Origin of the sequence: Pseudomonas gingeri, from assembly GCF_013386165.1 — a bacterium.
In the GTDB taxonomy this organism is placed as follows: Bacteria; Pseudomonadota; Gammaproteobacteria; order Pseudomonadales; family Pseudomonadaceae; genus Aquipseudomonas; species Aquipseudomonas gingeri_C.
On the sequence record NZ_JACAOS010000016.1, the window covers coordinates 691,981 to 747,382 of the forward strand.

The 55,402-nt window shown below is 62.7% G+C and carries 54 protein-coding genes (2 of these 54 running past the window's edge); 22 read left to right on the forward strand and 32 right to left on the reverse strand.

The annotated features are described in order from the left end of the window. A protein-coding gene (gene metG, locus HX866_RS19475) for a methionine--tRNA ligase (RefSeq protein WP_177140258.1) crosses the window boundary here: on the reverse strand, positions 1–1,083 show its 5' portion. It extends 969 nt beyond the left edge of the window; only the first 1,083 of its 2,052 coding nucleotides appear in the window; its start codon is at positions 1,081–1,083; its stop codon lies off the left edge, out of view. A 174-nt stretch (positions 1,084–1,257) separates the two neighbouring features. Between metG and apbC the strand changes: the two genes are divergently transcribed. Then, positions 1,258–2,352: an iron-sulfur cluster carrier protein ApbC gene (gene apbC / locus HX866_RS19480; RefSeq protein WP_177096643.1), complete on the forward strand. Its 1,095-nt coding sequence runs from the start codon at positions 1,258–1,260 to the stop codon at positions 2,350–2,352. A gap of 144 nt (positions 2,353–2,496) precedes the next feature. Here apbC and HX866_RS19485 read toward each other — a convergent pair whose 3' ends face one another. Next, positions 2,497–2,706: a cold-shock protein gene (locus HX866_RS19485; RefSeq protein WP_002554837.1), complete on the reverse strand. Its 210-nt coding sequence runs from the start codon at positions 2,704–2,706 to the stop codon at positions 2,497–2,499. Between the two features lie 374 nt (positions 2,707–3,080). Here HX866_RS19485 and dcd point away from each other — a divergent pair, with 374 nt between their 5' ends. The 3 genes from dcd to HX866_RS19500 all read left to right on the forward strand — a co-directional run bounded on the left by dcd (position 3,081) and on the right by HX866_RS19500 (position 4,998). Next, positions 3,081–3,647, forward strand: coding sequence for a dCTP deaminase (dcd, locus tag HX866_RS19490; protein WP_177096645.1), 567 nt, complete (start codon positions 3,081–3,083; stop codon positions 3,645–3,647). Positions 3,648–3,755: 108 nt separating this feature from the next. Further along, positions 3,756–3,980 carry a hypothetical protein gene (locus tag HX866_RS19495; RefSeq protein ID WP_177096647.1) on the forward strand — a complete coding sequence of 75 codons (225 nt, stop codon included), beginning with the start codon at positions 3,756–3,758 and terminating at the stop codon, positions 3,978–3,980. A gap of 241 nt (positions 3,981–4,221) precedes the next feature. Further along, the gene (locus tag HX866_RS19500; RefSeq protein ID WP_256344958.1) at positions 4,222–4,998 is read left to right on the forward strand and encodes a transporter substrate-binding domain-containing protein; all 777 of its coding nucleotides are present in this window, start codon (positions 4,222–4,224) and stop codon (positions 4,996–4,998) included. Positions 4,999–5,323: 325 nt separating this feature from the next. On the opposite strand, the gene HX866_RS19505 is transcribed toward HX866_RS19500, so the two are convergent. The 6 genes from HX866_RS19505 to HX866_RS19530 all read right to left on the reverse strand — a co-directional run bounded on the left by HX866_RS19505 (position 5,324) and on the right by HX866_RS19530 (position 12,401). Next, positions 5,324–6,088 carry an ABC transporter ATP-binding protein gene (locus HX866_RS19505; RefSeq protein WP_177096651.1) on the reverse strand — a complete coding sequence of 255 codons (765 nt, stop codon included), beginning with the start codon at positions 6,086–6,088 and terminating at the stop codon, positions 5,324–5,326. Positions 6,089–6,095: 7 nt separating this feature from the next. Further along, complete coding sequence (locus HX866_RS19510) at positions 6,096–7,214, reverse strand: succinylglutamate desuccinylase/aspartoacylase family protein (protein ID WP_177140259.1); 1,119 nt, start codon at positions 7,212–7,214, stop codon at positions 6,096–6,098. An 11-nt stretch (positions 7,215–7,225) separates the two neighbouring features. Then, positions 7,226–7,936: an ABC transporter permease gene (locus tag HX866_RS19515; protein ID WP_177096655.1), complete on the reverse strand. Its 711-nt coding sequence runs from the start codon at positions 7,934–7,936 to the stop codon at positions 7,226–7,228. Next, entirely contained in the window at positions 7,933–8,661 is a 729-nt protein-coding gene (locus HX866_RS19520) for an ABC transporter permease (RefSeq protein ID WP_177096657.1), read from the reverse strand. The genes HX866_RS19515 and HX866_RS19520 overlap by 4 nt, the downstream gene beginning before the upstream one ends. Before the next feature lie 58 nt (positions 8,662–8,719). Next, positions 8,720–9,499 (reverse strand): transporter substrate-binding domain-containing protein, encoded by a 780-nt coding sequence (locus HX866_RS19525; RefSeq protein ID WP_177096659.1) that lies wholly within the window; start codon positions 9,497–9,499, stop codon positions 8,720–8,722. 448 nt (positions 9,500–9,947) lie between these two features. After that, positions 9,948–12,401 (reverse strand): penicillin acylase family protein, encoded by a 2,454-nt coding sequence (locus HX866_RS19530; protein ID WP_177096661.1) that lies wholly within the window; start codon positions 12,399–12,401, stop codon positions 9,948–9,950. Between the two features lie 127 nt (positions 12,402–12,528). Here HX866_RS19530 and HX866_RS19535 point away from each other — a divergent pair, with 127 nt between their 5' ends. Continuing rightward, positions 12,529–13,083, forward strand: coding sequence for a cysteine hydrolase family protein (locus HX866_RS19535; protein WP_177096663.1), 555 nt, complete (start codon positions 12,529–12,531; stop codon positions 13,081–13,083). Here HX866_RS19535 and HX866_RS19540 read toward each other — a convergent pair. Genes HX866_RS19540 through HX866_RS19560 form a run of 5 tightly spaced genes read right to left on the reverse strand, consistent with a single transcriptional unit; the run spans position 13,078 to position 19,161 of the window. Then, complete coding sequence (locus HX866_RS19540; RefSeq protein ID WP_177096664.1) at positions 13,078–13,857, reverse strand: ABC transporter ATP-binding protein; 780 nt, start codon at positions 13,855–13,857, stop codon at positions 13,078–13,080. The genes HX866_RS19535 and HX866_RS19540 overlap by 6 nt on opposite strands. Continuing rightward, positions 13,854–14,927: a FecCD family ABC transporter permease gene (locus HX866_RS19545; protein ID WP_177103773.1), complete on the reverse strand. Its 1,074-nt coding sequence runs from the start codon at positions 14,925–14,927 to the stop codon at positions 13,854–13,856. The genes HX866_RS19540 and HX866_RS19545 overlap by 4 nt, the downstream gene beginning before the upstream one ends. Beyond that, positions 14,927–16,039, reverse strand: a complete 1,113-nt coding sequence (locus HX866_RS19550) for an ABC transporter substrate-binding protein (RefSeq protein ID WP_177103775.1) — start codon at positions 16,037–16,039, stop codon at positions 14,927–14,929. Before HX866_RS19550 ends, HX866_RS19545 begins: the two co-directional genes overlap by 1 nt. A gap of 29 nt (positions 16,040–16,068) precedes the next feature. Next, positions 16,069–16,749 carry a Fe2+-dependent dioxygenase gene (locus HX866_RS19555; protein WP_177140260.1) on the reverse strand — a complete coding sequence of 227 codons (681 nt, stop codon included), beginning with the start codon at positions 16,747–16,749 and terminating at the stop codon, positions 16,069–16,071. Positions 16,750–16,779: 30 nt separating this feature from the next. Next, a complete protein-coding gene (locus tag HX866_RS19560) occupies positions 16,780–19,161 on the reverse strand; it encodes a TonB-dependent receptor (RefSeq protein ID WP_177140261.1) in 2,382 nt (793 codons plus the stop codon). Between the two features lie 197 nt (positions 19,162–19,358). On the opposite strand from HX866_RS19560, the gene HX866_RS19565 reads away from it, so the two are divergent. Next, positions 19,359–20,069 carry a response regulator gene (locus HX866_RS19565; protein WP_177096669.1) on the forward strand — a complete coding sequence of 237 codons (711 nt, stop codon included), beginning with the start codon at positions 19,359–19,361 and terminating at the stop codon, positions 20,067–20,069. Then, a complete protein-coding gene (locus tag HX866_RS19570) occupies positions 20,066–21,454 on the forward strand; it encodes an ATP-binding protein (protein ID WP_177140262.1) in 1,389 nt (462 codons plus the stop codon). The genes HX866_RS19565 and HX866_RS19570 overlap by 4 nt, the downstream gene beginning before the upstream one ends. A gap of 8 nt (positions 21,455–21,462) precedes the next feature. Here HX866_RS19570 and HX866_RS19575 read toward each other — a convergent pair whose 3' ends face one another. The 8 genes from HX866_RS19575 to HX866_RS19610 form a co-directional block, all read right to left on the reverse strand. Then, complete coding sequence (locus tag HX866_RS19575; RefSeq protein ID WP_177140263.1) at positions 21,463–22,560, reverse strand: DUF1513 domain-containing protein; 1,098 nt, start codon at positions 22,558–22,560, stop codon at positions 21,463–21,465. Positions 22,561–22,562: 2 nt separating this feature from the next. Next, positions 22,563–23,627: an imelysin family protein gene (locus HX866_RS19580; RefSeq protein WP_177140264.1), complete on the reverse strand. Its 1,065-nt coding sequence runs from the start codon at positions 23,625–23,627 to the stop codon at positions 22,563–22,565. Positions 23,628–23,653: 26 nt separating this feature from the next. After that, positions 23,654–25,075: a di-heme oxidoreductase family protein gene (locus HX866_RS19585; RefSeq protein ID WP_177140265.1), complete on the reverse strand. Its 1,422-nt coding sequence runs from the start codon at positions 25,073–25,075 to the stop codon at positions 23,654–23,656. A 133-nt stretch (positions 25,076–25,208) separates the two neighbouring features. Beyond that, a complete protein-coding gene (locus HX866_RS19590; protein WP_177096684.1) occupies positions 25,209–26,546 on the reverse strand; it encodes an imelysin family protein in 1,338 nt (445 codons plus the stop codon). 173 nt (positions 26,547–26,719) lie between these two features. Continuing rightward, positions 26,720–28,771, reverse strand: coding sequence for a putative bifunctional diguanylate cyclase/phosphodiesterase (locus HX866_RS19595; protein WP_177096686.1), 2,052 nt, complete (start codon positions 28,769–28,771; stop codon positions 26,720–26,722). Positions 28,772–29,057: 286 nt separating this feature from the next. After that, complete coding sequence (locus HX866_RS19600) at positions 29,058–29,654, reverse strand: superoxide dismutase (RefSeq protein WP_100944452.1); 597 nt, start codon at positions 29,652–29,654, stop codon at positions 29,058–29,060. A gap of 179 nt (positions 29,655–29,833) precedes the next feature. Beyond that, positions 29,834–30,436, reverse strand: coding sequence for a LysE/ArgO family amino acid transporter (locus HX866_RS19605; RefSeq protein ID WP_177096688.1), 603 nt, complete (start codon positions 30,434–30,436; stop codon positions 29,834–29,836). Between the two features lie 5 nt (positions 30,437–30,441). After that, a complete protein-coding gene (locus tag HX866_RS19610; RefSeq protein ID WP_177096690.1) occupies positions 30,442–30,843 on the reverse strand; it encodes an ACT domain-containing protein in 402 nt (133 codons plus the stop codon). Positions 30,844–30,938: 95 nt separating this feature from the next. Between HX866_RS19610 and HX866_RS19615 the strand changes: the two genes are divergently transcribed. From HX866_RS19615 to HX866_RS19630, 4 genes are all read left to right on the forward strand, one after another. Further along, the gene (locus HX866_RS19615; protein WP_177140266.1) at positions 30,939–31,832 is read left to right on the forward strand and encodes a LysR family transcriptional regulator ArgP; all 894 of its coding nucleotides are present in this window, start codon (positions 30,939–30,941) and stop codon (positions 31,830–31,832) included. Between the two features lie 52 nt (positions 31,833–31,884). Then, positions 31,885–32,883 carry an NAD-dependent epimerase/dehydratase family protein gene (locus HX866_RS19620; protein WP_177096694.1) on the forward strand — a complete coding sequence of 333 codons (999 nt, stop codon included), beginning with the start codon at positions 31,885–31,887 and terminating at the stop codon, positions 32,881–32,883. A 112-nt stretch (positions 32,884–32,995) separates the two neighbouring features. Continuing rightward, positions 32,996–33,850 (forward strand): ATPase, encoded by an 855-nt coding sequence (locus HX866_RS19625; protein WP_177140267.1) that lies wholly within the window; start codon positions 32,996–32,998, stop codon positions 33,848–33,850. A gap of 172 nt (positions 33,851–34,022) precedes the next feature. Further along, a complete protein-coding gene (locus tag HX866_RS19630) occupies positions 34,023–34,340 on the forward strand; it encodes a hypothetical protein (RefSeq protein ID WP_177096698.1) in 318 nt (105 codons plus the stop codon). 21 nt (positions 34,341–34,361) lie between these two features. On the opposite strand, the gene HX866_RS19635 is transcribed toward HX866_RS19630, so the two are convergent. Further along, a complete protein-coding gene (locus HX866_RS19635; protein WP_177140268.1) occupies positions 34,362–35,474 on the reverse strand; it encodes an enoyl-CoA hydratase/isomerase family protein in 1,113 nt (370 codons plus the stop codon). A gap of 130 nt (positions 35,475–35,604) precedes the next feature. On the opposite strand from HX866_RS19635, the gene ung reads away from it, so the two are divergent. After that, on the forward strand, positions 35,605–36,297 hold the full coding sequence (gene ung, locus HX866_RS19640; protein WP_177096702.1) for a uracil-DNA glycosylase: 693 nt from the start codon (positions 35,605–35,607) through the stop codon (positions 36,295–36,297). 124 nt (positions 36,298–36,421) lie between these two features. On the opposite strand, the gene HX866_RS19645 is transcribed toward ung, so the two are convergent. From HX866_RS19645 to HX866_RS19655, 3 genes are read right to left on the reverse strand one after another with little or no spacing between them, the layout of a single operon-like run. Then, a complete protein-coding gene (locus HX866_RS19645; RefSeq protein WP_177096704.1) occupies positions 36,422–37,936 on the reverse strand; it encodes a tripartite tricarboxylate transporter permease in 1,515 nt (504 codons plus the stop codon). 1 nt (position 37,937) lies between these two features. Continuing rightward, positions 37,938–38,396: a tripartite tricarboxylate transporter TctB family protein gene (locus tag HX866_RS19650; protein ID WP_177096705.1), complete on the reverse strand. Its 459-nt coding sequence runs from the start codon at positions 38,394–38,396 to the stop codon at positions 37,938–37,940. A 60-nt stretch (positions 38,397–38,456) separates the two neighbouring features. Next, positions 38,457–39,434, reverse strand: coding sequence for a Bug family tripartite tricarboxylate transporter substrate binding protein (locus HX866_RS19655; RefSeq protein WP_177096706.1), 978 nt, complete (start codon positions 39,432–39,434; stop codon positions 38,457–38,459). A gap of 246 nt (positions 39,435–39,680) precedes the next feature. Here HX866_RS19655 and HX866_RS19660 point away from each other — a divergent pair, with 246 nt between their 5' ends. Both HX866_RS19660 and HX866_RS19665 read left to right on the forward strand, forming a co-directional pair. Continuing rightward, complete coding sequence (locus HX866_RS19660) at positions 39,681–40,352, forward strand: response regulator (RefSeq protein ID WP_177096707.1); 672 nt, start codon at positions 39,681–39,683, stop codon at positions 40,350–40,352. Next, positions 40,345–41,745 (forward strand): sensor histidine kinase, encoded by a 1,401-nt coding sequence (locus HX866_RS19665; RefSeq protein ID WP_177103797.1) that lies wholly within the window; start codon positions 40,345–40,347, stop codon positions 41,743–41,745. The genes HX866_RS19660 and HX866_RS19665 overlap by 8 nt, the downstream gene beginning before the upstream one ends. Position 41,746: 1 nt before the next feature. Here the strand turns inward: HX866_RS19665 and HX866_RS19670 are convergent, their stop codons facing one another. Beyond that, positions 41,747–42,568: an HDOD domain-containing protein gene (locus tag HX866_RS19670; protein ID WP_177096709.1), complete on the reverse strand. Its 822-nt coding sequence runs from the start codon at positions 42,566–42,568 to the stop codon at positions 41,747–41,749. A 23-nt stretch (positions 42,569–42,591) separates the two neighbouring features. After that, a complete protein-coding gene (gene ygfZ, locus HX866_RS19675; protein WP_177140269.1) occupies positions 42,592–43,533 on the reverse strand; it encodes a CAF17-like 4Fe-4S cluster assembly/insertion protein YgfZ in 942 nt (313 codons plus the stop codon). A 150-nt stretch (positions 43,534–43,683) separates the two neighbouring features. On the opposite strand from ygfZ, the gene HX866_RS19680 reads away from it, so the two are divergent. Further along, positions 43,684–43,941 (forward strand): FAD assembly factor SdhE, encoded by a 258-nt coding sequence (locus tag HX866_RS19680; protein WP_177096711.1) that lies wholly within the window; start codon positions 43,684–43,686, stop codon positions 43,939–43,941. Continuing rightward, positions 43,925–44,377, forward strand: coding sequence for a protein YgfX (locus HX866_RS19685; RefSeq protein ID WP_177140270.1), 453 nt, complete (start codon positions 43,925–43,927; stop codon positions 44,375–44,377). The genes HX866_RS19680 and HX866_RS19685 overlap by 17 nt, the downstream gene beginning before the upstream one ends. Here HX866_RS19685 and nadB read toward each other — a convergent pair. Next, positions 44,346–45,962, reverse strand: a complete 1,617-nt coding sequence (nadB, locus tag HX866_RS19690; RefSeq protein WP_177103802.1) for an L-aspartate oxidase — start codon at positions 45,960–45,962, stop codon at positions 44,346–44,348. The genes HX866_RS19685 and nadB overlap by 32 nt on opposite strands. Before the next feature lie 542 nt (positions 45,963–46,504). Here nadB and rpoE point away from each other — a divergent pair. From rpoE to HX866_RS19720, 6 genes are all read left to right on the forward strand, one after another. Beyond that, a complete protein-coding gene (rpoE, locus tag HX866_RS19695) occupies positions 46,505–47,086 on the forward strand; it encodes an RNA polymerase sigma factor RpoE (RefSeq protein WP_177096716.1) in 582 nt (193 codons plus the stop codon). A 31-nt stretch (positions 47,087–47,117) separates the two neighbouring features. Continuing rightward, positions 47,118–47,711: a sigma-E factor negative regulatory protein gene (locus tag HX866_RS19700; RefSeq protein WP_177140271.1), complete on the forward strand. Its 594-nt coding sequence runs from the start codon at positions 47,118–47,120 to the stop codon at positions 47,709–47,711. Between the two features lie 8 nt (positions 47,712–47,719). Further along, positions 47,720–48,697, forward strand: a complete 978-nt coding sequence (locus tag HX866_RS19705; protein ID WP_177140272.1) for a MucB/RseB C-terminal domain-containing protein — start codon at positions 47,720–47,722, stop codon at positions 48,695–48,697. Positions 48,698–48,903: 206 nt separating this feature from the next. Next, positions 48,904–50,337, forward strand: a complete 1,434-nt coding sequence (locus HX866_RS19710; protein ID WP_177096722.1) for a DegQ family serine endoprotease — start codon at positions 48,904–48,906, stop codon at positions 50,335–50,337. A 275-nt stretch (positions 50,338–50,612) separates the two neighbouring features. Then, positions 50,613–51,149, forward strand: a complete 537-nt coding sequence (locus HX866_RS19715) for a hypothetical protein (protein ID WP_177140273.1) — start codon at positions 50,613–50,615, stop codon at positions 51,147–51,149. After that, a complete protein-coding gene (locus HX866_RS19720) occupies positions 51,146–52,531 on the forward strand; it encodes an MFS transporter (RefSeq protein ID WP_218179721.1) in 1,386 nt (461 codons plus the stop codon). Before HX866_RS19715 ends, HX866_RS19720 begins: the two co-directional genes overlap by 4 nt. 25 nt (positions 52,532–52,556) lie before the next feature. On the opposite strand, the gene HX866_RS19725 is transcribed toward HX866_RS19720, so the two are convergent. The 4 genes from HX866_RS19725 to HX866_RS19740 all read right to left on the reverse strand — a co-directional run. Further along, entirely contained in the window at positions 52,557–53,042 is a 486-nt protein-coding gene (locus tag HX866_RS19725; protein ID WP_177096726.1) for an RDD family protein, read from the reverse strand. A 116-nt stretch (positions 53,043–53,158) separates the two neighbouring features. Then, on the reverse strand, positions 53,159–53,371 hold the full coding sequence (locus HX866_RS19730; protein WP_003175786.1) for a cold-shock protein: 213 nt from the start codon (positions 53,369–53,371) through the stop codon (positions 53,159–53,161). Between the two features lie 426 nt (positions 53,372–53,797). Beyond that, positions 53,798–54,922, reverse strand: a complete 1,125-nt coding sequence (gene gcvT / locus HX866_RS19735) for a glycine cleavage system aminomethyltransferase GcvT (protein WP_177140274.1) — start codon at positions 54,920–54,922, stop codon at positions 53,798–53,800. Between the two features lie 60 nt (positions 54,923–54,982). Beyond that, positions 54,983–55,402, reverse strand: partial view of an L-serine ammonia-lyase gene (locus HX866_RS19740; RefSeq protein WP_177096729.1) — the 3' portion only. It continues 957 nt past the right edge of the window; 420 of the gene's 1,377 nt are visible here — the last part of the coding sequence; its start codon lies off the right edge, out of view — the gene reads right to left on this strand; it ends in the stop codon at positions 54,983–54,985.

Sequence of the window (55,402 nt, forward strand, 5' to 3'; positions counted from 1 at the left end):
CTTGGCCGCGTAGTAGTAACGCAGGTATTCCGGGGACAGGTGGTCCAGGTAGGTGCGAGCCTTGATAAAGGTGCCACGGGACTTGGACATTTTCTGGCCGTTGACGGTCAGGTAGCCGTGCACGTTGATCCCGGTTGGCTTGCGGTAGCCCGCGCCTTCGAGCATCGCCGGCCAGAACAGGGCGTGGAAGTTGACGATGTCCTTGCCGATGAAGTGGTACAGCTCGGCGCTGGAGTCCTTGCCCCAGAACGCGTCGAAGTCCAGATCCGGACGGCGCGCGCAGAGGTTCTTGAAGCTGGCCATGTAGCCGATCGGCGCGTCCAGCCAGACGTAGAAATACTTGCCCGGCTCATCCGGGATCTCGAAGCCGAAGTACGGCGCATCGCGGGAAATGTCCCACTGTTGCAGGCCGGCATCCAGCCATTCGGCGATCTTGTTCGCCACGGCGTCCTGCAGGGTGCCGCTGCGGGTCCAGGTTTGCAGCATGGCCTGGAAGTCCGGCAGCTTGAAGAAGAAATGCTGGGAATCCTTGAGCACCGGGGTCGCCCCGGAAATCGCCGATTTCGGGTCTTTCAGGTCGGTCGGTGCGTAGGTGGCGCCGCATTTCTCGCAGTTGTCGCCGTACTGGTCTTCGGTGCCGCATTTCGGGCAGGTGCCCTTGATGAAGCGGTCGGCCAGGAACATCTGCTTTTCCGGGTCGAAATACTGGGTGATCGAACGCGTGGCGATATGCCCGGCGTCGCGCAGGCGCAGGTAGATCTGATTCGACAGCTCGCGGTTTTCTTCGGCGTGGGTCGAATGGAAGTTGTCGAACTCCACCAGGAAGTCGGCGAAGTCGCCGCTGTGCTCGACCTGGACGTTGGCGATCAGTTGTTCCGGGGTGATGCCTTCTTTCTCGGCGCGCAACATGATGGCCGAGCCGTGGGCGTCGTCAGCGCAGACATAGATGCATTGGTTGCCGCGGTGCTTCTGGAAGCGCACCCACATGTCCGTCTGGACATACTCGACCATGTGGCCAAGGTGAATGGAACCATTGGCATAGGGCAGGGCGCTGGTGACGAGGATCTGGCGTGGCTCGGACATGGGGCTCGGCTACTTTTGAAGTGAAACGGAGATCGGCCACTATAAAGCCCCAGCGCACATAATTCACCCCTTGTGGCAAGCCCGCTCGCCACAAATGATCAGCCTTCATGCCGTGTCGATTTAGAACAGGTACGATAGCCGTCTGTTTTACTCAGTCTTTTTCGGGAGTTGCCCATGAGCGCAGTCAATCGCGCAACGGTGGAGGCCGTCCTTCGCCAGTACACCGACCCTTATCTGAACCAGGACCCGGTCAGCGCCGGCTGTGTGCAGGCCATCGATATCCAGGGCGATCGCGTCACGGTCCGACTGGAACTGGGTTATGCCGCCGGCCTGTTCAAGAGTGGCTGGGCGCAGATGCTGCAGATGGCCGTCGAAGGCCTGGACGGCGTGGCGTCAGCCAAGGTCGAGATCAATTGCGTGATCGCCGCCCACAAGGCCCAGGCGCAGATTCCGGGTCTGGCCAACGTGAAGAACGTGGTGGCGGTGGCCTCCGGCAAGGGCGGCGTGGGCAAGTCCACCACCGCGGCCAACCTGGCGTTGGCGCTGGCCCGTGAAGGGGCACGGGTCGGTATTCTCGACGCCGATATCTATGGCCCGAGCCAGGGCGTGATGTTCGGCATCGCCGAAGGCACGCGACCGAAGATCAAGGATCAGAAATGGTTCGTGCCCATCGAGTCCCATGGTGTGGAAGTGATGTCCATGGCCTTCCTGACCGACGACAACACGCCGATGGTCTGGCGTGGTCCGATGGTTTCCGGCGCCTTGCTGCAACTGGTGACCCAGACCGACTGGGGCAACCTGGACTACCTGGTGATCGACATGCCGCCTGGCACTGGCGATATCCAGCTGACCCTGGCGCAGAAAGTGCCGGTGGCCGGCGCGGTCATCGTCACCACCCCGCAGGACCTGGCCCTGCTGGATGCCCGCAAGGGCGTGGAAATGTTCCGCAAGGTGAATATTCCGGTGCTGGGCGTCGTGGAAAACATGGCGGTGCACATCTGCTCCAACTGTGGCCATGCCGAGCATCTGTTCGGTGAGGGCGGCGGTGAGAAGCTGGCGAGCCAGTATGGCGTCGAGCTGCTGGCTTCGTTGCCGCTGTCGATGGTGATTCGCGAGCAGGCCGACAACGGCAAGCCGACGGTGATCGCCGAGCCGGACAGCCAGATTGCCATGGTCTACCAGGAACTGGCACGGCATGTGGGTGCGCGGATTGTGTTGCAGGAAGCGGTCAGCCCGGCGATGCCGAATATCACCATCAGCGACGATTGATCAAAGCGGCGGGCGCGGGCTTGTGTGGCAAGCCCGCTCGCCACAGGGGCTGCAGCCTGTTCATGATCGTTCCCGCGACAAAACACCCGGGCACAAAAAAGCCCCGCTTTTGAGGGCGGGGCTTTTTGACTGGATCAGTACAAGTTAGATAACTTGAACTTCTTCAGCTTGCATGCCTTTCTGACCGCGGGTAGCGATGAAAGAAACCTGTTGGCCTTCTTTCAGGCTTTTGAAGCCGTCGGATTGGATTGCTTTGAAGTGTACGAACAGGTCGTCACCGGATTGTGGAGTGATGAAGCCGAAGCCTTTTTCATCGTTGAACCACTTAACGGTACCGGTTTGGCGATTAGACATTTGATGTCTCCTTGGACAAAGTTAACTGCGACTCAGGAAAAGCCCTGGCCGAGACTGAGTGCAAAGAGCAGGAAAAATTCTTGGAGATGGTTGGATCGAAATTCAACATCGTGTAGAGATTCTCAGTGACACAAGCAGCACAGTGGCGCCACCATACCCCACTTTCCGAGACGTGCCAATGGTCTTCACAAAGGTTTCGCCTATTTCGTGACTGACGGCGTCCGACAAGGCGCGAAGTCCCGCGTAAATGGCCGGTTTGTCAGGCCGGGGGACAACGTCATCGCGAGAAACGGCGTCGGCGCTTTAACCCGACGGCGCGCCCCGGTAAGATGCCGGACAGAATTTCTCCACCTCGTTATATCAGGACACCCGCCATGAGCATCAAATCGGACAAGTGGATTCGCCGCATGGCGCAAGAGCACGGCATGATCGAGCCCTTCGTTGAGCGCCAGGTGCGTGGCGAAGCCGACAGCCGGGTGATTTCCTTCGGTGTCTCAAGCTATGGCTACGATGTGCGCTGCGCCGATGAGTTCAAGGTGTTCACCAACATCAACTCGGCGACCGTCGATCCGAAAAACTTCGATGCGGGCAGCTTCGTCGATGTGAAAAGCGACGTCTGCATCATTCCACCGAACTCTTTCGCCCTGGCTCGCACCGTCGAGTACTTCCGTATTCCGCGCAACGTGCTGACCATCTGCCTGGGCAAGAGCACCTATGCCCGTTGCGGGATCATCGTCAACGTCACGCCGCTGGAACCGGAATGGGAAGGCCACGTGACCCTGGAATTCTCCAACACCACTACGCTGCCGGCGAAGATCTATGCCAACGAAGGCGTGGCGCAGATGTTGTTCCTGGAGTCCGACGAAGAATGCGAAGTGTCCTATAAGGACCGCGGCGGCAAGTATCAGGGCCAGCGTGGCGTGACCCTGCCGCGCACCTGACGAAGGGTGCTGCGAAACAGGGAATTCCTGGGCACAGGGGCACTCTATTGAGTGCACCGTCCCGGTTTGTGCAAGACAAACCGGGCTTCAACGCTCAGGAGTACCCCGATGAAGATCGATCCAAGTATCAGTGCCCAACTGGCGAAACTGGAACCTAATCAAGTGGGGCTGTTGGCCTGGTCGTTGCTGGCTCATCCCCAGAGCCTGGCCAGTGGCATTCCGGGCATTCCGGGGCAGCCTGATCCGGATACTCCGCAACCTTCCGAGCCGTCCCAGCCGAGTGAACCCGGCGAGCCGCTGCTTCCCGATGAAACACCGTCCCCTACGGCGTGATACACCCTGTAGGAGCAGCCGGTCGATGCTCTATTGCTCTCGATGGTCGTCAACGATAACGCGGGAATCCTGACACCCTGCGGTGTCTGATCAACTATCGCGAGCAAGCTCGCTCCTACAGGGGCTAGCGGTTAATCTGGGGTTATGGATTCCAGACCCGAAAGGACCGCTCATGACCGTTGCCATTCCTACGTGTTTTTCCCGCTTTCTGTTCGCCGGGCTGTTGCTGGCCGGCACCGCCATGGCCGCGCCAGAGCCCCAGGCGGCGAGCTTTGTGTCCGGGCAGGAGGCCGTTGCCAGCCGGCTCGACCGCATCGTCCAGCAAGGCGTGCTGCGGGTCGGCACCACCGGTGACTACAAACCCTTCAGCTACAAGAATGCGGACGGCTTTATCGGCCTGGATATCGAGTTGGCCGAAGGGCTGGCGGCTTCCCTGGGGGTCAAGCTGGAACTGGTGCCAACCACCTGGCCGACGCTGATGAGTGATCTGCAGGCCGACAAGTTCGACCTGGGGCTCAGTGGGATCTCGGTGAACATGGAGCGCCAGAAGCTGGCGTTTTTCTCGCAGCCTTACCAGCGTGACGGCAAGACGCCAATCACCCTCTGTTCCAGGCAGCAAGAGTTCCAGACCCTGGCGCAGATCGACCGGCCGAATGTCCGGGCAATCGTCAACCCAGGCGGGACCAACGAGAAATTTGCCCGTGCCAATCTCAAGCAGGCACAGATCCTCGTGCATCCGGACAACGTGACGATTTTCCAGCAGATCGTCGACGGCAAGGCCGACCTGATGATGACCGATGCGGTGGAGACCCGGGTGCAGCAGAAGCTGCATCCGGAGCTGTGCGCGGTGCACCCGGACCAGCCTTTCGACTTTTCCGAGAAGGCCGTGTTGCTGCCCCGTGACATCGTGCTCAAGCAGTATGTCGACCAGTGGCTGCATCAGGACATGGAAAGCGGGCGTTTCGCCAAACGCCTGGAGACGTGGCTGGCCTATCCCTGGCCGGCGGCGCACGGCTGAGCGTGCTGGTGGGCGTCAGGATGGGCGGCGCAAGGCTTGAGGGCCTCATCGCTGGCAAGCCAGCTCCTACAGGGGTTGTGGCTGTACGAAACTTTGCGGTGGTACGCCAACTTGTGGGAGCCGGCTTGCCGGCGATGGCGTCCGGATGGGCGGGCAAGGCTTGAGGGCCTCATCGCTGGCAAGCCAGCTCCTACAGCGATCGTGGCTGTACGAAACTTTGCGGTGGTACGCCAACTTGTGGGAGCCGGCTTGCCGGCGATGGCGCCCGGATGGGCGCCGCAAGGCTCAAGGGCCTCATCGCGAGTAAGCCAGCGCAAAGAGCGGGTTACTTCAGGTTGCCACTGAGGAACTGACGCAGGCGCTCGCTCTGCGGGTTGCCCAGCACATCGTCCGGTGCGCCTTGTTCTTCCACCAGGCCCTGGTGCAGGAACAGCACCTGGTTCGAGACCTTGCGGGCAAAGCTCATCTCGTGGGTCACCATTATCATGGTCCGGCCTTCCTCGGCCAGCCCCTGGATCACCTTGAGCACCTCACCCACCAGTTCCGGGTCGAGCGCCGAGGTCGGTTCGTCGAACAGCATCACTTCCGGTTCCATCGCCAGCGCCCGGGCAATCGCCACGCGCTGTTGCTGGCCGCCGGAAAGAAACGCCGGGTATTGCTCGGCGACCCGCGCCGGCAGGCCGACCTTGTCCAGGTAGCGACGGGCACGGTCCTCGGCGTCCTTCTTGCTCACCCCCAGCACCCGGCGTGGCGCCATGGTGATGTTTTCCAGCACGCTCATGTGGCTCCACAGGTTGAAGTGCTGGAACACCATGGCCAGGCGGGTGCGCAGGCGTTGCAACTCGGCATCGTCGGCGACGCGCATGCCGTTCTTGTCGCTGACCATGCGGATCGCCTGGCCGTCGAGGCTCATGGCGCCGTCATTGGGCGTTTCGAGGAAGTTGATGCAGCGCAGGAAGGTACTCTTGCCCGAGCCGCTGGCGCCGATCAGGCTGATCACGTCACCGGTCTTGGCCTTGAGCGAGACGCCCTTGAGCACCTGGTGTTCGCCATAGCTCTTGTGCAGGCCTTCAATGGTCAGTTTGTACATGGGCACCTCAAGGAGAAAGTAGATAGCCGCTGCGATAGGCTTCGCGGCCGGCGACATGGGCAATCACCATGCCGGCGGTGGCCATGCGGCGCAGCGAACGGGCGTAGAGCAGGCCCGCGCTGCTGCAATGAACAGGGGTAACGCGGTCGTTCAGCGGGTCGATGATCTCGGCGATCAGTTGCCCGGCTTCCAGGTATTGCCCGGGCTCGGCGCAGAACACCAGCAGGCCGCCCAACGGTGTGCTCACCGGCTCGACAGCGGCCAGCGGCGTTGCCGGGTACGGCAGCTCCGGCAGGGGCGCGGGCGCGCCGGCGATGGCGCCGAAGTGCGTCAGGTAGTCGAGGATCGCCTGGCAGTCGAGACGCGCCTGGGGGTGACTCACGTCGCCCTGGCCGCGCAGTTCCACCGTCACCGAGAAGCTGCCCTGGGGAATCGCGAAACGTGCGCCGAAGCGCTCGCGCAGGTCCCACCAGAGCAGGGTGAAACATTCGTCGAACGACTGGCCGCCGGAGTCGGTGGCCAACAGGCTGGCTTGCGAGCCGATGTAGCGGGCCAGCGGTTCGACCTGCGGCCAGGCTTCGGGCGTGGTGTACAGATGGGCCACGGCTTCGAAGTCGCAATGCAGGTCCAGGACCATGTCCGCATCGCAGGCCAGCCGTTGCAGGGCCAGGCGCTGGGATTGCAACTGGGTCGCCGGCACTTCCGCCGCCAGGGCGGCCTTGAGGTGGCTGCGGATCAGTTGCAGGTTGTGCGCCGGATCGTCGGTGAGCAGTTCTTCGATCCGATTGCCGATTTCATCGCTGAGATCGACAAACCAGCGATTGAAGTTCTGCCCGCTTTCCAGCTCGTAGCGCCCCAGCGGTACATCCATCAGCACCTGTTCCAGGCCAATCGGGTTGGCCACCGGCACCAGGACGATTTCGCTGCGCAGCGCACCGGCCTGTTCCAGCTCGGCCAGGCGTTGCTTGAGGTGCCAGGCCACCAGCATGCCGGGCAGTTCGTCGGCGTGCAGGGACGACTGGATGTAGACCTTGCCCGCGGCCTGCTCCGGCCCGAAATGAAAACTGTGGATCTGCCGGGCGGTGCCCGGCAGGGGAGCCAGCAGCTCGTGAGTCAGATGACGCATGCTCTGGAGTCCTAGTGTGCCGGGCCGAGAAAGGCCAGCCAGCGGCGCTCGGCCAGACGGAACAGACCGACCAGGGTAAAGGTGATCGTCAGGTAGATCAGCGCGGCGATACCGAACGACTGGAAGGTCATGTAGGTCGCCGAGTTGGCGTCCCGGGCGATTTTCAGGATGTCCGGGATGGTCGCGGTGAACGCCACGGTGGTGGAGTGCAGCATCAGGATCACTTCGTTGCTGTAGTAGGGCAACGAACGGCGCAGGGCCGAAGGCATGATCACATAGGCGTAGAGCTTCCAGCCGCTGAGGCCATAGGCCTTGGCCGCTTCGACTTCACCGTGGTTCATGCTGCGGATCGCCCCGGCAAAGATCTCCGTGGTGTAGGCGCAGGTGTTCAGGGCGAAGGCCAGGATGGTGCAGTTCATCGCATCGCGGAAAAACGAGTTCAACAGCGGCTGCTCACGTACCGCTTCCAGGCTGTAGATCCCGGTGTAGCAGATCAGCAGTTGGATATACAGCGGCGTACCGCGGAACAGGTAGGTGTAGAACTCCACCGGCCAGCGGATGCGGCGCTTGGGCGAAACCCGGGCGATGGACAGCGGGATCGACACCAGGAAACCGATGAAGATCGAGGCGCTGAGCAGCCACAGGGTCATGGCCAGGCCGGTGATGTGCTGGCCGTCGCTGTAGAGGAATGGTCGCCAGTATTGCTGCAGGAGTTCGATCATCGCATGGCCTCCCGGGCGCCCGCGGCATAGCGGCGTTCCAGCCAGCGCAGGACATAGTTCGAAGCACTGGTAATGAGCAGGTAGATCAAGGCGGCGAGTACCAGGAAATAGAACAGTTGATAGGTGCTCTTGCCCGCGTCCTGGGCAGCCTTGACCAGGTCGGCCAGGCCGATGATCGAGACCAGCGCAGTGGCCTTGAGGATCACCATCCAGTTGTTGCCGATCCCCGGCAGGGCGAAGCGCATCATCTGCGGAAAGGTCACGAAGCGGAACCGCTGGGCACGGGTGAGGCCATAGGCGGTGGCGGCTTCAAGCTGTCCGCGTGGCACGGCGAGAATCGCGCCACGAAAGGTTTCGGTGAAATAGGCACCGTAGATAAAACCCAGGGTGATGACCCCGGCGGCAAACGGGTCAATCTCGATGTAGTCCCAGTCCATGGCGTCGGTCAGGGTCGAGAGCCAGGTTTGCAGGCTGTAGAAAATCAGCAGCATCAGCACCAGGTCGGGCACCCCGCGAATCAGCGTGGTGTAGAGCTGGGCCGGAATACGGATCAGGGCGATGCTGGACAATTTGGCACTGGCGCCGAGCAGGCCCAGCAGCACGCTGACCAGCAGCGACAGAATGGATAGCTGGACGGTCATCCAGGTCCCTTGCAGCAGGATCGGGCCGAAACCCTTCAGGCTGAAGGCGGAGAGCCCCAGAATTTGCAGGAGGTTGTCGAACATGAAAAATCAGACCTTTGGCAGTCGAAAAGGCGCCCCCCGGGCGAGAGGCGCCAAGGGATCACTTCCCGCTATACAGGTTCAGATCGCCAAAGTTCTTTTTCTGGATTTCAGCGTATTTGCCATCTTTGTGCAGTGCTGCGAGACCTTTATCCAACAGGGCTTTCAGCTCTTTGTTACCTTTTTTGATACCGACCGCGGTTTTAGCTGGCAGCAGCGGATCGTCGATCGGCTTGCTGACTTCGTAGTCGGCGCCCGCTGGCGACTTCAGGAAGCCCAGTTCGGCTTGCAGCATATCCTGCACCGAAGCGTCGAGACGACCGGAGGTCAGGTCAGCATAAACCTGGTCCTGGTTGGCGTAGGCCTTGGTGGTCACACCGGCTTTATCCAGTACGGCCTTGGCGTAGGCTTCCTGGATGGTGCCTTGCTCGTAGCCCACGGTTTTGCCCTTGAGGGACTCAGGCGTGGAGAAGCCCGCCCCTTTTTTGAACACCAGGGAAGTCGGGCCGGAGAACAGCTCGTTGGAGAAGTCGATAGCCTTCTGGCGGGCTTCGGTCACGGTCATCGACGAAATCACGCCGTCGAACTTGTTGGCGTTGAGGCCCGGAATCATGCCGTCGAAGTCACTTTCGACCCATTTGCACTTGACCTTCAGCTCGGCGCAGATGGCGTTGCCCAGATCAATGTCGAAGCCGACCAGGCTGCCGTCCGCGGCTTTGGATTCGAATGGCGCGTAGGAAGGATCGACGCCGAAGCGCAGCTCCTTGTATTCCTTGGCCATAGCGGAACCGGCGGCCATGCAGAGAGCCAGTGCAGAAAGGGTCAGCAATGCTTTTTTCATTATTTATTCCCTAAAAACCAATATGAGCGCTTGTGGCGCACTAAGTACTGTTACTGGAACGCGTATGACCTGATAAAAGTAGCAATTTCCGAACCATAGTCACGAACAAGCGTTTTAAAAAGCAGGAATATGGCTTCGAGCCAGCTAATGATGCCCGAAATTGGGCATATAAAAATAAATGCTCAATATTGGTGCGATCGTAAGTGAGAAAAGAGTGCGGTTACGCGTCGCAGGGGTAACACCGGCAGCGAAACCTGTGGGAGCTGGCTGGTCGACGATGAGGCGGTGTGGCGAATGGTGCCATCGCTGGCCTGGCACCACGTCCTATCGTCGAACCCCGACTTTGTGGGAGCTGGCTTGCCAGCGATTGCGATTTATCCAGCGACAGGCATGCCGCCGGTCAGATCGCTATCGCCGGCAAGCCGGCTCCTACAAAGGTCATGCGTAGTTACTTGCCGGGCACCAGGGTCAGGCGTGTGGTGCCGTAGGCCTTGTCGAAGTTTTGCTGCTGCAGCGGGAAGCTGATGTATTGGGCTTTCAGCCAGCCATCGATGCCACTGGCGTAGCTCGGACTGGCCGGGTTGCCGGACTGCCCGGGGCTCTGCTGGCCGCTCATCGGTTCGATCTGGCCGAAGTCGACGATCATGCGCACGCCTGGTACCTGGGTGACGTCGAAGTTGCCACTGCCCCAGGCGTAGGCGGAGGTGTTGAGCGTGGTGTGGTCGCCGCTGGCCTGGATCGGTCCGCGGATGACCTGGCCGGCGCCGTTCTTCCAGCTATAACGGTGCAGCGTGCCCCATTGCCAGGCCTTGTGATCGCTGCCCAGCAGGCTGTCGCCAGCGCTGATCGCCGCCGCCAGGCTACGGGCCAGGATCGCCGGTTTGTCTTCTTTCTGCGGTGTGCGGCTGTCGTCCCAGAACGGGCTGTCCTCGCGACCCAACAGGTGGTCGGCCTGGGCCGAGTAGGACAATTTGCCGTTGGCGACAAAGGCCTGCCATACCGGACCGTTCTGCGGGCCGAGCTTGTCGAGGAAGATCTGCTTCATGCTTTCCTGCAGGAACAGCTCGTACAGCGCGGCGTCGGCCGAGGTTGCGCTGAGTCTGCCGTCGAACGCCATCAGCCGGCTCAAGGCCTCGCGGGCCTTGCCCCGTTCGGCTTCCGGCAGGGCATCGATGGCCTGCTTGAGCGGCCCGGCCATGCCCGGCGCTTCGAACATTTTCTTCAGCTTGTTGGCGAACGTGGTGCTCTGGTCGTACTGCATGGCGATAGTGCTGCGGCTGTCCTGCTTGCCGGCAGCGGCCAGTTCCGCCAGGCGTTCGCCGCGTTCCGGGTAGTACCAGGCGTTGGACAGTTGCATGCCGTAGCCGCGCGCCGCCGTGCGCTGGTTGGCGGTGCCCAGCCAGCCCTGGCCGGGGTCCTGGTCGTAAGGGTGGAGCATCGCGTCGGCGTAGCCATCCCAGTCGAAGCGGCTGTCCCAGCCCGGCGACGGCAACAGGCCTTCGCCTTCGCGGCGGTTGGGGAAGCGTCCGGTGACCTGCCAGCCGATATGGCTGGCGTCGGCGAAGACCATGTTCAGGGCAATCGCGCGGATTTCCCGGCTGGCATCGGAGGCTTTTTCGGCGTTCTGGGAGCGGGACAGGTCGAAGAACGCATCCAGGCTCTTGTCGTCCTTGAACGATGAGGTTTGCAAGGCCAGGCCGTAGCCGCCGGTCAAGGTGGTGTTGTCCAGCGCACTATCAAGCAGCGGGCCGTGACGGGTTTCGAATACCGTCTCGCGGATCGAGCGCTGGCCTTTGATGAAGTAGGTTTCGTTGCGCACGATCGCGGGCAGCCATTTGCCGTCGGCCTCGTAATAGAGCGCATTGCCCTGGCGTTTGAGTTTTTCCAGGAACAGGTCCTGGTTGTCCCCCGGTACGGCGGCCATGCTCCAGGCCACCTTGCCATTGAAACCGGACAACAGCATCGGCAGACCGGCGATCGTGGTCCCGGCGGCCTGGTACTTCGGCGCGTGGATCTGCACGTAGTTCCAGGCGGCGGGGGCGCTGGTCGGTTGTTGCAGGTCGGCGGCCAGCAGGCTCTTGCCGCTACGGCTGCGCTGGGGGGCGATGGCCCAGTTGGTCGAGGTGCCGCTTCCGAGGATATTCAGCGCGGCGACTTGTTCGGCGGCCTTGTTCAGCGCGCCCAGGCCCGAAACCTGGCTCAGGGCGATGCCCTTGAGCTTTTCGACTTCGGCCAGGGGCAGCGGTTCGTCCGGGGCGGCCGGGGTCAGCCAGGCGAGTTTGTCGACACCGACTTTCTGCGCCAGGACCAGGCTGGAAATCTCTTGCTGCAGGTTGGCTGACAGGTTGAAGTTGAGCAGGCAGAAGATCAGCGCCGAATCTTCCGGTTTCCAGTATTCCGGGTGGTAGCCGCTGCTGGCCAGGTCCGGCGGCAGCTTGTCGCGGTACTGGAACAGGTAGGCGTTGACGCCGCGCGCGTAGACTTCGAAGAAGCGCTTGAGCCGTGGCGACGAGGCGTTGTACAACTCGCCAGCACTTTTCTTCAGGTTGACGGCGCGCATGAAGCGGTCGGTGTCGAGGGCTTCGGGGCCGTTTATTTCGGCGAGCCGGCCCTGGGCGAGCAGGCGCAGGGTGACCATCTGGGTGATGCGGTCGCTGGCGTGGACGTAACCGAGGGTGAACAGCGCATCGTGGAAGGTGTTGCTTTCAATCAGCGGCATGCCGAGGCTGTTGCGGCGCACCGAGACGTTCTGCGCCAGGCCCTTGATCGGCTGGACGCCGGAGGTCGGTGGCAGGCTGTCCTGGGAGTTCCAGGTTTGGCAACCAGTCAGGCCGAGCAGGCCCGCCATGGCGGCGGCAACGCCACATTGCTTGAGAGAGAAGGAAAAGGCTGGCGAGGCCATGGCAAGGCTCCTGCGGGGGTAGCGTCAGTAAAGGCGCTACGTTAGTGAGCAGGAGGAAGGCGCGCAAGACGGTGGACGGGCTTATTTCGGGTTTTGAGCGATAAATCGAAAGGGAAAAGGAGTGAACATGGATATTCGGGCAAACGCGGCGCTGATCCTCATCGACCAGCAACAGGGCATCCTTCATCCCCGCTTGGGGCCACGCAACAATCCCGAGGCCGAGACGCGGATGTTCGAGCTGTTACAGCACTGGCGCTGGCGCGCTCGCCCGGTGGTGCATGTCCAGCATCTGTCGCATTCGCCGGAGTCGGTGTTCTGGCCCGGGCAGTCGGGTGTCGAGTTCCAGTCGCGGTTCATGCCGGCGGAGGGCGAGCGATTGGTGCAGAAGCGGGTGCCGGATGCCTTTTGCGCGACGGGGTTGGCGGACGGGTTGCGTGAGGCGGGGATCGAGCAGTTGGTGATTGTCGGTGTGGCGACCCACAACTCCGTGGAGTCGACGGCGCGCACGGCCGGCAACCTCGGGTTTGATACCTGGGTGGTGGAGGATGCGTGCTACACCTTCGACAAGGCTGACTATTTTGGCGTGCCGCGCAGTGCCCAGGAGGTCCATGCCATGTCCCTGGGCAATCTGCACGGTGAGTATGCGACGGTGGTGTCCAGCCACGTGCTGCTCGGGTTATAGCGCGTGATCGACCATGACCTGCAGCGTGTCCTGTGAGCAACGCTCGATCCGCGCCTGCACGCCATACACGTCGGCAAACAGCGCCGGGTTGAGAATCGCCTGGGGCGCGCCGCTGGCAAACAGGCGGCCCTGGCGCAGCACCGCCAACTGGTCGGCATAACGCGCCGCCAGGTTGATGTCGTGCAACACCACCACGGCAATCAGGCGGTGCTCACGCACCAGCGAACGCACGCATTCCATGACCTTCAGCTGGTAGTTCAGGTCCAGGGCGCTGGTGGGCTCGTCCAGCAGCATCACCTGTGGCCGGCGGGCAATCAGTTGCGCCAGGCTGACCAACTGCCGCTGGCCACCGGACAGGGTACTCAACCACTGGTCCGCCAGGTGGGTGATGCCGATCCGCTGCAAGGCCTTGAAGGCTTCCTCCAGACACTGCGCATCGGACAACTGGCCAACCCGCAACGCCGCCACCACGCTCTCCATCACGCTGAGGCTCAGGCCCGGTGGCAGGTTCTGCGGCATGTAGGTCACCCGGCGGGCCCGTTCGGCCACCGAGAGTTTCGCCAGATCGTCCCCGGCGAGGTGCACTGCGCCGCGCATTTTCTCCAGCCCGGCCACGCCACGCAGCAAGGTCGACTTGCCGGCGCCGTTGGGGCCGATCAAGGCCGTCAGCGTACCGGGTTGCAGCGCCGGCAGTGTGACGTCGCGGACCACTTCCTTACGCCCATAACCGATCATCGCGTGTTCGATGCGCAAGCCGTCGTACGGAGCCGTCATAGCTGCCTCCCGCGCTTGAACACCAGCAAGACGAAGATCGGCACCCCCACCAGCGCGGTGACGATGCCCACCGGCACGATCACCCCGGGCAGGATCAGCTTGCTGGCAATCGACGACAGCGACAGCAGCAACGCCCCGACCAGGGCGCTGGCCGGCAGCAGGAAACGCTGATCTTCACCCACCAGGATGCGGGCGATATGCGGGCCCACCAGACCGATAAAACCGATGGTGCCGACAAAGGCCACGGCAGTCGCCGACAACAGGCTGATGCGCAGCAACGAGGCGAAACGCAAGCGCCGGACGTCGACGCCAAAGCTCTTGGCGCGGTCTTCGCCCATGCGCAGCAAGGTCAGGCGCGGCGCGGCGGCCAGGGAAAACGGCAACACCAGCACGATCACCAGGGCGAGGATGCCGAGCTTGTCCCAGTTGGCCCGGGTCACGCTGCCCAGGGTCCAGAACACCAGCTGTTGCAGCACGTCTTCGGTGGCGGCCAGTTGCAGCAGGGCGACCACCGCGTTGCAACTGAACACCAGGGCGATGCCGAACAGCACCAGGCTTTCCACCCCGGCACCGCGCAGTCGCGACATGGCCTGCAGGAGGAAGACCGAGGCGGCGGCGAAGACGAAGGCCGAGAGCGAGATGGCGCTGTTGTTGGACAGCCAGGCGCTGGAGATCGGGAACACGATCACCAGGGAGGCGCCGAGTGCCGCCGCCGAGGACACGCCGAGGGTGAAGGGGCTGGCCAGCGGGTTGTTGAGGATGGCCTGCATTTCCGCACCGGCCAGGGACAGCGCGCAACCCACCAGCACCGCCATCAGCGCGTAGGGCAGGCGCACGTTCCAGATGATGACCTGGTCGGTGAGGCTCAGGTGCGCCGGGTGCAGCAGGCCGTCGAGCAGGGCCGGCAGGCCCATGCCGGACGGGCCGCTGGCGAGGTCGACGAGAATCGCGCAAAGCAAGGCGCCGCCCAGCAACACCAGTAACCACAGGCGGCGCAGCAGGAGGCGGCGATAGCCCTGGCTGGCTTCGGCCAGGTCCAGGGCTGGGGAAGAACTCAGGGATGTGCTCATCACGGCTGGGCATCGATCCAGTACGCGCCTTTCAGCGGCGTACCGAGGAACTGCTGGTTGATTTCATCCATCGTCCGCTGGGGATCAAGCCCGCCGAACAGTTCCGGGTGTACCCACTTGGCCAGGGCTTCGATGGCCAGCAGGTTGTACGGCGAGTTATAGAAGTCATGCCACAGACCATGGGCATTGCCGGCACGGATGGCCCGCAGGTTCTTGAACTCGGGGCGAGCCAGCACGGTGTTGAAGGCTTCGCGGGCTTCGGCCGGGCTCACATCGGCGCCGAGCATCAGCCCCGGCTTGTGGTTGCCGGTGGCGATATACACGTCCGGATCGGCCTTGAGGGCGAATTCGACACTGATGTCCCCCAGCGCACCCGGCACCACGCCTTCGGCGATATTCACCCCGCCGACGGTGCGAATCACTTCACCCATGCCGCTCTTGCCGGTGGTGTGCCCCGGTGCCTGCCAGGCGCCGGCCAGCAGTTCGAGGAAGACTTTCGGCCGCGGCTTGTCCGCCAGGCCCGCGACCTTGTCGGTGATCGCTTTCACATGCTGGTCATAGAAATCGAGGTAGGCCTTGGCTTCCTTCTCCCGGCCGAGGGCCTGGCCCAGGGCATCGAGACTCACATGGGTGCCCTTGATCGGGTTGATCCGGAAGTCGACGAACAACACCGCGATCCCGGCCTTGGCCAGCACATCGGCCACCGGGCTGTGTTCGGTCGGGCCGTGGCCGGAGATGCTGAACACCGCCAGGTCCGGCTTGAGGCTGAGAATCTCCTCGGCGCTGACACTCTGCTCCGAGGCCTGGCCGATCAGCGGGATGTCCTTCACCGTCGGGAACTTCGCCGCGTAGGCGGCATAGGTGTGCGGGTCGAGCAGGCGCAGGTCGTTCTGCCAGCCGACGATACGCTGGAACGGCGCGTCGCGGTCGAGCAGGGCGAAGGCCGAGATCAACCGGCCTTCACCCAGGACCACACGCTGGACATGGTCCGGCACCTCGACCTGGCGGCCGAGCACGTCGGTGACTTCATGGGCCGACGCGATGGCGGCATGGCCGAACAGCAGGGCGCCGCACAGGGCACTCAGGCGCAGGAACGCGCGGGGTTTGATCATCGAAGGTTCTCCGAAAGGCAGGCGGCGCATCAGACGTCACTCCAGCGCCGCAACAGGTTGTGATAGACGCTGCTCAGTTGCAGCAGGGCGTGTTCGTCGGCGTTCTCGGCGTTCAGGCGCTGGATCGCCACGTCCATGTCCAGCAGCAGGGTGCGCTGGCTGTCTTCGCGGACCAGGCTTTCGATCCAGAAGAACGCGGCGATCCGTTCGCCACGGGTGACCGGGTTGATCTTGTGCAGGCTGGTGCCGGGATAGAGCAGCAGATGCCCGGCCGGCAGCTTGACCGGGTGTTCGCCGTAGGTGTCGCGTATGACCAGTTCGCCGCCGTCATAGCTGTCGGGGTCGGCGAGGAACAGGGTGGCGGAAATATCCGTGCGAACTCGTTCGCGGATGCCCTTGATCCCGCGAATGGCATTGTCGACATGCAGGCCGAAGGCTTCGCCGTCGCGATAGCGGTTGAACAGCGGCGGGTAGATTTTCTTCGGCAGGGCGGCGGACATGAACAGCGCGTTGTCCGACAGCCGGGTGAGAATCCGCTCGCCCAGGCGGATGCCCACCGGAGAATCTTCCGGCAATTGGCGGTTGTGCTTGACCGGCGCCGAGCGCAGGCCGGCGGTGGCCTTGCCGTCGACCCAGGGTTCGGCGAGCAGGGTTTCGCACAGGGCCTGGCTCTCTGCGGCGCTGAACAGGTCGCGGATTTCGATCAGCATCCAGGGTCCACTCGCCGCTCGCCAAGGGACTCAGAACGCATAATCGATACTCGTCGTCAGCGTTCGCCCCGCCCCCGGGATGCCGTACAGCTGGAAGCCATCCAGCGACGCCCCGATCTGGCTGAAGTAGAAGGTATTGAAGACGTTGTTGAGGTTCAGGTTGACCCGGGTCTGCTTGTTGATCTGGTACTGCGCCGCCAGGTTGTGCACCCAGTAGCCCGGAGCCTTTTCGTTGTCCTTGACGTAGATCGCGTTGACCCCGGACGGACCGTTGGCATAACTGCTGTTGTTGTTCTGGCCGCCGACATATTCGTTGTCGCTGTAGCGCCGCCGGCCGACATAGTTGACGCCATAACTCAGGCTCAGCTCATCGGTCACGGCATAGGTGGTCCACAGGTTGGCGGTCAGGTCCGGAACGTTCTTGGCCTCGGCACCCTTGTTCGCGCCTTTGGTCTGCACGCTCTTGAGTGCGGAGAAACCGCTGTAGACCGTCCAGCGCGGGGTGATGTTGCCTTGCACGCCCAGCTCGACACCATCGACCCGCTTGGCCGGCAGCGCGCGCACCGGGGCAGTGTCGTCATCCTGATACTCCCAGGAGTTTTCCAGTTCGGTGCGGAAGATCGCCGCCGTAAGGTTGACCTGGTCGTGGAGCAGGTCCCACTTGGTGCCGACCTCGTAGGTCTTGGACTTGGCCGGGGTGTAGCTGCTGGTGCTGGCCGCGCCGTAGATCTGGTTATTGGTCGAGGCACCCACCGCCGACGGCTGCGCCGCCTCGCTATAGGAGGCGTAGATGCTGCCGTTGGGCAATGGCTTGTAGACCACCCCGGCACGTCCGCTCAGCGCGCCGTCGTCACTCTCGATGGTGGCCTGGCCGCGCTGGCTGGTCTGGGCCTTCCAGTTGTCGTAGCGCAGGGAACCGAGCACCTGCCATTGATCGTTGAGGGTCACGGTGTCGCCGAAGTAGACCCCGGCGTTGTCGATCATCGAGTAGGGGTCGCCGGCGCCCTTGGTGACCCAGGTACTGGCGAAGTCATGCTGCGGATCGGCGATGTCGAACAGCATGTTGCCGGTCGGTACTTCGGCGTTGCGGGCCAGCCCGCCATAGGTCTCGTGGTACAGCTCGATGCCACTGACGACGGAGTGGGACAGGCTCCCGGTGTTGAAGCCGAAACTGAGGTCGGTCTGGTTGTCGAGAATGGTGTAGCGCTTCGACTGGCCGAAGTCATCGCCACGGAGGATGCCGTAGGCGGTACTGCTGTTGTCGCTGTAACCGGGGTAGGCATTGATCGTCGAGCCCGGCACCTGGCTCAGCGGCCCGACACCGGTGTAGCCCAGCGTTGCGCAGCGGGTGCCGGTGCAGATTTTCTGGCCGTTGGCATTGGCGGCGAAAAAGCGTGCCGGCGACAGCACCGCGAAGTTGTCCGTGCGCTCCCAGCGGATTTGGTTCTTGAGCTTGGCGTCGTTGTCGAAGTCATGCTCCAGGCGCGCCGTGAAGGACATGGTTTCGGTCTGCTGGGTATAGAGACTCGAATCGCCATACCAGTTGGAGCGGTTCACCCCCGGCATGGTGTCGCGGTTGGTGCCGCGCTGGATCGGCAGGCCGCCGTCCGGGGTGTTGTCGTCTTTCTGGTAGAACAGGTCGACGAACACCCGCGTCGAAGTATCGAGGCCCATGCCCAGGGACGTGGCGATGCCCCAACGGTCATAGTCGACGTCGTCGCGATCGGCCACCTGGTTGTAGTGGCGCATCAGGTTGATACGCAGGGCGGTGTTGTCGTTCAACTCGTGGTTGAGGTCGGCGGTCAGGCGCCGGTAATTGTCAGTGCCGACCCCGGCGGAGAGTTTGTTGGCATCGCCCAGGTGGGCTTCCTTGCTGACCAGGTTGACGCTGCCGCCCACCGCCGAGACCCCGGACTCGATGGCCCCGGTGCCCTTGAAGACTTCGGCCTGTTGCAGGTTGAAGGTGTCGGTGCGGGTCGACATGCCGGCATCACGGACACCGTCGACGGTCAGGCTCTGCTCGGAGGAGAAGCCGCGAATCGAGAACAGGTCGCCCCAGCCCAGGTTGCCCTCGCCGGACATGAAGGTAATGCCCGGCACGTTGCGCAGCACTTCCTGCAAGGTCTGGGCGTTCTGCTCCTTGAGTACCTGTTGGGGCACGATGGTGATACTTTGCGGAGCATCGAGCAGTGGCGTGGCGACCTTGGCCGAGGACACGCGGTCGACCTTGTAGGCTGAGCCATAGTCGCCTTCGACCTTGAGGTCCGGTAGGGTCAGGGTCGCGCCGGCGGTTTCGTTGTCCTGGGCCTGGGCCGGATGCAGGGCGCCCATGGCCATCAGGCCGAACAGGGGCGCGAGGGTGCGCGGCAGGGTCAGGGAGCAAGGACGAGCGACAGGGGAGGGCGATGGCATTCGGTAGGGCCTATGCTAAATTACAATCAATCTTATTTCGATTCCCTCAGTCTAAAGAGCCTGTCGCCCGTGGCGGGGGTCGCTTTGTATCGGAACCGCATACAAGCGCTGTTCAAAATATTCCATTACATTTCCCTGTAACGTGCCGTGTGCTTTCGGCTATCTCCTAGATTTTTTTCGGACGCTGACTTTCTGCCATGCCCAAGCCTGATCACCTGCTGATCGTCGACGACGATCCGGAAATCCGTCAGTTGCTCTCCGAGTATCTGACGAATGCCGGCTACCAGACGTCCACCGCCTGCGATGGCAAGGAAATGCGCCGTCGCCTTGAACTGAATGTGATCGACCTGATCGTGCTCGACCTGATGTTGCCGGGTGAGGATGGCCTGAGCCTGTGCCGTGAGCTGCGGGTCACCTCGAACACCCCGGTGATCATGCTCACCGCCCGGGGGACGCTGGTGGACCGCATCCTCGGCCTGGAGTTGGGGGCTGACGATTACCTGCCCAAACCCTTCGACCCGCGCGAGCTGCTGGTGCGGATCAAGGTGGTGTTGCGCCGGGCCCAGAGCTTTCCCGAGCGGGCGCGGATCGACGAAGTGCCGACTTTGCGTTTCGACGGTTGGCAACTGGATACCCGGGCGCGCCAGGTGCTGTCGCCGGCGGGGCTGGTGATCAGCCTGGGCAACACCGATTACCGGGTGCTGCGCCTGTTGTTACAGCACCCGAACCGGCCCTTGAGCCGGGACTTCCTGCTCAACCATGTGTTCGAGAAGGACAGCACGCCGTTCGACCGCTCGATCGACGTCTGTATCAGTCGCCTGCGCCAGCAACTGGAGCCGGGCCTGATCAAGACCGTGCGCAACGAGGGTTATATGCTGACCGCCGCCGTCGTGGACCTGCCGGAGTGAAGTTGTTGCCGCGTTCGCTGTTCGGGCGTGTGGTGATCATCCTGGTGGCCGGCATGCTGGCGGCCCAGGTCCTGACCAGCAGCATCTGGTATGACGTGCGGCACAGCCAGGTGCTGGAGATCCCGACCCGGCTGATTGCCACGCGGCTGGCGGATATCGTGCGCCTGTCCCATGCAGATGCGCGTCAGGCCGACGGGCTGATCGCGTTGCTCGACACCCCGGGTTTCCATCTGACCCTGAGCGACCAGGCCAGTGCCCAGGCCGATACCCTGGACGATTCGGACCGGGGCACCGAGCGGCTGCTCAACAAGGTGTTGTCGGAGAAAACCGGGTATGCCGAGACCTTGCGCCTGCTGCAACTGTCCGTGGTCGACGATCAGGAGCAGGACGTCGGCTGGCTGGCCTTGTTCGGCAGCCGTCCGGCCATCGGCCACTTTCTGATCGACCTGCGCCTGCCCGACGGTCGCTGGCTACAGGTTGACGCCCGCGAGGAACAGGGCTGGACCAGCAATGCGCCGCTGGATGTGTTGTTTGACTATGTGATGCGTATTTACCTGCTGCGTATCGCGGTGCTGGTGATTATCGCCTTGCTCGCCGTGCGCCTGGCGATCCGTCCGTTGAACGCCCTGGCCAAGGCGGCCGAAGCCCTGGGCCGGGATATCCGCCGGGAACCCTTGTCGCTGGATGGCCCCACCGAAGTGCGGCGGGCGGCCCAGGCGTTCAATGTCATGCAACAGCGCCTGATCGCCAGCATTGCCGAGCGTACCCGCTTCCTCGCGGCGATTTCCCATGACTTGCGTTCGCCCATCACCCGCTTGCGACTGCGTACTGAATTGCTGGACGACACGCCGATCAAGGAGCGTTTTCGCCGGGACCTGGAGGACATGGAACACATGGTCTCCAGTACCCTGGATTTCGTCAGCAGCGGCGAGGTCAGCGAAGCCCGGCAGAGCATCGACATCAACGCCTTGCTGAGCAGCCTGCAAGCCGATTTGCAGGATATCGGCGAGTCGGTGGCGGTCGAGGGGCGAGCGTCACGGCCATTGCCAGGGTATGCCCGCAGCCTCAAGCGCTGTGTGCAGAATGTGCTGGAAAACGCCGTGCGTTATGGCTGCGAGGTGGTGATCCGGGTCGATGACCAGCCGCAGCAGTTGCGCATCCTGATCAGCGATCGCGGACCGGGAATCCCCCAGGCATTGCTGGATCAAGTGGTGGAGCCGTTCTACCGGGTGGAGTCGTCACGCAATGCCGGGACCGGTGGTTACGGCTTGGGCCTGAGCATCGCCCAGACCATTGCCGCAGCCCATGACGGCAGCCTGATCTTGCGCAACCGTGAAGGCGGCGGTTTGGAAGTGACGTTGGCGTTCGAGCGCCAGCAGGATTAAGTTCGTGTTCAGACCAGGTGCAGATGGTTGTCCCACAGCCCCGCCGGCAGTTCCAGCGGCTGGGCTGCCAGTTCCTTCTGGCGACAGTCATAGAAGCGGCAGCGACCCTGGCCGGAGGTGACGACGAAGCCGTCAGCCACCGCACCGACACCCGCGCAGTCCGGTAAGGGCGCATCCAGGCGCACGGCGCCGCTGTCCAGGTCCCAGATAAAAAAGCGATTGCCCCGTGGCGCGGTCAACGCCACCAGGCGCAGTTCGCTATGCACCGCGACGCTGGCGGTGTAATGCCCCATGGCCTGCAACTGCTGCTCGGCCACCGGAAAGGCGACAAAGGGCTGGCCGGGACGTTTGATCGCCAGCAACTCGGAAGACTCGTGGGACGGCCCCATGAACTGCTGACCGGCGACGATGGTGCCGTCGCTGGCCACGCCCAGGTGGCGCACGCTGTTCATCTGCTGGGGCAGGGTTTCCTTGCTCAGCAGGGTGCCGTCGCGCTGCATCAGCACCAGGCTCGGTTCCATCGCCTCGAGGTTCATTTCCACCCGGCTTTCGGCTTCGGTGCGAATGCCGCCGTTGGCGACGATCAGGGTCTCGCCGTCGGGCATCCAGGACACCTGGTGCGGGCCGATGCCATGGGTGGAAAGCTCTGCGCGATGGACCAGCCGCTCACCTTCGAAACGGTACACTCCGAGCAGGCCACGGCCCGGATCGCTGGTGTCGTTCTCGGTGGCGTACAGCCAGTCGCCGCTCTTGTGGATCACCGCATGGCCATAAAAGTGCCGGTTCGGCTGCGAGGCGAGGGTTTGCAACAGACGGCCGTCACGCAGGTCGATCAGGTAACTCTCGGTGCCGGGGCGCCGCGCCACGAACAGCGCCAGGGGCTGGGTCGGATGGTTGATGATGTCGTGGCAACGCTGGCCGACCTGGGTGGCGAAGACCTGCTTGCCGTCCAGCCGATAACCCACGGCATAGTGGCGGCCATCGCTGTCGTCACGGGCGGAAAGCAGCAGCGGGCTTTTGCCTTTTTGCCGGAACAGGCTCCAGCCGCCCAGCGTCAATGCGCTGAGCAGCAGGCTGCCGAGGGTCAGGGCCTGGCGTCGCAACATTATCAGTCCCCGTCGTTGGCGTTGAAGCCCAGTTGGATGCCCAGCGCCTTGGCCAGTTCACCTTCGTGCAGGCGGTGGACGACGTTGAGGCTGTCGTAGAGGTCGTTGAGCTGCTGGCGACCGGCATCGTCACCGAGCAGGTCGGTCAGGGAGCGCTGGGTACTGTCGAACAGCTTCAGGGAGGCGGCGTAGGCGGCGTCGATCTTGTCGGCCAACGGCTTCTGCCCCGTCGGCAGCAGGTTGCGCAGGCCCTTGTTGTCGACCCCGACCCAGACGGTCTGGGCGGCGGCCAGGCTGGCGCGCAGGCCTTGCAACGACGACTGGCTGCGCCAGGCATCGGCCTGGAATGGCTGCGGGATGCCCTTGGTCTGGCGGCCCATGGGCGTGCCGAGCTTTTTCTTCAGGGTGTCGAGGGCGGTGACCTGGACCCGAAGCAGATCGGCGATGGCTTCGTGGGAATCGGCGTAGCGCTGGTTGGGGAACTTGCTCATCTGCGCGAGCATGCCGTCGCTGGTTTCCCAGCGGGCGAAGATCTCTTCGGCGAGGGCTTGCTGACGCTTGCCGATGGCGGTCAGCAATGGGCAATAGCGGGCTTTCTGCACGCTGTCGGCCATATCGATCTTGCTGTCGTAGAGGATGTATTCATAGGCCGAAAGCCCCTGGACCACGACGCTGGATTTGGCCAGGGCGGCGGCGTCGATCTGCGGCTGGGCGCTGACCAGTTGTTCGACCTGACGGCCCACCAGGTTTTTCTTGTCCGGCCAGAACTGCACCTGCCAGGAGCGATTGCCTTCGGCCAATGGCCCGATCAGCAGCGGCTGCAATTCAGCCCAGGCCTTCTGCGCGTGGAGGAAGTCGGCACGGGCGGTTGCAAGGCTTGCCTTGCCTTCGCAGAAGGCCAGGGCGCTGATCGCCAACTGGCGGTCGGCGTCGACCCAGCGGCTGTAGGTCGGCAGGATCACCTGCTTGGCGATTGCGGCCGAGGTCAGCGCTTGCGGGTCCTGGGGCGAGCAGGCACCCAGGGCGAGGGCGGCCAGGCTGGTGAACAACAGTTTGGGGCGGAACATGTCCGGGTCCTCTATTGAGAGAAATCTTATAAAGAATTCAGGAAAGCGAGCAGCGCGGTGCGTTGTTCGGCATTGAAAGACAGCACCTGTTGCTGCGCCGGCAGGGCTTCACCGCCATGCCAGAGCACGGCTTCGAGCAGGTTGCGGGCGCGGCCGTCATGCAGGAACTGGGTATGGCCGCTGACGTTCTGCGTCAGGCCGATGCCCCACAGTGGTGGGGTGCGCCAGTCATTGCCGTCGGCCAGGAACTCGCTGCGCTGGTCGGACAGGCCGGGGCCCATGTCATGCAACAGCAGGTCGCTGTAGGGGCGGATCAACTGGTTGGCCAGCTCCGGTTCGGCGGCGTTGGCCGAGGTGGTGAACTGCGGGGTATGGCAGGCCTGGCAGCCGACCTGGAAGAACAGGTTCTTGCCGGCCAGCACCTGCGCTGCGCCGACGTCGCGCCGGGCGGGGACCGCGAGGTTGCGGGTGTAGAAGGTCACCAGGCGGAGGATGTTGTCGCTGACTTCCGGCTCGCCGTCCGCACCGCCGCCGTGGGGCGCTTGCAGGCAGTCGGTCTGGGTCGGGGTGCAGTCGTCGAAGGGGCGCAGGTTGCTGGTCAGGCCCATGTCGCTGGAAAACGCGTGGACGTTCTGTTGATTGATGTTCGGTTGCCCGGCCTTCCAGCCAAAGCGGCCGAGAACGGTCTTGCGCTGGGCGTCGTCCCAGACCCGGTTCGGTCGTCCGTTGACCCCCAGGCGTTGCTGCTGCCGGGCGTTGGCGAGGATGGCTTCTTCAGGAATCGCTTCGAGCAGGCCGAGGCCGATCATCGGTGGCGCAACACGCGCGGAAAACAGCGTCTGTGGATGCATCGGGCCATAGCCCAGGTGGGTGATGCGCAGGGTCGGGCGGCGCAGCTCGACGGCGCTGCCGTCCTTGAAGCGCACCGACACGTTTTCATAGTCGACCCGCACCTTGCCTTCCGGGGCCACGCCGGGGATGGCCATGTCCTGCAACTGCCCGCCGTAGACCGGTTCCGGCACCACGCCCTGGCGTTCGATCAGTTTGGCGTACATCGGGCTGTTGGGAATCGACAGGCGTACCAGCATCGACACCGCGTTATCCGCACCCGGCGCCGGTGGATGGCCGCGGCCGTCCTTGATATGGCAGTTCTGGCAGGCGTTGGTGTTGAACAGCGGCCCGAGGCCGTCGCGGGCGGTGGTGGTGGACGGTGCGATGACCCAGGGGCTGCGGAAGAAACTGTTGCCGACGCTGAAGTCCAGGCGCCGCTCCAATGAAAGGTTGGCCGAGGGCTGGGAGAAGGCGTTGCGGTCGCTTTTGCCCACCGTGGTGCTACCGCCGGATCGAGCTTCGCCGGGTTCGGGCTTGGTAAAGCGCGGGGCGTCGTCGCAGGCGGCCAGGCCAAGGGCCAGGAACAGCGTCGACAGGCGAAGAAGCAGCGAGGGCATCGGCGTCCAGGGCATGAGTAAAGACCGGGCGCGATTTTATCAGTCCCGATACATTTGAATAAGAGGGATTAGCATTTGCGTGATTCGTGGCACGGTCTTGTGGCGAGCGGGTTTGCCCGCTCGCCACAACCGATCAGAAATCGTGATCGGCGTTATCCGGGTTCAGATCGGTGATGCCCAGCTTGGCCGCCGCCTGCTCGATGGAGCCGGTCTGCTTGACCAGTGCCGAGATGGCGTCGCGCACGATCTTGTTACCGGGCTCGTTGCCGGCGGCGATCAACTGGTCGTAGTGCTCACCCTTGTTGGCGTGGTCGACCATGATCTGGATCTTGGCTTCGGTGGCTTGCAGATCGTTCTTCAGCGCTGCGTCGGTTGCCGGGTCGGCCTTGGCCACCAGGGAGGACAGGCTCGGGCCGGTCAGCTGGGTGCCATCAGTACGGGTGTATTCACCCAGGTAGACGTTGCGAATGCCCTTGGCATCGTAGAAGTGCGAGTTATGAGTGTTGTCGCTGAAGCAGTCCTGCTCGTCTTCCGGGGAGTTGGCTTCCAGCGATACCTTCATGCGTTCGCCCGCCAGTTCACCGAGGGACAGGCTGCCCATGCCGAAGAGCATTTTGCGCAGGCCACTTTCAGCCGGCTCGGCTTCCAGGCTGGCGCGATAGTTGTCGGGCACATCCGGTTTCCAGTTGCCGACCATTTCTTCCAGGTCGTTGACCAGCAGTTGGGTCACGGCCTTGAGGTAGGCGCGGCGACGGTCGTTGTGACCGCCGGTGGCGCCAGGACCTTCCAGGTAGTCAGAGGCCGGGCGGTTGCCGGCGCCAGGGCCGGTGCCGTTCAGGTCCTGGCCCCAGAGCAGGAATTCGATGGCGTGATAGCCGGTGGCGACGTTGGCCTCGGAACCACCCAGCTCGTTCAGGCTGGCAAGTTTTTCCGGGGTGATTTCGCTGACATCGACCTTGTCTTCACCGACCTGGATCTGCGGGTTGGCGATGATATTGGCGGTTGCGGCCGGGTTGCCCAGGGCATGTTCGTAGGAGGCGTCGACGTAGTCGATCAGGCCTTCATCCAGCGGCCAGGCGTTCACCTGACCTTCCCAGTCGTCGATGATGGTGTTGCCGAAGCGGAACACTTCACTTTGCAGGTACGGCACACGCGCGGCGATCCAGGCCGTGCGGGCGGCCTTGAGGGTCTCTGCGTTCGGCTTGGCGAGGAAGGCATCGACAGCGGTCTGCAGGTCCTTCGCGGTGGATTCGGCATCGCTGAACACGGCGAAGACGATCTCGGTGTAGTGGGCAACCACGGCCTTGGCAGCGGTTTCATCGACTTTCACCGTGGCATCGCCATCGGATGCCTGGGCAGCAGCGGGTGCCTGGCTGGCCGCTGTGGCGTTTTCCTTGTCCTTGTCGCCACAACCGGCGAGGGCGATGGCAATGGCCAACAAACTGGCGGTAGCCAGGGGCATGCGAATCATGGCGAACATCCTGCTTCGAGAGGGTGGATGGGGGCGCACGGCCCCGCAAAACCGGCACATGATGCGAAGGATTTGCATTCTGTGTAAAGGGCTTAGTGATTGAAATATTTGGTATTAAAACGGGAGTTGATCCCATTGAATTTTGTGGCGACGAGCTTGTTTGCCTGGGGGACTTACAAGATCGCCGCGTTGCTGCGCTGTGCCTGCTTGAGGTACGCCGCCAGCTCGCGGGCCGGCAATGGTTTGCTGTAGTGGTAGCCCTGGCCTTCGTGGCAACCTTCGGAAATGATATAGGCCTCCTGCTCGACGGTTTCCACGCCCTCGGCGATGACCTGCATGCCCAGGCTCTTGCCCAGCTGGATGATCGCCCGGACGATGGTCGCATCGTCATCGTCATCGAGCAGGTCCTGGACGAAGCTCTTGTCGATCTTGATCTTGTCCAGTGGCAGGCTCTTGAGATAACTCAGGGACGAGTAGCCGGTGCCGAAGTCGTCGATGGCGATCAGAGCGCCGGAGCGACGCAGGCTCAGCAGGTGCTGAGCGGCGGTGCTGATGTCTTCCATCAGGCCGGTCTCGGTGACTTCCAGCTCCAGGCTGCGCGGTGGCAGGCGGTACATCTGCAGGAGATTGTTGACCACCCGCGGCAGCTCGGCGTGGTGCAACTGCACGGTGGACAGGTTGACCGCCATGCGCAGGTCGGTGAAGCCCTGGTCGTGCCATTCGCGCAACTGGCGGCAGGCCTGGTCCAGCACCCACTCGCCGATGGCGATGATGGTGCCGTTCTGCTCGGCCAGGGGAATGAACAGGTCCGGCGGTACCAGGCCGTGTTCCGGGTGCTGCCAGCGGATCAGCGCCTCGACGCCCACCACCCGATGATCGCGGTAGCTGATCTGCGGCTGGTAGACCAGGTAGAACTGATTGCGGTTGAGGGCTTCGCGCAGGTCTTTTTCCAGTTCACGACGGCGGCGCATTTCACTGTCGACGCTGGCGATATAGAACTGATAGCGGTTGCGCGAACGGGTCTTGGCCAGGGTCATGGTCTGTTCGGCTTTCTGCAACAGCTTCTCGGTGCTGTCGCCGTCTTCCGGGAACAAGGTGATGCCAATGGTGGCGCGCAGGCGGATTTCCTGGTGATCGAGGGCAAACGCCGCTTCCAGATCGTCGAGGATGCTCTGCGCCAATTCGGCCGCTTCATAGGGTTGTTCTATATCGGCCTGGACCAGGGCGAACTGGTCGCCGCCCAGCCGGGCCAGGGCGCCGAGGCGGCCGCTGTGGGCGCGCAAGCGGTCGGCCAGGGCCAGCAGCAGTTGGTCGCCGACCTGGTAGCTGAATTGTTCGTTGATGCCCTTGAAGTCGTCCAGACCCACGCAAAGTACCGCGACCCGACGTTGCAGGCGGCCGGCATCGACCAGGATCTTGTCCAGTTGCTGCTGCAACTGCTGGCGATTGGGCAGGCCAGTGAGGAAGTCGTACTGGGCCATGCGCAGCAGGCTGTTTTCCGCCTCGTGACGCAGGTGGGTATTGCGCTCGATGGAGGCCAGCAACTGGTTGGCGGTGTTGACCCAGATGCCCAACTCGTTCTTTTCATGGCCCCTGAGCTGGGGCAACTGGTGTTCGCTGGGGCGATCCGGGTTGACGTTGCTCAGGTGTTCGATGATCCGTGACAGCGGTTTGGTCAGCAGCCAGTGATAGACCAGATACAGCACCAGGCCGAGGAACAGCGCGCGCAGCACGCCGGAAATAAAGATGATCACCGAGTTGACCAGGAAACCCTGGCCATAGGTGGCGGTGTCGAGGGTGATGCTCAGGTCGCCGTAATACTCGCTGTAGGGGCCGCGACCGACCAGTTGGGTGCTGAAGGTGCTTTCCTGGCCGAGGATCGGGTCGGTCAGCCAACGGCTGGAAGATTTTTGCAGATTGCGGGATTTTTCCGCGAGCATCGCCTCGTTGGGATGGCCGATGGAAGCCATGCGCACGGCATCATCCTGGAACAGGCCTTCGATAACCTGCATGCCCATCTCGCGGTCGAGGCTGTAGACGGCCTGGGTCGAAGGGTCGCGGAACATGTCGAGGATGCGCTGGGCGTCGCTGGCCACGGCCTGCCGAGTCTTGTAGGCATCAAAGACGATCTGCGCACAGCTCAGCACAGCGCCGACGATCAGCGCCGAAAGCAGCACGACCCGGAGCAACTTCACCGACAAGCTGTTCTTGAGTTCCAGCTTCAAAGGGTTATTCCTTGTTCCGTGCGGATGGCATCAAGTTGCCATGAGTATTGGCAATCCGGCCCGCTCAGTCAAAGGGACAATGCGAGCGGCGAGAACCTGTGCTCATGCTTGGCCGGTCAAGCGGTTCCCGGGCTCTTCGGACCATTGATACTGTGTCGGTCGCCCAAGCCGTCTACTTGAGGGGACGGCGCGTTATTTTCCCGGATTATTCAGATTAGTTCCTGGCGGCACGGCAGGCATAAAAAAACCCGGCGAGGCCGGGTTTTTTTGCGAAGCGGGTTCAATCTCAAGCGGTGAAGGCTTTGCCTTCGAACTGCTCGGCGACGAATTTCCAGTTCACCAGGTTCCAGAACGCCTCGACATATTTCGGACGAACGTTGCGGTAGTCGATGTAGTAGGCGTGTTCCCAGACGTCGCAGGTCAGCAGCGGGGTGTCGCCGCTGGTCAGCGGGTTGCCGGCGCCGATGGTGCTGGCCAGGGCCAGGGAACCGTCAGCCTTTTTCACCAGCCAGCCCCAACCGGAACCGAAGGTGCCGACGGAAGTCTTGGTGAACTCTTCCTTGAACTTGTCGAAGGAACCGAACGCGGCGTTGATGGCTTCAGCCAGCTTGCCGGTCGGTTGACCGCCGGCGTTTGGCGCCAGGCAGTTCCAGTAGAAAGTGTGGTTCCAGACTTGAGCGGCGTTGTTGAAGATGCCGCCGGAGGAAGATTTGACGATTTCTTCCAGGGTCTTGCCTTCGAACTCGGTGCCTGGCACCAGGTTGTTCAGGTTCACGACGTAGGTGTTGTGGTGCTTGTCGTGGTGGAACTCCAGGGTTTCCTTGGAGATGTGCGGCTGCAGGGCATCATGTGCATAAGGCAGCGGAGGCAATTCGAAAGCCATGGTGATTCTCCTAATCAGGTCAGTTGCGGTGAGCGCAAGGCCGATCACGGCGGCCATACTGGCGTGCGCCGGGGAGTTTGTACTCTTTGCGGCGCAAGACTCGGATCATAGCACCGGGGTCGCGGCTTAACCACGCAACAACTGTGTGGGATAGAGGTTCCAGAGCCTTTTGTCACGGATCAACCGGCCTTGATCAGTTGGGCGGCGACACTGAACATCATGATTGCCACCAGCAGGTCGAGCAGGCGCCAGGTGGCCGGGCGAGCCAGCCAGGGGGCCAGCCACGCTGCGCCCAAGGCCAGGCTGAAGAACCACAGCAGCGAGGCGCTGGCCGCGCCGACCACGTAGGCGCCGGGCTCGGTTTGCTGGGCGCCCAGGGAGCCGATCAGCAATACGGTGTCGAGGTACACGTGGGGGTTGAGCAGGGTCACCGCCAGGGCGCTGAGCAATACTGCGCGCAATGACCGTAGGGTTTGGCCGGCGCCTTGTTGCAGGCTCTGGCGCGAGAAGGCCCGGCGCAGTGCCAGGCTGGCGTACCAGAGCAGAAAAGCGGCGCCGCCCCAGCGGGCAATCGCCAGCAGCGTCGGGTTGTGTGCCAGGACGCTGGCCAGTCCGAAGACCCCCGCCGCCACCAGGATTGCATCGCAGAGCACGCACAGGGCTGCCACCGGCAGATGATGTTCGCGGCGCAGGCTCTGGGCCAGGACAAAGGCGTTCTGCGTGCCGATCGCCATGATCAGGCCGGCGGCCACCAGCATGCCATTCAGATAGCTTTGCCACATGACGGCTACTCCCCGTGTTCGGCCAATTGCCGCAAGACCTGCAGGGCGCGCTCGGCGTCGGCGCGTCCGACGAACAGGTGGTCGTGGTAATAACCGGCGATCACGTTGCAACTGATGCCGGCCTTGCCCAGGGCGCCGGCGAAGGCGGCCGTAAGGCCGACCGCTGCCAGGGCCGAGTGCACGTTGAGGGTGATCCAGGCGGCCAGGTAATCGAACGGCAGGCCCAGGGCCTCGGCGTCTTCACGGCTAATGATCACGGTCAGGCCTTCGCGTTCGCGAAAGCTGCCGATGGGCTCGCGGCCCTTGAGCAGGCTGGCGTCGGCCAGGCTGCAGAAAACGTAGTCACCTTCGTTGAGTTCGGGGCTCATGCTGCGCAGCAGCACGCTCAGGGAAGTTTCGCCGGCCATGTCGATGTCCTCGGATAAGCAGTGGATGTGGGCATTCTGCGGGGCGATGTTGTATAAGAAAAACCAATAGTGCTGATCGCTCATTAGGAAAACTGATGTTCGACTATAAATTGCTTTCTGCCCTGGCGGCCGTGGTCGAGCAGGCCGGCTTCGAGCGAGCGGCCCAGGTGCTGGGTTTATCGCAGTCGGCGATTTCCCAGCGGATCAAATTGCTCGAAGCCCGGGTTGGCCAACCGGTGCTGGTGCGGGCTACGCCACCGAGCCCGACCGAGATCGGCCGGCGTCTGCTCAATCATGTGCAGCAGGTGCGCCTGCTTGAGCGCGATCTGCAAAGCCAGGTGCCGGCGCTGGATGAAGAAGGCCTGCCGGAACGCCTGCGCATCGCCCTGAATGCCGACAGCCTGGCGACCTGGTGGGGCGAGGCAGTGGGGGATTTCTGTGCCCGCCAGCACCTGCTGCTGGACCTGGTGGTGGAGGACCAGACCGTGGGCCTCAAGCGCATGCGCGCCGGTGAGGTCGCCGCCTGCTTGTGCGCCAGCGAACGTCCGGTGGCCGGTGCGCGCAGTCTGCTGCTCGGGGCCATGCGTTACCGCGCGCTGGCCAGTCCGGCCTTTATCGCCCGGCACTTTCCACGGGGCATCGATGTGCAGGCGCTGGTCCGGACCCCAGCCCTGGTGTTCGGCCCGGACGACTTCCTGCAGCACCGTTACCTGGCGGCACTGGGCGTGGAGGGCGGTTTCGAACATCATCTGTGCCCGTCATCGGAGGGCTTTATCCGTCTCACCGAAGCCGGCCTGGGCTGGGGGCTGGTGCCCGAATTACAGGTGCGCGAGCAGTTGGCCCGGGGCAGCCTGGTGGAATTGATCGCGGATAAAACCATCGATGTGCCGTTGTACTGGCATCATTGGCGCAATGGCGGGCAATTGCTCGGGCAGTTGACCGAGCACCTGGCGCGTTCGGCGGCGCAATGCTTGGTGCCTCTGGCGTGACGGGCAGCGTTTAAGTAGCAGGCAACACGAATCAAGGCATTTGGAGCACGACATGAAAATTCTGGTCACCGGCGCGAGCGGCTTTATCGGCGGGCGCTTTGCGCGTTGCGCCCTGGAGCAGGGCTTTGAGGTGCGGGTCAATGGACGCCGGGCCGAGAGCGTCGAGCATCTGGTGCGGCGTGGTGCCGAGTTCGTCCAGGGCGACCTGAGCGACCCGCAACTGGTGCGTGAGTTGTGCCACGGTGTCGAAGCCGTGGTGCATTGCGCCGGTGCGGTGGGCTTGTGGGGCCGTTACCAGGAATTCCACCAGGGCAATGTGCTGGTCACCGAGAATGTGGTCGAGGCGTGCCTTAAACAACAGGTTCGGCGCCTGGTGCATTTGTCGTCGCCCTCGATCTATTTCGACGGTCGCTCGCACCAGGGCTTGACCGAGGAGCAAGTGCCCAAGCGCTTCAAGCACCCTTATGCGGCCACCAAGTTCCTCGCCGAGCAGAAAGTCTTCGGCGCCCAGGAGTTTGGTCTCGAAGTCCTCGCGCTACGCCCGCGTTTTGTGACCGGGGCCGGCGACATGAGCATCTTCCCGCGGCTGCTGAAGATGCAGCGCAAGGGGCGCTTGTCGATTGTCGGCAACGGCCTGAACAAAGTCGATTTCACCAGCGTGCACAACCTCAACGAAGCCTTGCTGAGCAGCCTGCAGGTGGGCGACTCGGCCCTGGGCAAGGCTTACAATATCAGCAACGGCACCCCCGTCCCGTTGTGGGATGTGGTGAACTACGTGATGCGCCAGATGCAGGTGTCGCAAGTAACTCGCTACCGCTCCTTTGGCCTGGCCTACAGCGTTGCGGCCTTGAACGAAAGTGCCTGTGCCCTCTGGCCGGGGCGCCCGGAGCCGACCTTGTCGCGCCTCGGCATGCAGGTCATGAACAAGGATTTCACCCTGGACATCAGCCGCGCACGGCATTATCTCGGTTACGACCCCAAGGTCAGCCTGTGGGCTGCCCTTGATGAGTTCTGTGCCTGGTGGAAAGCCCAGGAGCCGGTGGCCGTTTAAATATTCGGTTACCGACTGAACCGGGTTCCCGGTTCAGGGTCGATCAGAGCGGCGGGTGAGGGGGGTATACTCGCCGCATTTCGCTATCACTGCGGTTCAGAAAGGTTCCTTCATGCGTAACGATGCCAACGACGATTTTGATGATGTGCCCAGCCTGCGTGCCGATGCGGACGACCATGATGATCATGCCGCGCCCGCGCCCGTGCGTGAACGCAGCCGTGCCCAGGTCGCGGCCACGCCGCGGTTGAAGGTCAAGGTACCGAGCACGGGTCCGCTGTGGGCGCTGGTCGGGGCCTTGTTCATTGCCTTCGCCGGGTTGGCCTGGTGGAGCTTCCAGCAGATCTCCCTGATGGAGCAGCAGTTGGTAGCAACCCAGGAAAGTTTCGCGCGTATCAGCGAAGACGCGGCGGGGCGTTTGCAGGCGATTTCCGGGAAGGTGGTGGCCAGCGAGTCGAGCGTCAACAGTGACAGCGAAGCGCTGAAGTTGCAGATCCGCCAGCTTGAAGGCAAGTTGCTCGAGCAGGGCAAGCAGCAGCAGGGCGTTGCCGGTCAGGCGACCGGCCTTGACCAACGCTTGCAACAGATGAGCGCACTGACGGCGGACCAGCAGACCGCCAATACCCAGTTGCAGGCCCAGGTGAAAAGCCTGACGGCGGAACTGGCCGCTGTGAAGGCTGGCCAGGGCGATGCGGGCAAGCTCGATGCGCAAGTGAAGAGCAACGCCGCCGAGATTGCCGCCTTGAAAAAGCAGGGCAACAGCAGCGCGGCGGTCGAGCGTATCGAGCAGGAACTGATTGTGCTCAAGAGCGAGCAGGACAACCGTCAGGCTGCGGCTGGGCAGGCAGGCGGGCAGGCGGGCTCCAACACGGCGGAGTTCGATGCGTTCCGTGGGCAGGTCACGCGTAACATCACCACCCTGCAGAACCAGATCCAGAACCTGCAGGAGCAGATCACCGCAAAACCCTGATTATTGCACCACGCTTGAGGGGCTCTTTGTGAACCAGCGGGTCGGCGGGGAATTTTTCGCTTCAGGGCACTCGTCGAGGGTTTCGCGGTCTGATCGGGTGTAGGCGGGCATTGGCCCGCCTACGTCGGTCAGCATCGCTGTCCGGCGCCCTTTAGCGGTCCAGGAGGCCGCCATGTGCCCTCGAATCCTTCTCGCTGCAAGCCTCTCCGTGCTGCTGTCCGCCTGCGTGCCCTACTACGACGGGGGCCCCGCCTACTATCGTTCCGATGTCTACACCGCTCCCGCCCCGGCCTATTACGGTGGTGGCGCCTACTACGGGCGCGGCTACTATGTGCCGGCGCCACGCTATTACGCACCCGCGCCGACTTACCGCCCTTATCCGAACCGAGGCTGGGGCTGGGATCGGTATCAATGGCGTGGTAACGGCGGCGATGGCGGTCACGGTCACCACGGCGGCGGTGGCCGTGGTCAGGGCGGTAGGGGGCGTTAGCCGGCCCCCTGGCGACGCCGTTCAGTAGTCCGACAAGTCCGCCAGTGGATGGCGTCCTTCCCAGGCCTTGTGGAAATGCGCCTCGACCACCGCTTCCGGCACGGCGGCGATATCCGGCCAATGCCAGCGCGGTTCGCCGTCCTTGTCGATCAACCGCGCCCGCACGCCTTCACTGAACTCCGGATGACGGCAGCAGTTGAGGCTCAGGGTGTATTCCATCTGGAACACCTGCGCCAACGACAGGTGCCGGGCCCGGGCGATCTGCTCCCAGACCAGGTGCGCGGTCAGCGGGCAACCCTCCTTGAGCTGCCGGGCCGCCCGGGCCAGGCGCTTGTCGGGGTCTTCGGCCAACTGCGCCAGGGCCTTCCAGGCGCAGTGCACATCGCTGACATCCAGCAACTCATCAATACGCTCGCGTAACGGCAACCATTGCGCCGCCGGTTGCTGATCCCGGGCCTGACGCTCCAGTGCCTTGAGCAGGCTGTTGAGCTGCATCGCCGTCTGTTCCTGCCAATTGAGCCGCAACAGCCCTTCGATCAGTTCTTCCTGCTGATCGTCGCCCAGCAGCCGGTCGGCCAGGCCCAGGTCGATGGCGTCGCGAGCGTTCATCTGCGCGCCGGTCAGGCCGAGAAACAGCCCCAGCTTGCCCGGCAGTCGCGACAGGAACCAGCTGGCGCCGACATCCGGGTACAAGCCGATGCCAATTTCCGGCATCGCCAGGCGACTGCTCGGGGTGACGATACGAATGGCCGCGCCTTGCAGCAGGCCCATGCCGCCGCCGAGGACATAACCATGGGCCCAGCACAGCACCGGTTTGGGGTAGGTGTGCAGGCGATAGTCGAGGCGGTACTCCGAGGCAAAGAACACGCTGGCCAGCGGCGGCACGGCGCCCGGGTGGGCCTGGCAGGCCTGGGCCAGGCTGCGCACCTCGCCGCCGGCGCAGAACGCCCGGACGCCGTTGCCGCGCAACAGCACACAGGCGATGTTCGGATCCCGTGCCCAGGTCTCCAGGCGTTCGTCCAGGTCCTGGATCATCGGCAGTGAAAGCGCATTGAGGGTGTGTTCGGCATCCAGCGTGGCGATGCCCAGGCGGGCGCCGTTGATGCCGGTAAGTTCTTCGAAATGCAGGTTCATCGTGACCTCGCTACTCGTTGAATGCTCAGTATGATCCTTGTGTGGGAAAGTGCCGGTTCTGTCTCGGATCAATTGACAAGCGTGATGGGCTTTCCTAGTGTCCGCCCCATTGTTATTTCCGGACACGATCATGACCGACGACGACCGCATCAAACTCGAGCCCAGCTGGAAGCACGCACTACGTGAAGAGTTCGACAAGCCCTACATGGGCGAGTTGCGAGAATTTCTGCGCCTGGAGCACGCCGCCGGCAAGGAGATCTACCCGCCGGGTCCGCTGATCTTCAATGCCATGAACGCCACGCCGCTGGATCAGGTGAAGGTGGTGATCCTCGGCCAGGACCCTTACCACGGGCCGGGCCAGGCCCACGGCCTGTGTTTTTCGGTGCAGCCGGGTGTGCCGGCGCCGCCGTCGCTGGTCAATATCTATAAAGAGTTGCAGCGCGACCTGAATATCGAGATTCCCAAGCACGGCTACCTGCAGAGCTGGGCCGAGCAGGGTGTGTTGCTGCTCAACACCACCATGACCGTGGAACGCGGGGTTGCCGCCTCGCACGCCAATCGCGGCTGGCAGTTCTTTACCGATCGGATTATCGAAGTGGTCAGCGAGCGCCAGGACAAACTGGTGTTCCTGCTCTGGGGCGCCCATGCCCAGGGCAAGCAGAAGCTGATCGATGCGACCAAGCACCTGGTGTTGAAGTCGGTGCATCCGTCGCCGTTGTCGGCCTATCGCGGTTTTATCGGCTGCGGGCATTTCAGCCGGACCAACAAGTTCCTCGAACAGAATGGCCTGGCGCCAATTGAATGGGCATTACCGCCACTTTGATGCAATCCCCTTCCCTGTAGGAGCGAGCTTGCTCGCGATAGCGGTCCTCCAGGCGACGCAGATGTCGACTGTTGAATCGCATCGTGAGCAAGCTCGCTCCTACAGTGGGCGGCGGCTGTTTTTCTCAGGCATCGGCCAGTGCGCGACGCTGGATCGAACGCTTGCGCCAGATCCGCACCAGCGGCATCAGCAGCATGACCGCCGTCAGCGCCCAGACACCCGCGGTGATCGGACTCGACCAGAGAATCTCCAGCGCACCATTGGAAATCGACAGCGCCCGGCGCAGGTTCGACTCCATCAGCCCGCCGAGGATAAAGCCCAGCAGGATCGGCGACAGTGGGAAGTCCAGCTTGCGCAGGATATAACCGAAGATGCCGATGCCGATCATCAGGAACAGGTCGAAGGTGGTGGCGTGCACCGCATAGACGCCGATACCGGTGATGATGGCGATCACCGGTACCAGCGCCCAGTTCGGCACGGCGAGGATGCGGGTGAAGATGCGGATCATCGGGATGTTGAGGATCACCAGCATGACGTTGGCGATAAACAACGAGGCGATCAGGCCCCAGACGATGTCCGGCTGCTGCTGGAACAACAAGGGGCCGGGGGTGATGTTGTACAGCGACAGCGCGCCGATCATCACCGCCGTGGTCCCGGAACCGGGCACGCCCAGGGTCAGCATCGGCACCAGGGCACCGCAGGCCGCGCCACCGATGGCGGTTTCCGGGGCGGCCAGGCCACGTTTGTCGCCCTGGCCGAACTTGCCGTCGGCACCGGCGAGCTTTTTCTCGGTCATGTAGGCGACGGCGCTGGCGAGGGTCGCCCCGGCGCCCGGCAACACGCCCATGATAAAGCCGAGTACGCCGCAGCGCAGGTTCACCACGAAGACCGAGGCCGCTTCCTTGAAGTTGAACATCATCCGGCCGGTAGCTTTCACCGCTTCCTGGCCGCGATGGGTTTTTTCCAGCAACAGGAGGATTTCGCTGATGGAGAACAAGCCGAGCACCAGCACCACGAACTGAATGCCGTCAGCCAGGTGCACGTTATCGCCGGTGAAACGGTACACACCGCTGTTGGCGTCGATACCGATGCTCGACAGAAACAGGCCAATCAGCGCCGCGATAAAGGTCTTCAGCGGCCGGTCGCCGGCCATGCCGCCCAGGCAGACAATGGCGAAGACCATCAGCACGAAGTACTCCGCCGGGCCGAAGGCAATCGCCCATTTCGCCAGCAACGGGGCGAACAGCACCATGCCGCAGGTGGCGATGAAGGCGCCGATGAACGAGCTCCAGGCCGACAGCGACAGGGCTACGCCGGCCAGGCCCTGGCGGGCCATGGGGTAGCCATCGAGGGTGGTCATCACGGTGGAGGCTTCGCCGGGGATGTTCAGCAGGATCGAGCTGATCCGCCCACCGTACTCGCAACCCAGGTACACCGCCGCCAGCAGGATCAGCGCCGATTCCGGCGGCAGGCCGAGGGCGAAGGCAATCGGGATCAGCAGCGCCACGCCGTTGATCGGGCCCAGGCCCGGGAGCAGGCCGACGACGGTGCCGATCAGGGTGCCGCACAACGCGGTCACCAGGTTGTAGGGGGTCAGGGCAACGCCGAAGCCCTGGCCCAAATAACCTAAAGTATCCATGTCAGTTCTCCAGAACGTCGAGCAGTCCGAGGGGCAGCGGCACGTCCATGGCTTTATCGAACAGCAGATAAAGCCCGACGCTCATCAGGCTGATGATCAGCGCACTGGGCAACCAGCGGCCGCCGTACAGGCGCGCCATGGGGATGCCCACCAGGATGCTGCTGAGGATGAAACCCAGGGATTCGAAGGTGCCGGCAAACACCAGCAGCAGAACGGTGCAAAGGCCGATCTTGTGCAGGGTCGCGCGGTCCAGCGGCGGTTCGTCTTCGCTGTGGACGATGGGAGTGGGACGAAACAGCAGGTACAGCAAGCCCAGGCCCATCAGGCCGAGCATCAGCAACGGATAGGCGCGCGGGCCGACCGGTTCGTAGGAAAAGGCCGCCTGATAGGGCCAGGCCATCAGTGCCAGGCCGGCGCAGGCCAGCAGCAACACGGCGGCGAACAGTCGTTGTAAAAGCATGGGACGAACTCCTCTGGCGCGCCCTCCGCAGGGGAGGGCACGAAGGCTAGGCACGGGTGATCACTGGATCAGGCCGAACTCCTTGGCCAGCACCTTGTAGTCGGCTACCTGTTTCTTCACGTAGGTGTCGAGTTCCGGGCCGGTCATGGCGAAGGGGAACAGTTCGCGCTGGTCGCGCAGCTTGGCGAAGTCTTCCGAGGCCAGGAGTTTGTCGAAGGCGGCTTTCCACCAGGCGTAGTCTTCGTCGCTGACCTTTGGCCCCAGGTAGAAACCGCGCACCACCGGCCAGACGATGTCGTAGCCCTGTTCCCGGGCGGTGGGGATGTTCTTCATTTCCTCTTCGCCCAGGCGATTTTCGGCGAACACCGCGAGCAGGCGCATGTCGCCACTCTGGATGTGCGGCATGGAGTCGGAGATGTCGGTGCTGCCGACCTGGATGTGCCCGCCCATCAATGCGGTGACGATTTCGCCGCCGCCTTCGAGGGCCACGTAGCGCAGGTCCCGGGGGTTGATCCCGGCGGCCTTGGCGATCAGCGCGGTCTGCATCCAGTCCTGGCTGCCGACGGTGCCGCCGGAACCGATGACCACCTTGCTCGGGTCGGCCTTCAATGCCTTGACCAGGTCGTCGAGGGTTTTATACGGCGAGTCGCTTTTCACCGCGATGGCGCCGTAGCTGGTGCCGACGGCCGCCAGCCAGCGCACCGCGCCTTCGTCGAAACGACCGAACTTGCCTTGCGCCAGGTTCAGCAGCGAACCGCTGGACCAGGCCACCAGGGTGCCGGCATCGGCCGGGCGCTGGGCGACCACGGCGTTGTAGGCCACGGCACCGACGCCACCGGGCATGTAGGTCACGCGCATGGGTTTGCTGAGGATCTTTTCGTTGACCAGGGCGCTTTGCGCCAGCTTGCAGGTCAGGTCGAAACCACCGCCGGGGGAAGCCGGGGCGATGCATTCGGGGCGCTTGGGTTCGGCGGCACTGAGGTGTCCGGCAAACAGCAGGCAGCCGGCGGCGAGGGCGAAGGTGCGCAATGGCAACATCGTGGGTTACTCCATTATTGTTTTTATTCGAGCAAAAACGCATCGAGGCGTTTTCGAGCTTCAGGGACCGGCGCCGACGGTGGTCGTCACTGTCCGTGAAGAGACTCTAATGGGTCAACCTTTCACCAAGCTTTCAGCGCGAAAGGTCCGCTGAACCGGCGTGGCGATGGCTAACGAGGCGTTGTTTATCCGGTAGACTCCGCGACCAAAAGGGCGTTTAAGTAGCGCCGTTCGAGGTAGGAAATCATGCGCGTGCTTCTGGTCGAAGACCATCCCCAACTGGCTGAAAGTGTTGCCCAGGCGCTCAAGAGCACGGGCTTGACCGTGGATGTGCTGCACGATGGAGTGGCCGCCGACCTGGCTTTGAGCAGTGAGGAATACGCCGTGGCGATCCTCGACGTGGGGTTGCCGCGCCTGGACGGTTTTGAAGTCCTGGCCCGTCTACGCGCCCGTGGCAAGAACCTGCCGGTGCTGATGCTGACCGCGCGCAGCGACGTGAAGGACCGTGTCCATGGCCTCAACCTAGGGGCCGACGATTACCTGGCCAAGCCGTTCGAACTCACCGAGCTGGAAGCGCGGGTCAAGGCCTTGTTGCGGCGCAGTGTGCTCGGTGGCGAGCGCCAGCAGCGCTGCGGGCCGTTGGTCTACGACCTGGACACCCGGCGTTTCAGCCTTGGCGACGAACTGCTGACCCTGACCTCCCGTGAGCAGGCGGTGCTTGAAGCGTTGATCGCCCGTCCCGGACGGGTGATGAGCAAGGAGCAGTTGGCCGCCCAGGTCTTTGGCCTGGACGAAGAGGCCAGCGCCGATGCCATCGAAATCTACGTGCACCGTCTGCGCAAGAAACTCGACGGCCAGGCGGTGGCCATCGTGACCTTCCGTGGCCTCGGCTATCTGCTGGAACATCGCGATGCATAAGGCCGGCAGCCTGCGTTGGCGGCTGCTATGGAACCTCGCGCTGTTGCTGGTGGCGCTGATGCTCGCCAGTGGCTGGAGCGCCTATTACAACGGTCGCGAAGCCGCGGACACGGCCTATGACCGTACCTTGCTGGCCTCGGCACGAACCATTGCCGCGGGTCTTTCGCAACGCGACGGCAGCTTGAGCGCGAACGTGCCTTACGTCGCCCTGGACACCTTTGCCTATGACAGCGCCGGGCGGATCTATTACCAGGTCAACGACATCCACCAGCAGCTGATTTCCGGCTACGAAAATCTTCCCGCACCGCCGCCCGGTACGCCGCGCACCGATGACTATCCGGCGCTGGCGCGCTTCTACGACGGCCAATACCGTGGGCAGAACGTGCGGGTGGTGAGTCTGCTCAAGGCGGTCAGTGAGCCGAACATGAACGGTATGGCGGAAATTCGCGTGGCCGAGACCGATGAGGCGCGGGTGAATATGGCCCGCAGCCTGATGGCCGATACCCTGCTGCGCCTGGGCATGCTGGCGCTGGGCGCGTTGTTGCTGGTGGGCTTTGCCGTGAGCGCTGCCTTGCGTCCACTGGAGCGTTTGCGCGGCGCGGTGGAAGAGCGTCAGCCGGACGACCTGCGACCGTTGGCGCTGATGGAGGTGCAGGATGAACTCCAGCCGCTGGTGCGTTCGCTCAATCACTTTACCGAGCGCCTGCGTCGGCAATTCGAGCGCCAGGGGCAGTTTATCGCCGACGCCGCCCATGAGTTGCGCACGCCGCTGGCAGCGCTCAAGGCCCGTCTTGAGCTGGGCTTGCGGGCGACTGAGCCGGCGGTCTGGCGCGAGACCCTGGAGACCGCGGCCCAGGGCACGGACCGCCTGACCCACCTGGCCAACCAGTTGCTGTCGCTGGCGCGGATCGAAAATGGCGCGCGGGCGATTGCCGAAGGCGGCGCGCAGTTACTCGACCTCAGTCAGCTGGCGCGGGAGTTGGGCATGGCGATGGCGCCCCTGGCCCATGCGCGGGGCGTGGCGTTGGCGCTGGAGGCCGATGAGCCGGTGTGGCTGCGGGGTGAGCCGACCTTGCTCAATGAACTGTTGAGCAACCTGGTGGACAACGCCCTGGCCCATACGCCATCGGGTGGCAATGTGATCCTGCGGGTCGGGTTACCGGCGGTGCTTGAGGTGGAGGATGACGGGCCCGGGATTCCAGAGACGGAGCGGGGAAGGGTCTTCGAGCGTTTTTACCGGCGCCATCAGCAGGGCGTCGGTGCGGGGTTGGGCCTGGCGATTGTCGGCGAGATCTGCCGGGCGCACCTGGCGCAGATCAGCCTGCATGATGCCCAGCCCCACGGTCTGAAAGTCCGAGTGAGTTTTATCGCCGGGCCGGCCTCGTCGTCCTGAACTAGCGGAACATCTCCCGCGCTTCGTTGAGCTGGTCACTGAGGGTGCTGCTTTCCGGGTCCAGCCCCAGCTTGATAAAAGCCTTCAGGTCGCCCAGCGCTATTTGCCCGAAAGGATGCTCTGTACCCTGATGGCAGAACACACTGGCGATCTGCACCAGGCCGATATAGTCGATGCTCTTGCTGTCACGGTCCAGGTTCAGGTATTGCCCGGGGAGCTTGGCGAGCATTTCCGGAAATTCCCAGACTTTCAGCAATTCGTCGCCGAGCAACGGGTGAATACTGTCGATCACGTGATCCAGGCTCAGCGGGTCGGCGAGCAATTCGTAATGGTCTTCGGCATAGGTCAGGATCGGCAGGACGCCGATCTGGTGCACCAGCCCGCCCAGCGCTGCCTGGTCCGGCTTGAGCAGGGTGAAGTTGCGACACAGCACGTAGCAGACCCCGGCAATCTCCAGGCTCTTGCGCCAGACTTCGCGCATCTTCTGTTCCACCACCTCGGAGCGGGCATGGAAAATCTGCTCCATGACCAGGCCGATGGCCAGGTTGCTGCTGTAGTTGACGCCCAGCCGGGTGATCGCGGTGTGCAAGTCGGTGACTTCATGGCTGGCCCGCAACAACGGACTGTTGACCACCTTGATCAGGCGCGCCGACAACGCGGTATCGCCCCCGATCACTTTGCTCAAGGTGCTGACACTGATCTCCGGATCTTCGGCCGCCTTGCGAATCTTCAGGGCCACTTCCGGGAGCGTCGGCAGAACCAGGTCATCGTTGTCGATGGCCCGAACCAAATCCCGTTGGACCTTTTCCGCCAGCTTGTTCATTTCAATTCTCTAAGGCGGTGCAGTTAACGCTGGATCTCGCTGTCGCGGTCCAGTTGATAGGGCAAGTCCAGCAATATCAGGGCAGGACCTTGCAAATCGCCCAGATGCACATGGCCTGCTTCAGCCGCCTCGGCTTGCAGCACGGCCAGTAGTTCAATGCCTTTTTCCGCCTGGGCGGCAATCACCACCTCACCGATGGCGCTGCCATGGGACGGCGCGAACAGCGCGCTACCCGGCTCCGGCAGTTGTTCGGCAACCAGCGCCAGACGATAAAGGCGACGCTTGAGCTTGCCCAGGTACTGCATGCGGGCGACGATTTCCTGCCCTGTATAGCAGCCTTTCTTGAAGCTTACGCCTCCGACGGCCTGTAAATTGAGCATTTGAGGAATAAATAATTCACGGGTCTGCGCCATGACCTGGCCGATACCGGCACGGATCTGGCCCAGCAGCCAGGTATTCAGCTCGGCTTCGGGCAGCAGGCTCGCCAGATGTTCGCGAACCCGAGCGGCCTGATCCGCCGGAACCCAGAGTTCGCTGCGTCCCGGAGAAACCCGCAGGGCGATCAGCGTATCGGCACGGACCAAGGCATCGGTCTCGGCCGGCAGCTCAAGGCCCAGGCCGCGCAAGGCGGTGTCGCCCTCGCCGAGTCCGAAGCGAACCCAGCCGGCGCTTTCGTCGGTGAGTTTGGATTTGGAGAACACGGCGTACTTTTTCAGGTCCGCCAGTTGCGCTTCCAGCAGCTCGCCGGTCATCGCCAGTAATACACCGTCACCTTCGAGCAGGATGCGGAAGCTCGACTGCATGCGGCCTTTTTGCGTGCAGCGGGCACCGAGACTGGCCCGGGTGTCGCTCAGGTAGTTGAGGTTGCAGGTCAGCTGGCCCTGGAGAAACTTGGCGGCGTCGGTGCCGCGGACGGCAAGAACGCCTTCGTGGGTCAGCGTGCAGAAAAAAGCGGAATCGGCCATGGGTCATCGCAGCGGAAAAAGGATGGGAGACATCATAGAGGGGCGCCTGGCAAATGGGTAGTTCACAACGCCGCCGTCGGCCCCGACCAAAGCCGACTGTCGGCACGCGCCCAGGGCTGTATACTTGCGCTCAAATTTGAGGAGCGCTCCATGGTCGTCGAAAATGTAGAACTCAATCGCCTCTACTGGCACAGCCGCCGCGGCATGCTGGAGCTGGATGTGTTGCTGGTACCGTTCGTCAAGGAGGTGTACCCGCATCTGAGCGTGGCCGACCGCGAGTGTTATCGCAACCTACTCGAATGCGAAGACCAGGACATGTTCGGCTGGTTCATGGAGCGTTCCGAATCGGAAGATCCGGAGTTGCAGCGCATGGTTCGCATGATCCTGGATCGTGTCCAGCCCAAGTAATCTGTTCGAATGCCGCTGGCAGGCCTCGCGGCTGTTGCCGGCGGCGTATCTCGGGGCCTTGGGCCTGGCGCTGGTTTCTCTCTGTCTGCTGGATATTGCGCTCTGGGCAAGTCTGTCCGGGGCTTTGCTGTGCCTGCTGCATGGCGCCTGGGTGCTGCCGCGACAACTCTTGTTGAGCCATCCGTCGGCGTTTACCGGCTTGCGCCGTGATGAGCAGGGTTGGCAACTGTGGAGCGAGGCTGCGGGCTGGCAGCCGGTGCAGTTGTGCCGCGATAGCCTGGCCTTGCCGTGGCTGGTGCTGCTGCGCTTTCGTTTGCCGGGCGAGCGGCGCGTGCGTGGGCTGTGCGTACCCTTTGATGCCCTGGCGCCGGATGTGCATCGGCGCCTGCGTGTACGCTTGAAGTTCAGCCGGCGAAGGTGGGCGGCACCAGGATAGTGTCCAGGGCCTCGGGTAGCAGGTCCGGGTAGTCGAGGGTGTAATGCAGGCCCCGGCTTTCCTTGCGTTCCATGGCCGAACGAATCATCAGTTCGGCGACCTGGGCCAGGTTGCGCAACTCGATCAGGTCGCGGCTGACCTTGTAGTTGCTGTAGAACTCATCGATCTCGTCCAGCAGCAGGCGTACCCGATGCTGCGCCCGTTGCAGGCGCTTGTTGGTGCGCACGATGCCGACGTAGTCCCACATGAAGCGCCGCAGCTCGTCCCAGTTGTGGGCAATGATCACGTCCTCGTCGGAGTCGGTCACCTGGCTCGCATCCCAGCTCGGCAGGGCGGCGGGTACGGCGATCTGCGGCAGTTGCTGGAGAATGTCCGCCGCTGCCGAGCGGGCGTAGACGAAACATTCGAGCAGTGAGTTGCTGGCCATGCGGTTGGCGCCATGCAGGCCGGTGAAGCTGGTCTCGCCGATGGCGTACAGGCCGGGCACATCGGTGCGGCCCTGCTGGTCGACCAGCACTCCGCCACAGGTGTAGTGCGCGGCCGGGACCACCGGGATCGGGCCTTTGGTGATATCGATGGAGAATTCCAGGCAGCGTTCGTACACCGTCGGGAAGTGCGTCTTGATAAAGGCTTCGGGCTTGTGGCTGATGTCCAGGTAGACACAGTCGATCCCAAGGCGCTTCATCTCATGGTCGATGGCCCGGGCCACGATGTCCCGTGGCGCCAGTTCGGCCCGTGGGTCGAAGCGCGGCATGAAGCGTTCGCCGTTGGGCAGCTTCAGGTGCGCACCTTCGCCGCGCAGGGCTTCGGTGATGAGAAAACTCTTGGCCTGGGGGTGATACAGGCAGGTGGGGTGGAACTGGTTGAACTCCAGGTTTGCCACCCGGCAGCCCGAACGCCAGGCCATGGCGATACCGTCGCCGCAGGCCCCGTCGGGGTTGCTGGTATAGAGGTAGACCTTGGCCGCGCCGCCCGAAGCGAGCACGGTGAAGCGCGCGCCATAGGTATCGACCTCGCCGGTGCCGCGATCGAGCACGTAGGCCCCCAGGCAGCGGTCGCCGTCCAGGCCCAGGCGTTTTTCGGTGATCAGGTCGACGGCGACCCGCTGTTCCAGCAATTCGATATTGGGTCGTTGGCGGGCCTGCTCCAGCAAGGTCTTGAAGATCGCCGCACCCGTGGCATCGGCCGCGTGGATGATACGCCGATGGCTGTGACCGCCCTCGCGGGTGAGGTGGAACTCGAAGCCACCGTCATCGCTACTGGCTGCTTCGTCCCGGGTAAACGGCACGCCCTGGTCGATCAGCCACTGGATGGCTTCCCGGCTGTGTTCGACGGTGAAGCGCACAGCGTCTTCATGGCACAGGCCACCGCCGGCATTGAGGGTGTCCTCGACGTGGGACTGCACGGTGTCGGTATCGTCGAGCACCGCGGCGACCCCGCCCTGGGCCCAGAAGGTCGAACCGTTGGCCAGGTTGCCCTTGCTCAATACGGCAATGCGCAGATGGCTGGGCAGGGTGAGGGCCAGGCTAAGGCCGGCGGCACCGCTGCCAATCACCAGCACATCGTGTTGAAAATGTCGGCTCATCTGAAACATCCGAAAAAAGCGCCCGGGGGGCAGTGGCCGGGCCCCGCCCGACAGCCCACTAGTATATGGCTGGGGGGAGCGGCACAATAGCCGGGCCTTTGTGGCATTGTGAAAGGGCTGTGGGCGCTGAGTGTGCGCCAGTCCATGCCGCCATGCATGCGCTTTTGCAGGGTAAGGCAATGATTTTTCAGCTATAACCATGGCTCAGGCAGCCGTGGCCAGCATCACTATCACAATGCCACTACCTGCAGCGGGTACCGGGAACTTTTACGAGGCTCCAGGCTCCCATGCGGGGTGCCTGAAAGAAGGGGACAGCGTCGGCTTTATGCGGGGAGCCTGAGATGGCCTTTGCTAGCAGATTCGACGACCAGATTATTCACGCAGTCGGCGATGGCCGTGCTGCGTTTTTCGTGTGTGTCCGTTCGGCGGGCCACAGGAAACTTGCTTGAAGGGGGAGAACTTTTGCCAGAAGCCCGAGTCTATGTTTGCAAGCCTGGTCAATTAGCGATGCGTGCCTCCTTCAGGTCCTATGAGGAGTGTTCATGCTAACCCAGGAAGAGGATCAGCAGCTGGTCGAGCGCGTTCAACGCGGCGACAAGCGCGCATTTGATCTGCTGGTGCTGAAATATCAGCACAAAATTCTCGGGTTGATCGTGCGATTCGTGCACGACACCCATGAAGCCCAGGATGTTGCACAGGAAGCCTTTATCAAAGCCTACCGTGCATTGGGCAATTTTCGCGGTGACAGTGCCTTTTACACCTGGCTCTACCGCATCGCCATCAACACGGCGAAGAACTATCTGGTTTCCCGCGGTCGCAGGCCACCAGACAGCGATGTGAGTTCCGAAGACGCGGAGTTCTACGACGGCGATCATGGCCTCAAGGACCTCGAGTCACCGGAGCGTGCGTTGCTGCGGGATGAGATCGAAGGCACTGTCCATCGAACCATCCAGCAATTGCCAGAAGATTTGCGTACAGCTTTAACTTTACGTGAATTCGACGGTCTGAGTTATGAGGACATTGCAGCGGTCATGCAGTGTCCGGTGGGCACCGTGCGCTCCCGGATTTTCCGCGCCCGGGAGGCCATCGATAAAGCCCTGCAGCCGTTGTTGCAGGAATCCTGAGACAGCGGCGATAGCCAAGAGAGGAACCGCCATGAGTCGTGAAGCCCTGCAGGAATCGCTGTCCGCGGTGATGGATAACGAAGCGGATGAACTGGAATTGCGTCGGGTGCTCAATGCCCTCGACGATGCCGAGACCCGTGCCACCTGGTCTCGTTACCAAATCGCCCGGGCAGTGATGCACAAGGAGCTGCTGGACCCGCGCCTGGATCTCGCCTCGGCCGTTTCCGCGGCCCTGGCCGGCGAGGAAGTCCCGGCCAAGGGCACTCGCGGTCCTTGGCGTACCCTGGGTCGCCTGGCCGTCGCAGCCTCGGTCACCCTGGCCGTATTGGCCGGTGTGCGCCTGTACAACCAGGATGACATTGTCGGTGCCCAACTGGCCCAGCAATCGAACCAGCCAGGCTTGGTCGCCCCTACGGCCAAAGGTCCGGCGGTATTGGCCGGCTACACCGAGAGCAGCGATCAGGCAACCGGCCCGATGGCCAATGGTGTGCTGCAGCAAGGCCAGTCCGGCTGGCAAGACCAGCGTCTGCCAGGCTACCTGCGCCAGCATGCGCAACAGGCCGCACTCAAGGGCACTGAAAGCGCTCTGCCCTACGCCCGTGCCGCCAGCCTGGAAAACCGTTAAGGAGGATCATGCGCGCGCTACCTCTTCTAACGCTTTTGCTCAGCGGCTGGTGGGTTCTTCCAGCCCAGGCCGATGAAGCTCAGGACTGGTTGAACCGTCTTGGGCAAGCCGAGCAGCAGCAAAGCTTTCAGGGCACTTTCGTCTACGAGCGCAATGGTAGTTTTTCTACCCATGGCATCTGGCACCTGGTGCGCGATGGCAAGGTTCGTGAGCGCTTGATCCAGCTCGATGGCTCGGCACAAGAGGTTGTTCGCGTCGATGGTCATACCCAGTGTGCCAGTGGTGCACTGGTGGCGGGGCTCGGTGATATGCCGGACTCCCATACCCGTTCGCTGGACCCGCAAACCCTCAAGAGCTGGTACGACATCGCTGTCGTCGGCAAATCCCGCGTGGCCGGGCGCCCGGCCGTGGTGATCTCGCTGACGCCGCGCGACCAGCACCGTTATGGTTTTGAGCTGCACCTGGACCGTGAGACCGGCTTGCCGTTGAAGTCATTGTTGCTCAATGACAAGGGGCAGTTGCTCGAGCGTTTCCAGTTCACCGAATTGAATACCGCCCAGCCCCCTGATGAACGTCAGGTGCAGGCCAGTGCCGAGTGCAAGCCGGTGGTCCTGTTGACCAATCAGGCCCAGCCCAAGGTGCAGGCGTTGGGCTCGGCGGCGGGCCAGCTCTGGCATTCGGACTGGCTGCCACCGGGTTTCGAACTGGTCAGCAGCACGGCCCGGATCGACCCGGCGACCAAGGCCGAGGTCAGCAGCTTGATGTACGACGATGGTCTGTCGCGTTTTTCAGTGTTCCTTGAACCCCTCAACGGCGCCACGGCGACGGACGCCCGGGCCCAGTTGGGGCCGACGGTCGCGGTGTCCCGACGCCTGGCCATGCCGAGCGGCGATATCATGGTGACGGTGGTGGGAGAAATTCCTATCGGCACCGCCGAACGGGTTGCACTGTCCATGCGTTCCGGCAGTGTGCAGGCCAAGCAGTGAACGGCTGAATCATGGGGCTTGTGGGGGGCTGCTGCAGAAATGTCTGGTGATCAAATTCATTTGCAAATATCCCTGAATTTTCCTATAGGTCAGAGCCTCTGCGCGCTGGCCTTGTTTGCTGTTTCCGGTCCAGAAGCCTCGGCGTGTCATGCCCGGGGCTTTTAGGGGTCTATCGCTTAATCATGCTCGTTGTTCATGGGAGCCCTATGTCGATACCACGCTTGAAGTCTTATCTGTCCATTGTCGCCACCGTTCTGGTGCTCGGCCAGGCGGTGACCGCCCAGGCCGCTGACTTGCCCGACTTCACCGAACTGGTGGAGCAGGCTTCGCCGGCGGTGGTCAACATCAGCACCACCCAGAAGCTGCCGGACCGCAAGGTCGCCGACACCCAGGGCCTCGAAGGCCTGCCGCCGGAAATCCAGCAGTTCTTCCGCGGTTTCCCGCAGCCGCGCAGTCCGAAAGGCGGTGGTAGTGGCAATGGTCGCCAGCGTGAAGCCCAGTCCCTGGGGTCGGGCTTCATCATCTCCAAGGACGGCTACATCCTGACCAACAATCACGTGGTCGCCGATGCCGACGAGATCCTGGTACGCCTGGCTGATCGCAGCGAACTCAAGGCCAAGCTGGTCGGCACCGACCCACGTTCCGACGTGGCGCTGCTGAAAATCGACGGCAAGGACCTGCCGACCCTCAAGCTGGGCAAGTCCAAGGACCTGAAAGCCGGCCAGTGGGTCGTCGCCATCGGCTCGCCGTTCGGCTTTGACCATACCGTGACCCAGGGCATCGTCAGCGCCGTGGGCCGTAGCCTGCCGAACGAAAACTATGTGCCGTTCATCCAGACCGACGTGCCGATCAACCCGGGTAACTCCGGCGGCCCGCTGTTCAACCTCAAGGGTGAAGTGGTCGGGATCAACTCGCAGATCTACACCCGCTCCGGTGGCTTCATGGGGGTTTCCTTCGCGATCCCGATCGATGTCGCCATGGATGTTTCCGATCAGCTGAAGGCTGGCGGCAAAGTCAGCCGTGGCTGGTTGGGTGTGGTGATCCAGGAAGTCAACAAGGACCTGGCCGAGTCGTTCGGCCTGGACAAACCGGCCGGTGCCCTGGTTGCCCAGGTGCAGGACGGTGGTCCGGCGGCCAAGGGTGGTTTGCTGGTCGGTGACGTGATCCTCAGCATGAACGGCCAGCCGATCGAAATGTCGGCGGACCTGCCGCATCTGGTCGGCGCGTTGAAGGCCGGTGAGAAGGCGTCCCTGGAAGTGATTCGCGAGGGCAAGCGCAAGACCGTGGACCTGACGGTCGGTGCGATTCCGGATGAAGGCAAGGAAATGGATATCGCCAAGGCCAACGGCGCCGAGCGCAGCAGCAACCGCCTGGGGATTTCCGTGGTCGAGCTGAGCGATGACCAGAAAAAGGATAACGACCTCAAGGGTGGCGTAGTCATCAAAGACGTCCAGGACGGTCCTGCGGCCTTGATCGGTCTGCAGCCAGGCGATGTGATCACTCACCTGAACAACCAGGCGATCACCAGCGCGGCGCAGTTCGCGGACATTGCCAAGGCCCTGCCGAAGAACCGTTCGGTGTCCATGCGCGTGCTGCGTCAGGGACGTGCCAGCTTCATCACTTTCAAGCTGGCTGAGTAAGCCGAAACCCAGGCGGTCCAGGGTTTCAGGCATCAAGCCTGGCGATGTAAAAAACATCGCCAGGCCGAGTAGCTCCCAAGCGCCGACAGCAATGTCGGCGCTTTTTTATTGGCTGATTCATGCCGGCCAGAGGGTTGCGGCCCGCTCCTCGTGCAGGCTGATATGGCGTCAGATGCATCAATAATGTGCAAAAGGTGCGCCTTCCGCCATTACCGATGCCCTGCCTATAGTTCCGGCCAATGGCGCACGGGCGCTGAACGGGTAGGAGAGCATTCATGAGTTCGTTGAATAGGTTTATCGAAGGTGTCGGGTCAGTCTGGGGCCCCCTCAGCTCTGAGCTGGTTGCCGAGTGCCAGCAGCAGTTGGAGACGCTGCTGAGAACGCCATGTACGCAAGAGTGGTTGGCGGTATTGCATCGTGAACAGCCGGCCCAGCAGGAGATGTACAGGGACCCGGCCAAGGATTTCGTGCTGTTGGCACACATGGAACCTGAAGGACTCTACAGGCCACCCCATGACCATGGTCGAGGCTGGGTTATCTATGGGATTCAGCAAGGGGAAATCGAAATGGGCACTTATGCCCGGGTAGAGGCGCCGGACGGCAGCGTGAAGCTGGTGAAGCGCGGTTCCACCGTGGTCCGTGCTGGAGAGGCGCAGGTGTATCTGCCGGGAGATATTCACGATACGCGTTGTATTTCGGGGCCTGCGTTGTTGTTCCGCTTTACCGAGCGCGATTTGAAAAAGGAAGACCAGCAAGCGCGCCGGCTGACGCGCTATGTAGAACGGGACGGTCTCTGGGTGCCTGGGCCATGAGCAGCGTCACTGACCGACGGTCGGCGGGGCAGGCCAGTCAGGCACCGTTGTTGAGGCTTGAGCTGCGGTCGAGGATGGCGATCGGCTGCGTACTGGCGGCGATGGTGTTGGTGGTGCTGAATACGGTTGTGGTAAACGTCGCGCTACCGACCATCGCCGATTCGCTACAGGTGACGTCTTCCCTATCCGTGTGGATTATCACCGCTCACCAGGCCGCGCTGCTGATGGCTCTGCTGCCCTGCGCGGCGCTCGGAGAAAGCCTGGGCCATCGCCGGGTATTCACCTGGGGGGTTGCGCTGTTCACGGGCGCAACCTTGTTGTGCTCACTGGCGCCATCCCTGCCTTGGCTGATCGCGGCGCGGTTTCTTCAGGGGCTGGGTGGGGCCGCAGTCATGGCACTTGGCGTTGCGCTGCTGCGCAGCAGCATTGCTCCTCAGCGGCTGGGTGCGGCTATCGGCTGGAACGCCCTGACTGTGGCGCTGGCATCGGCTGCGGGTCCGATGATCGGCGCGCTGATCCTGTCGGTGGCGCGTTGGCCTTGGCTGTTCGCTGTCCAACTACCTTTGGGGATTCTGGTACTGCTCGCCAGTCGTGCGCTGCCAGATAACGAGGGCACGGCTCGGGCAATCGATGTGTTGAGCATGGCGTTGAATGCCGGGGCTTTTGCGGCGCTGGTGGTATCCGTGGAACTTTTGACGGGCCAGCCGACATGGGTAGCTCTTCTGCTGGCGGTATCCGGTATTCAGTGGGTGCTGCTGGTGCGACGGGAGAGGCCGAAGCAAGCCCCCCTTGTCCCGATCGACTTGCTCCGATCCCCTGCATTTCGCGTTTCTGTGATCGCCTCGGTCTGTTGTTTTGCCGGACAGACCGCAGGCATGATTGCGCTGCCGTTTTATCTGCAACACGGTCTGGGGCAGGATGCACTGACAGCCGGTCTCTATATGGTGCCATGGCCGTTGACCGTGGCGTTCGCCGCACCGTTCGCCGGCCGCCTTGCAGACCAATGGCCAACAGCATGGCTGTGCTTCGCAGGCGGCATGTGTCTCGCAATCGGGCTAGGGGCCAGCTCACTGTTGTCGTTGAAGGACATCCCGCTCCTGCTCATCCCCTTCACCATGCTGTGTGGCCTCGGTTTTGGCTTCTTTAATGTGGCGAATAACCGCAGCATGTTCCTTTCGGCGCCCATTGAGCGCAGTGGGGCTGCCGGAGGGTTGCAAGGCACTGCCCGGTTGTTCGGGCAAACCACAGGTGCGCTTATCATGACCCTTCTGTTCAGTATGTCCTCGGTCGATACCGCGCCTCGCACAGGGCTTGGCATTGGTGCCCTGTTGACACTCGTAGCCGCTCTGGTCAGCGTATGGCGCAGCCAGCGAGTGGCCTGAAGCCAGGTGACGGTTTTCTCTCCGATCACTTGGCTCGCTTGGGCAACTGCACCAACTGGCTGTTGGAGTAGATGTCGTGCCAGCTGCGTTTCTGCTTGTCCACCAGCGACCAGAGAAAGCCCAGGCCGAACAGCCAGGAAGCGATGGAAACAATAAAGCGCAACAGGGCCTGCCAGAGACTGATGGCCGTACCGTCAGCGTTTTGTACGCGAATCCCCCAGACCTGCATACCTAGTGTCTGGCCTTTATAGGTCCAGAACTTGGCGAAAAAGCCGAACAGCACAAACACCAGGATTGTCGACAGCAGCGGGTCACCGTCCAGTGCTCCGGTATCGGAGAGTTTGCGCAGTTGCTGTTCGCCGATGATCGCCATCTGCACCAGCTTGTAGATAAACCCGGTGACGATCAGCAACGCCGTACACAGCAGAAAGTCATAGAACATCGCGGCCAGGCGACGTCCCAGGCCGGCGGCGGGAAAATCACCCTGGGGGCTCAGCGTATGTTTCGACATGGCGGCTCTCTCCGTGAGGACTGAAAAAAGCCATCTTACGAAATTGTGCTCATAAAAAAGCCCCTGATATCAATATCAGGGGCTTTTCATGATACGAAGGCTTATTCCCGAGGGGATCAGGCTTCCGCTTGTACTTCATCAGCCTGCATGCCTTTCTGGCCCTGCACGGCGACGAAGGTCACTTTCTGGCCTTCTTTCAGGCTCTTGAAGCCGTTGCCCTGAATGGCGCGGAAATGGACGAACAGATCCGGACCGCTTTCTGGAGTGATAAAACCAAACCCTTTCTCGTCGTTAAACCACTTGACGGTACCGCTCTGACGTTGGGACATTTTCTTATTTCCTTGACGCTAAAATTAATGACAGCCCCTTTCATATGAAAGAGTACTGGGCTGAGTTGCAGGAAAGTAAGAGACGTCGAGCGGGTTGTAGCAAACTTCAGGCTACTGCCCAGGTCACGGTTCCAAGCGACCCATGCAAACACAGTAGAGAAACTCTACGCCAACTCCGGGAGAAAAAACAAGCCCTGCGAAATCCCCAGGTTTATGCCTGTTTACGGGTGTTTGCATGACTTTACAGGCCACCGCTGGCCCTCCGGCGAGAGGGGCTTATCTTCGGTTGTTATAACGCAAGTTCATTGGCGCATATATGCACTGTTTTGTGGCGGTTGCGTGACAAGGTAGTGCATTGTTTCAGCAGTGGCTTAGTTGTTACTGTAAGTATCAACAGGGGTGTCAGCCCCTGTTGATGCCGGTGTATCAGCCCCGGTAATAACGCTGTGGCACAAACGGCATTTTGCTCACCTTGAGTGGTACGCGCTTGCCGCGCACGATGGCCCAGACTTCGTTGTCCAGTGCCGCCTGCGAGCTGTCTACATAGCCCATTGCCAGAGGTGCGCCGAGGGTCGGACCGAAGCCGCCGCTGCAGACATTGCCGATCACCTTGCCGTCCTGATCGACGATTTCCGCGCCTTCGCGCACCGGTGTGCGCTCCTGCGGTAACAGGCCTACACGTTTGCGGGACACACCCTGTTGCTGCTGGGCAAAGACCGTCTCGGCGCCGGGGAAGCCGCCGGCCCGCGCACCGTCGGCACGACGGACCTTGGAGATGGCCCAGAGCAGGCTGGCTTCCACCGGGGTGGTCTCGGTGTTCATGTCGTGCCCGTACAGGCACAGGCCGGCTTCCAGGCGCAGCGAATCACGGGCGCCAAGGCCAATGGCCTCGACTTCGGTTTCGGCCAGCAGGCTGCGGGCCAGGGCTTCGGCGCTGGCGGCCGGTACGGAAATCTCGAAACCGTCTTCGCCGGTGTAGCCGGAGCGGCTGACGTAGCAGTCCACTCCCAGCAGGCGCACGGCGGCGAACTGCATGAAGGTCATCTTCGTCACTTCAGGGGCCAGGCGCGCCAATACGCTGACCGCGGCCGGGCCTTGCAGGGCGAGCAGGGCGCGTTCCTCGAACAGCGGTAGGACTTCGCACAGATGGCCCAGGTGTTTTTGCAGGTGCGCCAGGTCCTGTTCCTTGCAGGCGGCGTTGACCACCAGGAACAGTTCATCGTTGCCCAGGTTGGCGACCATCAGGTCATCGAGGATGCCACCGGTTTCGTTGGTGAACATCGCATAGCGCTGCATGCCCACCGGCAGGTCGACGATATCCACCGGCACCAGGGCTTCCAGGGCCTTGGCGGCCGCAGCGCCGACCAGGCGGATCTGGCCCATGTGCGAGACATCGAACAGCCCGGCTTTTTCACGGGTGTGCTGGTGTTCCTTCATCACGCCCAGTGGGTATTGCACCGGCATGTCGTAGCCGGCGAACGGCACCATGCGCGCGCCGAGTTGCAGGTGCAGGGCGTGCAGCGGGGTTTGCTTGAGGGATTCGGTGGACATTGCGGCTCCTTGAATGGGGAGTGGCGGGGCTGGCCAAGGCCACGCCCCTTGAGTTTAGGGTCAGCACTCGATGATGTTGACGGCCAGACCGCCGCGAGCGGTCTCCTTGTATTTGCTTTTCATGTCGGCGCCGGTCTGGCGCATGGTGCGAATCACCTTGTCGAGTGAGACGAAGTGCTGGCCGTCGCCGCGCAAGGCCATGCGCACGGCGTTGATGGCTTTCACCGAACCCATGGCGTTGCGCTCGATGCACGGCACTTGCACCAGTCCGCCGATCGGGTCGCAGGTCAGGCCGAGGTTGTGTTCCATGCCGATTTCGGCGGCGTTCTCCACCTGTTGCACGGTGCCGCCGAGTACTTCACACAAGGCCCCGGCGGCCATCGAGCAGGCCACGCCGACTTCACCCTGGCAGCCGACTTCGGCGCCGGAGATCGAGGCATTTTCCTTGTAGAGAATGCCGATGGCGGCGGCGGTGAGGAG

Excerpts from the sequence above, each read along its gene's own strand:
- HX866_RS19555 (WP_177140260.1), bottom strand. The coding sequence starts at position 16,749 with ATGCTGATCGAAATCCGCGACCTGTTCAGCGCCGCAGAGAGCCAGGCC.
- HX866_RS19565 (WP_177096669.1), top strand. The coding sequence starts at position 19,359 with ATGCCCAAGCCTGATCACCTGCTGATCGTCGACGACGATCCGGAAATC.
- ung (WP_177096702.1), top strand. The coding sequence starts at position 35,605 with ATGACCGACGACGACCGCATCAAACTCGAGCCCAGCTGGAAGCACGCA.
- HX866_RS19660 (WP_177096707.1), top strand. The coding sequence starts at position 39,681 with ATGCGCGTGCTTCTGGTCGAAGACCATCCCCAACTGGCTGAAAGTGTT.
- HX866_RS19520 (WP_177096657.1), bottom strand. The coding sequence starts at position 8,661 with ATGTTCGACAACCTCCTGCAAATTCTGGGGCTCTCCGCCTTCAGCCTG.
- HX866_RS19530 (WP_177096661.1), bottom strand. The coding sequence starts at position 12,401 with ATGGCCTCGCCAGCCTTTTCCTTCTCTCTCAAGCAATGTGGCGTTGCC.
- apbC (WP_177096643.1), top strand. The coding sequence starts at position 1,258 with ATGAGCGCAGTCAATCGCGCAACGGTGGAGGCCGTCCTTCGCCAGTAC.
- HX866_RS19575 (WP_177140263.1), bottom strand. The coding sequence starts at position 22,560 with ATGTTGCGACGCCAGGCCCTGACCCTCGGCAGCCTGCTGCTCAGCGCA.
- HX866_RS19630 (WP_177096698.1), top strand. The coding sequence starts at position 34,023 with ATGTGCCCTCGAATCCTTCTCGCTGCAAGCCTCTCCGTGCTGCTGTCC.
- nadB (WP_177103802.1), bottom strand. The coding sequence starts at position 45,962 with ATGAGCCGACATTTTCAACACGATGTGCTGGTGATTGGCAGCGGTGCC.
- HX866_RS19665 (WP_177103797.1), top strand. The coding sequence starts at position 40,345 with ATGCATAAGGCCGGCAGCCTGCGTTGGCGGCTGCTATGGAACCTCGCG.
- HX866_RS19610 (WP_177096690.1), bottom strand. The coding sequence starts at position 30,843 with ATGGCCGGCGAAACTTCCCTGAGCGTGCTGCTGCGCAGCATGAGCCCC.
- HX866_RS19550 (WP_177103775.1), bottom strand. The coding sequence starts at position 16,039 with ATGATCAAACCCCGCGCGTTCCTGCGCCTGAGTGCCCTGTGCGGCGCC.
- HX866_RS19700 (WP_177140271.1), top strand. The coding sequence starts at position 47,118 with ATGAGTCGTGAAGCCCTGCAGGAATCGCTGTCCGCGGTGATGGATAAC.
- rpoE (WP_177096716.1), top strand. The coding sequence starts at position 46,505 with ATGCTAACCCAGGAAGAGGATCAGCAGCTGGTCGAGCGCGTTCAACGC.
- HX866_RS19715 (WP_177140273.1), top strand. The coding sequence starts at position 50,613 with ATGAGTTCGTTGAATAGGTTTATCGAAGGTGTCGGGTCAGTCTGGGGC.
- HX866_RS19670 (WP_177096709.1), bottom strand. The coding sequence starts at position 42,568 with ATGAACAAGCTGGCGGAAAAGGTCCAACGGGATTTGGTTCGGGCCATC.
- HX866_RS19720 (WP_218179721.1), top strand. The coding sequence starts at position 51,146 with ATGAGCAGCGTCACTGACCGACGGTCGGCGGGGCAGGCCAGTCAGGCA.
- HX866_RS19505 (WP_177096651.1), bottom strand. The coding sequence starts at position 6,088 with ATGTACAAACTGACCATTGAAGGCCTGCACAAGAGCTATGGCGAACAC.
- HX866_RS19645 (WP_177096704.1), bottom strand. The coding sequence starts at position 37,936 with ATGGATACTTTAGGTTATTTGGGCCAGGGCTTCGGCGTTGCCCTGACC.
- HX866_RS19600 (WP_100944452.1), bottom strand. The coding sequence starts at position 29,654 with ATGGCTTTCGAATTGCCTCCGCTGCCTTATGCACATGATGCCCTGCAG.
- dcd (WP_177096645.1), top strand. The coding sequence starts at position 3,081 with ATGAGCATCAAATCGGACAAGTGGATTCGCCGCATGGCGCAAGAGCAC.
- HX866_RS19625 (WP_177140267.1), top strand. The coding sequence starts at position 32,996 with ATGCGTAACGATGCCAACGACGATTTTGATGATGTGCCCAGCCTGCGT.
- HX866_RS19620 (WP_177096694.1), top strand. The coding sequence starts at position 31,885 with ATGAAAATTCTGGTCACCGGCGCGAGCGGCTTTATCGGCGGGCGCTTT.
- HX866_RS19705 (WP_177140272.1), top strand. The coding sequence starts at position 47,720 with ATGCGCGCGCTACCTCTTCTAACGCTTTTGCTCAGCGGCTGGTGGGTT.
- HX866_RS19615 (WP_177140266.1), top strand. The coding sequence starts at position 30,939 with ATGTTCGACTATAAATTGCTTTCTGCCCTGGCGGCCGTGGTCGAGCAG.
- HX866_RS19635 (WP_177140268.1), bottom strand. The coding sequence starts at position 35,474 with ATGAACCTGCATTTCGAAGAACTTACCGGCATCAACGGCGCCCGCCTG.
- HX866_RS19515 (WP_177096655.1), bottom strand. The coding sequence starts at position 7,936 with ATGATCGAACTCCTGCAGCAATACTGGCGACCATTCCTCTACAGCGAC.
- HX866_RS19605 (WP_177096688.1), bottom strand. The coding sequence starts at position 30,436 with ATGTGGCAAAGCTATCTGAATGGCATGCTGGTGGCCGCCGGCCTGATC.
- HX866_RS19545 (WP_177103773.1), bottom strand. The coding sequence starts at position 14,927 with ATGAGCACATCCCTGAGTTCTTCCCCAGCCCTGGACCTGGCCGAAGCC.
- HX866_RS19585 (WP_177140265.1), bottom strand. The coding sequence starts at position 25,075 with ATGCCCTCGCTGCTTCTTCGCCTGTCGACGCTGTTCCTGGCCCTTGGC.
- HX866_RS19525 (WP_177096659.1), bottom strand. The coding sequence starts at position 9,499 with ATGAAAAAAGCATTGCTGACCCTTTCTGCACTGGCTCTCTGCATGGCC.
- HX866_RS19590 (WP_177096684.1), bottom strand. The coding sequence starts at position 26,546 with ATGATTCGCATGCCCCTGGCTACCGCCAGTTTGTTGGCCATTGCCATC.
- HX866_RS19500 (WP_256344958.1), top strand. The coding sequence starts at position 4,222 with ATGGCCGCGCCAGAGCCCCAGGCGGCGAGCTTTGTGTCCGGGCAGGAG.
- HX866_RS19485 (WP_002554837.1), bottom strand. The coding sequence starts at position 2,706 with ATGTCTAATCGCCAAACCGGTACCGTTAAGTGGTTCAACGATGAAAAA.
- HX866_RS19650 (WP_177096705.1), bottom strand. The coding sequence starts at position 38,396 with ATGCTTTTACAACGACTGTTCGCCGCCGTGTTGCTGCTGGCCTGCGCC.
- HX866_RS19710 (WP_177096722.1), top strand. The coding sequence starts at position 48,904 with ATGTCGATACCACGCTTGAAGTCTTATCTGTCCATTGTCGCCACCGTT.
- HX866_RS19580 (WP_177140264.1), bottom strand. The coding sequence starts at position 23,627 with ATGTTCCGCCCCAAACTGTTGTTCACCAGCCTGGCCGCCCTCGCCCTG.
- HX866_RS19655 (WP_177096706.1), bottom strand. The coding sequence starts at position 39,434 with ATGTTGCCATTGCGCACCTTCGCCCTCGCCGCCGGCTGCCTGCTGTTT.
- HX866_RS19540 (WP_177096664.1), bottom strand. The coding sequence starts at position 13,857 with ATGACGGCTCCGTACGACGGCTTGCGCATCGAACACGCGATGATCGGT.
- HX866_RS19680 (WP_177096711.1), top strand. The coding sequence starts at position 43,684 with ATGGTCGTCGAAAATGTAGAACTCAATCGCCTCTACTGGCACAGCCGC.
- HX866_RS19560 (WP_177140261.1), bottom strand. The coding sequence starts at position 19,161 with ATGCCATCGCCCTCCCCTGTCGCTCGTCCTTGCTCCCTGACCCTGCCG.
- HX866_RS19725 (WP_177096726.1), bottom strand. The coding sequence starts at position 53,042 with ATGTCGAAACATACGCTGAGCCCCCAGGGTGATTTTCCCGCCGCCGGC.
- HX866_RS19510 (WP_177140259.1), bottom strand. The coding sequence starts at position 7,214 with ATGCGTCATCTGACTCACGAGCTGCTGGCTCCCCTGCCGGGCACCGCC.
- ygfZ (WP_177140269.1), bottom strand. The coding sequence starts at position 43,533 with ATGGCCGATTCCGCTTTTTTCTGCACGCTGACCCACGAAGGCGTTCTT.
- HX866_RS19535 (WP_177096663.1), top strand. The coding sequence starts at position 12,529 with ATGGATATTCGGGCAAACGCGGCGCTGATCCTCATCGACCAGCAACAG.
- gcvT (WP_177140274.1), bottom strand. The coding sequence starts at position 54,922 with ATGTCCACCGAATCCCTCAAGCAAACCCCGCTGCACGCCCTGCACCTG.
- HX866_RS19495 (WP_177096647.1), top strand. The coding sequence starts at position 3,756 with ATGAAGATCGATCCAAGTATCAGTGCCCAACTGGCGAAACTGGAACCT.
- HX866_RS19730 (WP_003175786.1), bottom strand. The coding sequence starts at position 53,371 with ATGTCCCAACGTCAGAGCGGTACCGTCAAGTGGTTTAACGACGAGAAA.